Source organism: Acinetobacter sp. ANC 4654, assembly GCF_002135425.1.
Lineage (GTDB): Bacteria > Pseudomonadota > Gammaproteobacteria > Pseudomonadales > Moraxellaceae > Acinetobacter > Acinetobacter kyonggiensis.
This window is the reverse complement of sequence record NZ_NEGL01000001.1, coordinates 1-57671: the sequence shown is the minus strand read 5'-3', so window position 1 is coordinate 57671 and position 57671 is coordinate 1. Positions and strand designations below refer to the sequence as shown.

The following is a 57671-nucleotide window of genomic DNA, read 5'->3' as shown; positions in this document are numbered from 1 at the left end:
AGCTACGATGGCAATGCTTGTTCATTCCGTTTTTATAGTTATCGTGATCCGCGTTTGGCAGAAACATTTAAAGACTTTGAAGCAAGTATTGTTTGGTTGTTGAATACCGAACATCAACCTCATCAGCTAGAAGAAGCGATTTTAGGCTTAATTGCGAGCATGGATAAACCTGGTTCTCCTGCGGGTGAAGCGATTAGTGCTTGTTATGCTTTATTGCATGCACGTACACCAGCGGTAAGAAAGCAATTGCGTGCACGTTTGCTTGCAGTCAGTTTGGATGATTTGAAACGCGTGGCGCAACACTATCTTGTTCAGCAAACACCTGTGAGAGCAGTTGTTGCACCCGTGGCTAAACGTGATACCTTGTTAGAATTAGGTTTTGACATTAAACAAGTAAATTAAAAATAATAGGGTGGGTTAATATGGCGTTCAAAAGAATTGAACGCACTACTTTGCAACTGAGCATGATTATGCTCAGTTCATTGTATGTGGCGAATGTACATGCTGTAAATCCAGAGTCTTTGATTGCGCCAGCAAGCCCAGAAGCCTGCGTGGCATTAGAATCGAATGCTGATCGTTTGGTTTGTTACGATACTTTATTTAAAGTGCCTGAGGCAGAAAAACCAGCACTTCTTTCTGAACGTCAAGCCGCAAATGAACTGACTCCTGAACCGACCCAACCAGAAACACTAAAAGAAAAAATTAGTCATGGTGTGAGTAATGTCTTTGCTGCTGAAGGCCCAGCGATTAACCCGAATACGTCTTTGCTGGATAAGCGTTGGGAACTGTCGACTGCCAGTAAACTTGGAACATGGAATATTCGTGCGCATCAGCCCGTCTATCTGATGCCGGGATTTTGGACTTCTGATAAAAATGAACGTCCATCGAGTCCGAATGAAAACAATACGGTGCCAGCTGGTGAGGAACTCAACTTAACCTCTATGGAAGCCAAGTTTCAGTTATCGTTAAAAACCAAGGCACTGGAAAATTTATTTGGTGATAATGGGGATGTTTGGCTGGGCTATACACAATCATCGCGTTGGCAGGTTTATAATGCTGATGAATCACGTCCTTTTCGTGAAACCAACTATGAGCCTGAAGCAAGCTTGGTGTTTCGAACCAATTATGAAATATTGGGCTTAAATGCACGTTTATTGGGTGTAACCCTGAACCATCAATCGAATGGGCGAGCAGATCCATTATCACGGAGTTGGAACCGCATCATGTTCAATGTTGGTTTTGAACGGGATAATTTTGCCTTGATGCTACGTCCTTGGTATCGTATTGAAGAAGATGCGAAAGATGATAACAATCCAGATATTAAAAACTATATTGGCCGTGGTGATTTAACCGCATTCTATCGTTGGAATGATCATGATTTTTCATTGATGCTACGTCACTCATTAAAAGGGGGTGATGATGCACATGGAGCAGCTCAATTTGATTGGGCATTCCCCATTAGTGGTAAATTGCGTGGCTATGTGCAATTGTTTGATGGTTACGGGGAAAGTCTGATTGATTATAACCATCGTGCAACTTATGTCGGTCTCGGTGTATCACTGATGAATTGGTTCTAAAATTTTTAACACCTTAAAAAGTATCTTCATTAAAGCCAGTCAGTTAAGAAATTGACTGGTTTTTTATTTTAAATTCATGATGTTATTTGATACGTGGAAACGTCATTCGCAATTGTTCGATGCATGAGGTGTACACACCGCAAGATTGAAAAAGTAAGGTTTCTGCGATTTATTAATCAATAAAAGGTATTTGGCGAGTTTTGCGGTGAGGCGCACTGCGCCGCAAGATGCCTTTCTTGCGAACTCAAAATATATTTTGAGTTTCTCATTTGGGCTTATCCAAAGTAATAGATGAGCTCCAAGTATTTGATTTAAAAATGTAAGACTCCATCGTGAAAAACTAAAAAGTTAAGGACTTTATTTTTAAAACCCTTAACTGACTGGCATTAACTCAATGGAGTGGTTTTTTGGCTTAAAGTAAATGTGATTTAACCAATTTGAATATCCGTGGGTGGGTGTTTTAAACGGCTCTTTTTAGGCGTAGCAATAAGATAAGCCAAAGTCAGCGGTCCTAAACGACCAGCAAACATCAGTAAGACTAATGCGATTAAACTTGCGGGTTGAAGTTCACTAGTGATGCCGCGCGATAAACCCACGGTACAAGCAGCAGAAACGGCTTCAAATAATAAATCTAAGAATTCTTTATTTGGCTCTAAAATAAGTAGAGTAAATAGCCCTAAAAAGATGAGTATTCCTGTAATTGAAACAACAGCGAAGGCTTTAAATGAAGTCACTTTTGATACCGAATGGTTAAATACACGGAGTTCCTCAGAGCGACGTAAAAAAGTAATCACACTAAGAATAACAATAATAAAAGTGCCGACTTTAATTCCACCCGCAGTACTGAGTGAACCTCCACCAATAAACATCAATACCATGGTCACTAAGGTTGAAGCATCACTCATACTCGCCATATCTAAGCTGTTAAAACCAGAGGAGCGTGGGACAGTTGCATGGAACCAAGCATTCACCGCTTGATCACCCAGACTCATACCTGCAAGCGTTAGGGGATTACTCGCTTCTAAAGCCCAAATGACAATAAAGGCAGCAAGGTTTAATCCCACAATCGTTGAAAGTATTAATTTACTGTTTGGACTCAGTTTTTTCCAACGATGCGCGCGTTTAATATCCATCAGGACAACAAAGCCAATTCCGCCAATAATATAAAGCATGCTAATGGTAAACGTAATGAAATAATGCTCGGAAAAGCTCATTAGACTATTTGGGAAAAGGGAAAAACCACCGTTATTAAATGCGGAAACACTATAAAAAGCGGCATAGAAAAAGGCATGAGCAAAATCGTATTCTTGCATCCAAGCAATGGTTAAAATGACAGTGCCAAGCGCTTCAAAAAATAATGAGTATAAAAGAACACCTTTAATGGTAAAAGACACTTTCGATAGGCTGGTTTGACCAATGGTCTCTTGTGCCATCACTTGCTGTTTTAAGCCAATATTGGATGACAGACTCAGGGCTGCAAGAATGGCAAAGGTCATAAAGCCCAAACCACCACATTGTAGCAACAACATAATAACCACCTTACCAAAGGTGGTGTAGGCTTCACCGACATTCACCACTGAAAGACCAGTAATAGTGACAGCAGAGGTCGCGGTAAATAGGGCGTTAATCCAAGATAATTCACCATAATGCGCAATCGGTAGTTTGAGTAATAAAGTACCGATCACAATAAAACTTAAGAAACCCAGTGCTAGCAAGCTAGGTGGGCTCAGATTAATGGTATTGTGCTTTTTATTGTGTAATCGATTCATATTTTATTTAAACCGTGTATAAAGTTTTCGGAGTGGTTCAAGTTCTCCTTCAACCACCAAAATATCCCCAACTTGTAAAACTAAATTTGGATCAATATTAAATAGAATTTCTTTTCCGCGTTTATGTAAAAGTGTTTTAATCTCTGGAGCATGTTCCATTAGGTGATGGAAGCGTTCACCTTTGATGCTGTCTTTAATTTCAATTTTGACAATGAAATGATTGTCTTCTAAACCCATATATCGACTGACCATGGGGTAGCTGAGAGATTGTGCGACACGAACGCCCATATCTTCTTCGGGGTGAATAATTTTGTTCACCCCAAGATGCGTCAAAATCATGTGATGGGCTTTGGATTTGGCTTTGACCCAAATTTTTTGAATACCCAAATTTTTAAGATGCAGTACACATAGTATACTGGCTTCAATGTCTTCACCAATAGCGACCACAACCGCTTCACAATTTTGAATATTAAGTTCGTTGAGTACATGTTCATCAGTTGCATCGGCAATCACGGCATGTGTAATTTGATCTGAAATACTTTCTACATATTTTTTATTGCTGTCGATCCCAATCACATCATGATTTAAACTCACCAGTTGCGTGGCTATAGTGGCTCCAAAACTTCCTAATCCAATTACTGCAAATTGAGCCATTCAAGCATTCCTTATCCATTTTATGTGATTTAGATTCGTAACGTGTATCTGAAAATCTGTGTTCATTTTATAAGGTTATGGTTTATGCATCTATCAGGCTTACAAAATTATATATAACAAAAACTTATTTTTAAGATGGAGCATTGTAGAAAAATAAAATGAATAGATAGCATATAAGCCTTTGCAAATTGAATACCGTCATAAAACATTCAAAAACTCTCGCTATAATTCTGCATATATAATTTTCTATTTTTATAGTGAATTTAAAGAAACTGAGCATAGAAGAATTAAAAATGGACGATAAAAAGATTTTTAAGATATTACAAAAATGGTTTTCGGTGTTGGAACTTCGGGAAATTCCTAAGAAGAAAGACCGACGTAATTTTGAGCAATTCTTGGCGTGGATTTCAGCTGAAAAATTAGCTAAGGATTTTCATACTTATTTAATGTCGGTAGATTCTGAAAATCCCTATGAAAATGGATTGGAAAAATGCGCTACTTTGCAGCATAAAAACATTGATCTTGGTTTAATACAGCAGGATATTCGTAAAAAGACCACGCCTTTATATGCACATTATGAGCAGCATAAAGAAGTTATTGGCAAATATTACAATGTAAATGATCAGGTCTTTGATCTTGTTTTTGAAGAAATTTTTACGTTGTTGAAGTCACAGGGTTTGGAGTTGTTATTGATTTATGCAGATAGAACTTACTGGATGGCTGTTCCGAATGATGATGTTAAAATCCATAAATTTTGTAAATCTTTCACCAAGCAATTTAAGGATGAAGGTGTGTGTATAGAGCACTATACACAATTAGATTGTTTAAGATCGACTTGAAAATTTGAAAAAAAGAGCCAGCTGATCACTGGCTCTTTTTTATGTGTTATTTCAAGAAACGTTGATAACCTAAGTTATTGGTAATTTCAGCATATGGATAAGTAATATTTTCTAATGTTTCAATTAAACCATCTGGGTTTTGTTTGGCATCGCTTGCTTCAAGACCCACCAGTACACGACCTTCAGCAGCACCATGATTACGATAGTGGAATAGGGTGATGTTATGCGTGGGTCCAAGACGTTCTAGGAAGGTTAATAATGCGCCTGGGCGTTCTGGGAATTCTACGCGGAATAACCGCTCATTTTCGATATCAGCATGCCCACCAACCAGGTAACGAATATGCAATTTTGCCACTTCGTCATCAGATAAGTCATCGACATCATAGTGAGCTTGTAAGAGTTCATGGATGTCATGACGCTCTTTTTCGCCACCTTTTAGACTAATGCCAACAAAGACTTGAGCGGCACTCGAAGTGCTGGCGCGGTAGTTAAACTCAGTGATATTACGACCTTGTAAAGCACGGCAGAAGTTAAGGAAGGAACCTTTTTCTTCAGGAATGGTCACGGCAAAAATGGCTTCTTTACGTTCACCGAGTTCTGTCCGTTCTGCGATATAACGTAGGCGGTCAAAATTCATATTGGCACCGCACACAATCGAAACCATGTTCTTATGTTCTAGACCATGTTGTTCGACATATTTTTTAATGCCTGCCAGTGCCATTGCACCAGAAGGCTCAACAATACTACGGCATTCATCATAGGTGTCTTTAATGGCAGCACAGATTTCATCTGTATTGACCAAAATGACATCACGTTCAACAATTGGGCCTGAGTTATCTGATTTTTGTAGTTGGATCACTTGAAATGGCTTTTCACCAATTTGTGCCACTGCTGTACCATCTGCAAACAAACCAACTGAAGGTAGAATGACACGTTCATTCGCTTCAAAAGCTGCTTTTAAGCAGGCTGATTCATCATATTCCACTGGAATGACTTTGACATGTGGTGCAACATCACCCAAGTAAGCCGCAACGCCTGCGATTAAACCACCACCACCTACGGCAACAAAGACATAGTCGACATCACGCCATTGGCGTAGAATTTCATTGGCAATGGTGCCTTGACCCGCCATGACCAATTCGTCATCGTATGGTGGAATAAAGGTCATACCTTCATCTTTTGCACATTGAATTGCGTATTTATTGGCAACATCAAATGAGTCACCATGTAAAACCACTTCACCACCTAAGCGTTTCACCGCTTGTACCTTAATATCAGGTGTGGTTTTTGGCATCACAATAATGGCGCGAATTCCCAGTTTTTGACCAGATAGAGCCACACCTTGCGCATGGTTGCCTGCTGAAGCTGTAATAACGCCACGTTCTAACTGAGATTTCGGCAATTGACTAATACGGTTATAAGCACCGCGTAGTTTGAAAGAAAAGACAGGTTGTAAGTCTTCGCGTTTGAAGCGAATATTATTGTTTAGTTTCTCACTAATTCGTGGCGCTGCTTCGAGTGGAGTTTCGATTGCAACGTCGTACACAGTTGCTTGTAATATTTGTCGAACCAAACGAGACAGCATGTTAATTTTCCATCTAACAGTTTAAAATAGATTTTTATTGTAACAAACCCCTGTACATTTGGGCTGTAAAATCAGCAACAAATGTCAAAAAATAGTTGAGCCAAGTTATGAGTCTGTATGCGACCCAAGATGAAAAGAAACAAGCTGCCGCGAAAGCTGCTTTAAAGCATTTGCCAAAGGGCGGTATTTTGGGTGTAGGTACAGGAAGTACTGTGAACTTCCTCATTGAATTATTACCAGAACTGCAATTAGAAGCAGCAGTTGCAAGTTCTGAAGCGACTGCACAACGCCTTAAAAAATTAGGTATTGAAGTGGTTGATATGAATCACGTTGGTGGTTTAGATGCTTATGTCGATGGTGCGGATGAAATTGACCGTCATATGCACATGATTAAAGGTGGTGGTGCTGCATTGACCCGTGAAAAAATTGTCGCGTCGATTGCGAAGAAATTTGTCTGTATTGTCGATGACTCGAAATGGGTAGAGCAATTGGGTCATGATTTCCCGCTGCCTGTAGAAGTGATTCCAATGGCACGTTCTGCTGTGGCACGTAAAATTGTGAGTCTAGGTGGTGATCCTGTATACCGTGAAGGTGTCATCACTGATAATGGTAATGTGATCTTAGATGTGCATAACTTCAATATCTTAAATGCACTTGAACTTGAAAAAACCTTGAATAATATTCCGGGTGTTGTGACCAATGGTATTTTTGCAATTCAGAAAGCGGATATTGCTATTGTGGCAACCAATAATGGTATTGAAGAGCGTACTGCGGTTTAAGAAATCCTCCCTGACCCTCCTTTTTCAAAGGAGGGGAAAGTCTGTAATTTAATAAGACTCCTCGAAACTTTTAAAAGTTTGAACTTCCCCCTTTATCAAAGGGGGATCGAGGGGGATTAAAATAACGATTAAATATAAAAATGACCCTAAACGACCTGCCTGAAATTAAAATTGTCCGTCATGCACGAGCGATAAGACTTCGTTTGCGGGTAGAGCCAACACAAATTCGTTTAACTGCACCATTATTTTGTAGCAAAAAGCAGATTCAAAATTGCATTGATCAATCAGAACAGTGGTTAGTCAAAACTTGGCAAGAACAGCAGCAGAAACAAGAAATACAGCTGCAAAATAGGCTGTTTCCGACAGAACTTAAACTCTTTAATTTAGAACAACCTATACAAATTACTTATCAAGCACAGCAGAAAAATTTTGTGTTTGATCATGAGTATTTGAGACTCAGTGTCAGTGATCGTCAGCCTGAACAATATTTAAAAGCGTTTGTAATCGCCTATGCAAAGCATCATCTTCCAATTTTTTTAACGCAAGTGAGTACTGAAACGGGTTTGAATTTTGCTCAATGTTCGATTCGGCAGCCAAAAACACGTTGGGGGAGTTGTACATCTAAACACGATATTATGTTGAATAGTGCTTTGGTACTGTTTCCTCAAGAAGTCGTTAGATATGTATGTGTACATGAATTAGCACATACCCGATATTTTGATCATAGCCCACAGTTTTGGATGCAGGTACAGTTACATGATCATAACTTTCAGCAGCATCAGAAAATATTAAAAATAAAGCTGTTACATTGTTGGTGGTTTTTTTAGTAACCATTAAGCGGATTGATGTTTTAATTTTTTATTTTTAAGTGTAGATTAAATCGTATAAAAACTGATTTAAAATTCATGCGTTGAACCTTCCTCCCATATCGTAATAAAAGAACTCAGATGTGAATTTTACAGATATTCATTATTTCGTATTAATCGTCCCGAGCTGTCTCATCTTGATGGGTAGTCTGTTCTTAATTTGTCATTTTTTCTTCAAAGCACCACATTATTTGTTGTGGTTGGGCATAGGATATATTGTTCCAGCATGTGCTTTGGCAGCACAAAGTTTAATGTCCAATCAACACATGACGATGTCTTCCCCCATACTAGGGATCATGTATTTGTTTGGTGCTTGGGCTAGTGCTTATGCGATGGCTTTAAGGAAAAATGTACAGGTACATTCTAAATTTGCGTGGGCATTAATTGTGATGCTTGCCACCTTGCTTGGTTATTATGCCTTTGTAGATGAGCAACTGTGGATACGCATGCTGATTTTGAATTTAGGTGTTGCTACGATTCAGTCTTTGGTTCTTATCTCAATGTTTGCCCATTTTAAACACAGTGATCGGTTAAATAAAATTGTTGATCTTTCATATCTGTTTATTGTGTTTTATACCTTTGTTCGTAGCTTGATTATTTTCCTGTTTTTAAAAAATATTGATGCCAGCATGCTTTCGACTTCAGTTTGGTGGTTGATGATGTTGGCTGCCAGTATTTTGTTGAGCATGTGGTTTGCTATTGTTCTATTGGGCACTATGGTGCGAGATATTGTCTTTAAACTCAGTGAAGAGCGTTCACGAGATTCATTAACCTATTTGCTCAATCGGCGTGGATTTTACGATGCTGCAAAAGTAAATTTAGCACAAAGACCTGTGAAAAAATATTTTTTGCTGATGTGTGATATCGACCATTTCAAAAAAATTAATGATAGCTATGGACATTTAGTCGGCGATCAAATTTTGCAACACGTGGGACGGATTATTAGTCAAAACGTGCGTGAAAATGATTTGGTTGGGCGTTTTGGTGGGGAGGAATTTATTATTTTATTACAAATAAAACAGGCCTCTGTTGCGTATCAAATTGCTGAGTGTATTCGTGTTGCCATTGAGACTGAATTATTTTCAGAGAAAAAAATATCTGTAACGGCAAGTTTTGGTGTTGCTCATGTGAAAAATAAGAATCTAACCAATACAATTGATGTTGCGGATAAATTATTGTATCGCGCAAAACGCGCAGGGCGAAATCGTGTTTTTTTGGAAATGTATGAAAGTACGAATAATAAAGCGCTTAGCAATGATGAGAAAATATCACTAAAACCAAGCAAAATAGTTCAGAAAACCTAAACTTCCTGTCATACTGTCTTGCTAAGAAATAGATACTTTGATTTGAGGTCGTGATCGTGATTAGTGTTGGTATTGTCGGTGGTACAGGTTATACAGGCGTTGAATTGTTGCGTCTTTTACTACGACACCCAAATGTACAAGTTAATGTACTGACATCACGTACTGAAAATGGTCGCCGTGTCGATGACATGTTCCCAAGCCTGCGTGGTCATACCGATCTTTGCTATTCAGATTTAAATATCGACGAGCTTAAACAATGTGACGTTGTTTTCTTCGCAACCCCGCATGGTGTAGCAATGAAACATGCAGCGGAACTGGTTGCAGCAAAGACTAAAATTGTCGATTTAGCGGCAGATTTTCGCTTACAAGATTTAGAACAATTTGAAAAATGGTATGGTCTGGAACATGCTTGTCCAGATATTTTAAAAGATTCGGTTTATGGTTTGTCAGAGCTGAACCGTGACAAAATTAAACAAGCCAATGTGGTTGGTAATCCGGGTTGTTATCCAACAACCGTGCAACTGGGTTTGGCGCCATTGTTTAAACATAGCGACACATTGGTGAAACCTGAAAGTATTATTATTGATGCAAAATCAGGTGTTTCAGGTGCAGGGCGTAAAGCAAGCTTAGGCATGATTTATTCGGAAAATGCCGATAACTTCAAAGCTTATGCTGTTGGCGGTCATCGTCATCATCCTGAGATTGTGGAAGCATTGGAAAATATTTCAGGTCAAAAAGGTGTATTCAATCACATCGTATTTGTACCCCATTTGGTTCCCATGATCCGTGGCATGCTTAGCACGATTTATATTGATTTAACTGATGCTGGTGATCAGACAGATTTGCAAAGCTTATATGAGCAATTCTATGCCAATGAAGCTTTTGTTGATGTGATGCCTGCAAATAGTTCACCTGAAACACGTTCTGTTCGTGGTGCAAACCAACTTCGTATTGCTTTGTATAAACCACAGCCGAAAAAACTGGTTGTTTTATCTGTGCAAGATAATTTGGTGAAAGGTGCTGCTGGGCAAGCGGTGCAAAATATGAACCTGATGTTCGGTTTTGCCGAAAATGCAGGTTTAGAAGGGATTGGTTTATTACCATAAAAAACGTTTTTCAACTTCACACACATTTAGATTTGGATTTAAATGTGTGTTTTGAATGAATCAAAATAAGAGATGACGATGCTGGATACTGAATTAAATACTCCATCACAACAGGCTCCATTAAGTAAAAAGCCTTTTTTAAAGGGTAATTTACCTTTGGCGATGGGTGCTGCAATTTTGGTTGTGGGTAGTGGTTTTCTTGGCTATTCAATTGGGCATCGGCAAGGTCTAACCGTTGTCGGTTTTGAGGCGGATGCGGAACAACTGGTTGAAGTTGTACAAAAGCAAAAGAGCAGCTTAGAAACACTGAATAAAGGCTTGAATTTAGCAGTACAAGAGCGTGATGTTGCAGTAAGTAATTCAAATGATTTATTTGCTGAGCTGAATCAAGCACGTGTAGATAAAGTTCAATCTGAAGGTTTGGGGGCAATTTATCGTGAAGTATTGCGTCAACGTGGTGGTTTAAGTCTAACCATACAGAATATTGGGATTAAACCATTACCTGATAATGCTTATGAATATGAGCTGGATTTGGTACAAGTGAGTCCCAATAAACGCAGTGCATCTGGTAGTGTTGAATTACATTTAATTCAAGGTACGGAAGTTTTACTTGTACCGATGGAAGACAAAAATTTCAATTTTCAAGATTCTGAGCGTTTAACTGGACGTTGGACAATGCCTAAAGGCTTTGCACCAGAATTTATTGAAGTTCGTTTAACTGGAACCAGTACGCCTGTAATTAAGCGGTTCAGTTGGGGCCGTGGAAAACCGATAGAAAGTCAATCAGCATTTATCTCTGATATTCCTCAAGCAGAAGCCAATGCACAATAAATGTGAATTTTAAATCCTATGCGAATGAATAAACGTCAAAATTGTTTAAATGACATCAAAAATTCTTTTCATCAATCTGGATATGTCGATTGGCATATTAGTCCACGCTTAAGCAATGAAACGCATGAGGAAGCCGAGGGTGATATTGCAGTACAAGCTGCGAAACCTGAATTAAAGCGTCCACCCATGTATTGTGTTGTTTTAATGAACGACGATTACACACCAATGGACTTTGTAATTGAAATTTTACAACAATACTTCGCTTTGAATCTTGACCAAGCCACTCAAGTAATGCTAACTGTACATTATGAAGGGAAAGGTATCGCAGGCGTTTATCCGAGAGACATTGCGGAAACAAAAGCGAACCAAGTAAATAATTATGCTCGGTCACAAGGTTATCCATTGCTTTGTCAGATTGAGCCAAAAGATTAAGGGGATTACATGCTCAGTCGTCAATTGGAAGTATCTTTACGTTTGGCTGTTAGCATGGCTCGTCAAAAGAGACATGAGTTTCTGACGGTTGAACATTTATTGTTGGCATTACTGGATAATGACTCTGCTGTAAATGCGCTTAAAGCGTGTGGTGCAGACATTATTGTTCTTCGCAAAGAATTAGAAGAATATGTTGAACAACATACCCCAAAATTAAGCGAACATAGCGATCAGGCACCACATCCGACTGAAAGTTTTGATCGTATTTTGCAGCGTGCAATTTTCCATGTGCAATCGAGCGGTGGTGATCGTACAGTTGAAGGTGCGGATATTCTGGTTGCGATGTATTCTGAACGTGATTCATTTGCTGTTTATTTACTTAAACGCCATCAAATTAATCGTTTAACTTTAACTCAATATTTATCTCATGGTACGCGCAAAGAAGAAGTGCAAGCCGAAGAGGAAGTTGAAGAGTTGGATGGTGAAACATCTGCTTCTGCCAATGCAGGACCACTCGATTTATATACCACGAATTTGAATGTGGAAGCGCAAAAAGGCAAAACAGATCCTTTAATTGGTCGTGAAAAAGAAATTGAACGTGCAGCACAAATTTTATGCCGCCGCCGTAAAAACAATCCGTTGTTGGTGGGTGATCCGGGTGTTGGTAAGACATCGATTGCTGAAGGTCTTGCTTGGCTGATTGTTAATGGTAAAGCACCAAAACCACTTGAAAATGCTGAAGTCTTCAGTTTGGATATTGGGGCATTGGTTGCAGGTACAAAATACCGTGGTGATTTTGAAAAACGGTTAAAACAACTTTTAAATGCTTTGAAGAAGAAACCAGAAGCTATTTTATTTATTGATGAAATTCACATGATTATTGGTGCAGGCTCAAGTATGGGCAGCACCATGGATGCATCAAATTTAATTAAGCCCGCGTTGTCGAATGGTTCACTGCGTTGTATTGGTTCGACGACTTTCCAAGAGTATCGTCAGGTCTTTGAAAAAGATCATGCTTTATCACGCCGTTTCCAAAAAATTGATGTCAATGAGCCATCTATTTCTGAAACAATTGATATTTTACGTGGTTTAAAATCTAAATTTGAAGATTTTCATCATGTTCAATATGAAGATAGAGCATTGGTTGCAGCTGTGGAATTGTCCGCAAAATTTATTAATGATCGCTTCTTACCAGACAAAGCGATTGATGTAATTGATGAAGCGGGCGCACAACGCCGTTTGAAAGTTGAGCAAGATGATAGTTTAATTACAGTAGAAAATATCGAAGATATTATCTCTAAAATTGCGCGTATTCCACCGAAAACTGTATCGAAAGATGATAAGACGGTATTAATTAATCTTGAACGTGATTTGAAACGTGTGGTCTTTGGGCAAGATACAGCAATTGAAGCACTGGGTTCTGCGATTAAATTATCACGTGCAGGTCTAAAATCACCAGATAAACCTGTCGGTAGCTTTGTATTTGCAGGTCCTACAGGTGTGGGGAAAACTGAGGTCACCAAGCAGTTGGCTAAACTGTTAGGTGTGGAATTGGTTCGTTTCGATATGTCTGAATATATGGAGCGTCATGCAGTTTCACGTTTAATTGGTGCACCTCCGGGTTATGTTGGTTTTGACCAAGGTGGTTTATTGACCGATGCCATTCATAAAAGTCCACATTGCGTCTTGCTACTGGACGAAATTGAAAAAGCACATCCAGATGTGTTTAATTTATTACTGCAAATTATGGATCATGGCTCATTGACCGATAATAATGGTCGTAAGTCTGATTTTCGTAATGTGATTCTTGTTTTAACCACTAATATTGGGGCGGACAGTATTTCTCGCGCCAGTATTGGTTTCATGGAGCAAGACAATAGTAATGACAATAAAGATGCAATGAAGAAGGCATTCTCACCAGAATTCCGAAATCGTTTGGATGGAATCATTCAATTTAATGCATTGCCGACGACGGTCATTGAAAATGTAGTGGATAAATTCTTAACTGAATTACAAGCTCAACTTGATGATAAGAAAGTAATTCTTGATGTCGATCAAAGTGCCCGTGAATGGATGGCTGAACATGGTTATGACCGTTTAATGGGTGCTCGTCCAATGCAACGACTCATTCAAGAGCATTTGAAAAAACCACTTGCTGAAATGATTTTATTCGGTGAACTTGCTGAACATGGTGGTAATGTTGCCGTTTCTGTGAAGAAAGAAAATGGCAAAGCAGTAGGCTTGAAACTCGAAGTATTTGAAGATCAAACGGCTGAACCTGCATAATCACCAGAGTTGCTGAAATAACCCGTGTTCGCACGGGTTATTTTTTTCTACTCACCCGCATTCCGACCTTTTCCCAAAGAGAGAAGGAGAAAACTGGTCTATATAGAAAGTTATGGATATTCAAATTACCAAAGTGATTACGACCCTTTGCCTTTTTTTTGTCACAGCGATTGCAGAAATTTTAGGTTGTTATTTTCCCTATTTAATTTTAAACCAAGGCAAGTCACACTGGTTTTGGCTGCCAACAGCATTAAGTTTGGCTGTATTTGTGTGGTTGCTAACGTTACATCCTGCTGCATCAGGTAGAATTTATGCGGCTTATGGTGGAATTTATATATTTACAGCTTTAATGTGGTTACGTTATGTCGATCAAGTGGTGTTAACCCGTTGGGATATGTTGGGTGGTCTGGTGGTTATCTTGGGTGCGATGATGATTATTTTGCAACCTCAAGGTTTGATACGTTAGATGGCTAACGTATCAAATTATAATTTTAAAATTGACACTCACTGTTTTTAATTTTTAGATCATAGGTTTTATGAGGCGCACTCAATTTGACTTTAATATAATAAGGATTTACGCGTTGGAATTCATGCTCAAAAAATAAATGGCAATTGTTGATTAAATTTTGTGTGATGAGTTGTTTCACTTCTTTATCGCCAATATCTTCAGCGAATTGTGTGAAATCTGGGGTGGTGATAATGCCTTGGATATCACTGTGATCTGCATATAATCGTAATTGTTCAATCACTGTATTTTGATCAGCTTGATAGGGCATAGTACGTGAGTCTTCATCACTCATAACAGTTAAAATTTCATTGAGCTTTTTACTGTCTTTTATTTTATACGATGAGTCTATGATTTGATTTTTGACAAAATATTGATCCAGTTCCGTGCCTTTGGCTTGTACCGTATGGATTAAAAAGAAAGTACTTAAACATAAAACGATTTTTTTAAAAGACATGGTTAAAATCACTTATAAAAATTATGGATTTAATTATAGCGATTTGAATATAAAAAAAGCACCCGAAGGTGCTCAATTTTTTAAGAATTTATCACTGAATTAGTCTTTGTTTAAATTTTCATTAAGTAAAAATTCAACCAAAGCTTTTTGTGCATGTAAACGATTTTCTGCTTCATCCCAAACCACTGCATTTTTATGGTCGAGTAAATTTTCAGAAATTTCTTCACCACGGTGCGCAGGTAAGCAGTGCATAAATAAACAATTTGAATGTGCTAAATCCATGAGTTTTTCATTGACTTGGAAATCGGCAAATGCTTTCTCACGAATTTTTTGCTCTTCCTCTTGCCCCATGCTTGCCCAAACATCCGTTACAATCAGGTCTGCATTGACCGCTGCATCTTCTGCTGAATCAACAAGTTCTACGCAGTGGGCAAATTCTGACAAGAATTTCGCTTGTGGCTCATAACCTTTAGGTGTAGCAATTTTTAATTTAAAGCCCCACATGTGTGCCGCTTCAATATATGAATTACACATATTGTTGCCATCACCAATCCATGCAACTGTTTTACCTTCGATAGAACCACGATGTTCAAGGAAAGTTTGCATGTCAGCAAGAAGTTGGCAAGGGTGATGATCATCAGTTAAGGCATTAATAATCGGTACTTTTGAATAAGAAGCAAAGCGTTCTACGATGTCATGACCAAAAGTACGGATCATAATAATATCAAGCATGCTTGAAATCACACGTGCAGAATCTTCAATGGGTTCACCGCGACCAAGCTGTGTGTCACGAGAAGATAAGAAAATCGCACTACCACCGAATTGACTCATACCTGCTTCAAACGAAACACGTGTTCGGGTACTCGATTTTTCAAAAATCATGCCCATAACTTTACCGACAAAAGGTTGGAACACCTCATTACTATGTTGCTTGCGTTTAAGTTCAATCGCGCGCTGCAAAATCTGGTTAAGTTCTAAAGTCGATAAATCACGTAAGGTCAGAAAATGACGTAGAGCCATGGTTACTCCACAATAATTGCTGAATAAAAAAACAAAACAACAATTAGTTGTTGGTTGGTTAAGTGAAAAAGAATCGATTAATATACTATACGTAGACAGAATTGCAAAAAAACTAGACTTATTGATGGCCTTCTAAGAAGCGATCTACGCAATAATTGATGTATTCGATGGTTTCTTGATCATTTTCTTGGATTGGAATGCCCATGAGTACGCGCCATTCAATATTACGGATAATCCCAAAATACAGTTGAGCAGAATAAATGGGCTGTTTACATTTAATTATGCCAAGTTCGTCGGCTTTGGTTAAAGCACAGGCGATTGCCATCTGAATATGCTTTGGCCCCTGTTCATGAATATACAGCGCCAGTTCTGGACTGCGCTGAGTCCGTTCAAGAATTAAACGAAGGAAAGCCGCATTTTCTGGAAGCACAAGATGGTGCTTAAAATTCATCAGGGTTTGAACTAAATAGGAGTGTAGATCATCTTTACCTTGTTCAAAAGGCACACAGATATCTTTGAAAAATTGCTCACGGCGATAATCACAAATAGCCGTAAATAAGCCTTCTTTATTACCAAAAAATTTATAAATTGAGGCTTTAGAGCCACCTGCATGGTGAACGATGTCATCTAGAGAGACTGCATCATAACCACGTTCTAGAAATAACTCATTTGCGCTAAGTAAAAGCGATAGGCATCGTTCATGACCACGTTTGGTTTGTGGCGTGTCGCGACCTAAGGGTTCTGGTTGAGCTAATTCTTGCATATGGCGTATAGAGTCAATAATTAAAAAAATGAAAACATTTGCAATTATAGCAAAAATATGCGCACATTTCTTAAAATAAAGAGGTTGTCTTGTTTTGGTCACAATCATGCAAAATGGAAATAACACTATAGGTTTGGTGAATATTTGACTAAAGTTTTAGAGTAGATGTTCTAAATAGTCATAGATCTAAATATGTTTATGGATATACTCGAAATTCAATAAATAAAGTGAAACTGTGGAAAGGAATATGACACAACAAATGTCTGCAGGCTTAAGATTTAGACAAGCACTGGAAGTGGAAAAACCCTTACAAATCATTGGCACAGTGAATGCTTATGCAGCCATGATGGCGAAAGAAGTGGGCTATAAAGCCATTTATGTATCGGGTGCAGGTGTTGCCAATTATTCTTATGGTTTACCTGATTTGGGCATGACCAGTTTAGACAATGTGCTTGAAGATGTACGTCGTATTACTGAACGGGTAGATACACCACTATTGGTTGATATTGATACAGGATGGGGCGGTGCTTTTAATATTGCACGTACTGTAAAGCAAATGATTGCTGCGGGCGCTGCTGCGGTTCATATTGAAGATCAGGTTGCACAAAAACGTTGTGGACACCGTCCAAATAAAGAAATTGTCACGCAACAAGAAATGGTAGACCGTATTAAAGCCGCTGTCGATGCGAAAACCGATTCCAACTTTGTGGTCATGGCACGTACAGATGCATTACAAAAAGAAGGTTTGCAAGCAGTGATTGATCGTGCTTGTGCATGTGTAGAAGCGGGTGCAGATGCCATTTTTGCAGAAGCAATGACTGACATTACCATGTATAAAACCGTCTGTGATGCAGTTGGTGTACCTGTTTTGGCCAATATTACCGAATTTGGTGATACCCCTTATTACACCACTGAAGAACTGGGTGAGCAAGGTATTTCAATGGTGCTTTATCCTTTGTCTGCAACGCGTGCAATGCAAAAAGCAGCATTAGAAGTGATGCGCTCTATTCGTGAAACGGGTACGCAAGTCAATGTATTGGATATTATGCAACAGCGTAAAGAACTGTATGAATTCCTTGATTATCATACCTTTGAAAACACCTTAGATAAATTGTTTAAATAAAATATTCAACATGGAGAATTAAAAAAATGGCTGAAGGAAAAATACTCTCAGGTGCAGGATTGCGTGGACAAGTTGCAGGTAAAACAGCGCTTTCTACTGTAGGTAAAAGTGGTGCTGGTTTAACCTATCGTGGATACGATGTGCAAGACTTGGCTGAAAATTGCCAATTTGAAGAAGTCGCTTACCTAATCTTCTTTGGTGAGTTACCGACTGCGGAACAGCTTGCAACCTATAAAGCGAAATTAAAATCGTTGCGTCAATTGCCACAAGCATTAAAAGAAGTATTAGAGCGTATTCCTGCGGATTCGCATCCAATGGATGTGATGCGTACTGGTGTTTCGATGCTGGGTAATTTGGAAACTGAAAAATCATTTGTTGAACAGCAAGATGTTGCGGATCGTATTTTAGCAACTTTACCTGCCATTATTTGTTATTGGTATCGTTTTAGCCATGATGGCGTGCGTATTGAAGAAAATACCGATGATGATTCAATCGGTGCTCAATTTCTGCATTTGCTACGTGGCGAAAAACCGAATGAATTGCATGAACAGGTGATGAATGTATCACTTATTCTGTATGCAGAGCATGAATTTAATGCATCAACATTTACTGCACGTGTATGTGCGTCAACATTGTCTGATATGCATTCATGTATTACTGGGGCAATTGGTTCGCTGCGTGGTCCATTGCACGGTGGTGCCAATGAAGCTGCCATGGAAATGATTGAAAACTGGAGCTCTGCCGACGAAGCTGAACGTGAAATGTTGGGTAAACTTGAGCGTAAAGAAAAAATCATGGGCTTTGGTCATGCCATTTATAAAGATAATGATCCACGTAATGGCATTATCAAAATATGGGCAGAACGCTTGGCGAAAGATGTCGGTGATACAGTACTTTATCCAGTATCTGTGCGTTGTGAAGAAGTGATGTGGCGTGAGAAAAAATTATTCTGTAATGCAGACTTTTTCCATGCTTCGGCTTATCACTTTATGGATATAGCAACGAAACTGTTTACGCCAATCTTTGTGATGAGCCGCGTTACAGGTTGGGCAGCACATGTGATGGAGCAGCGTGCTGACAACCGTATTATTCGTCCAAGTGCGGATTATACAGGTCCTGAACTGCGTAAAGTTGTGCCAATTGAAGAGCGTAGTGCTGCGTAAATTGAAAAATTTGTAATAAGGCCTCTTCGGAGTAATGCCAGTCGGTTAAGGGTTTTAGAAATAAAGCCCTTAGTTTTTTAGTTATGCACGACGGAGTCTTATATTTTGTAAATCATATACTTGGAGCTCATCTATTACTTTGGATAAGCCCAAATGAGAAACTCAAAATATATTTTGAGTTCGCAAGAAAGGCATCTTGCGGCGCAGTGCGCCTCACCGCAAAACTCGCCAAATCCCTTTTATTGATTAATTAATCGCAGAAACCTTACTTTTTTAAAATAGTTTTGCCTCGAACAGTTGCGGATGACGTTTCCGTGTATCGAATAACATCATGAATTTAAAAAATAAAAAACCAGTCAATTTCTTAACTGACTGGCATTACCTCTTCGGAGGCTTTATTTTTTAGGCATCAATAAAACAGGGTCTTCTATGGTATAACCCGTTTCAAAAGGAAGACCTAAGTATTTCACAGTGGCGATCACTTTCTGTTGATTGGGAATTTTATACGCTTGAGAGATACTCAATCCATGGCGATAATCTATCGCTTGATGTATTTGGCTTTTTAAATTTTTGCTTGTTAACTGATAGGTATACTTATATTTAGGGATGTATTTATTTGGGTCATACCATGACTTTTCTTTCGATGTAATTTTATTCAATACTTGAACTTTGATGGTGTTTTTAGAAATGCTTATAAGTGGTTGAAGGCGGTTTTTAATTTTATTAATTTCTTGATTAAACAAATGGCTATCTTGATCATAATCAATTTTTTGGGTTTTGGGGTTGATGTAGAGTGAGTTGACTTGAATGAGCTTTTCAGGATGTTGATTGTTCTTAAATTGATAATAATAGAGTTGTGGTAGACGACCACGACCATCTTCATAATGTTTAAGTAAGTAGACTTTTTCGTCTTGATTGTCATAGCCTAATATTTCTATATTTTGTGGTCCACCTACAGTTGCAAAACTGGTGCAGGGTAGGAGTATTAAACTGAGCAAACTGGTTTTGAGTTTTAACATAGCTAGATTTCCTTAATCATTTTTATGATTTCTTTTGCAACATACTGGGTTAAGACCACAAGTTTTTCTGATGGTGTTCCATCAATAAAATAATGAAAATTATAGGTCTTATTTAAATATAAAATTGAGATAAAAAATGTACCTTCAGGTTTTGTTTCTGTTGCACTACCACCGGGTTTGAGTAACCCAGTACAAGCCACGATTATATCCGCTTGTGTAAATAGTTTTTTCCCGTGAACAGCCATTGCTTCGGTTACTTCAGCAGATTCAGCAGTATATTTTTCAATGAAAGTTGGCTCAATTTTGAGGATATTGACTTTTGTGGACGGGTCGTAGCTCACTAAACCACCCAATAAGATCTCTGCGCCACTCTTTTTATAAATCGAAAATTGGCTTGCGAGATAGCCTGAGCTTGCACTTTCAATAAAGGCAATCTTTAAATGATTAAGCTCTAATAAATCACAACATTTTTTTATCATCTATTAAACAACATGAGTAAAAAGCGTACGTATTGTAGCGTAAAGCGATCACCTGATTGTTTTGTAATGATATGGCTCATGTTCAGCATGTGTTGGCTCACAATATTTTGTAGACAAGTATTTTATTTATTTCGTCTTTAAATATGCTGAGTAGAATTCATCTCAAGAGAATAAAAGACTTGAAATGAATCAGTTTTAATTTATTTGGATATATGTAATCATATATTAATAAAATAGCATGTATGACTTTAATAGTAGATTTGGATTAATATCGTGGAAATTGTGAAATTTATTAAAAGCTTTAATACCGTAAATACGTATTTATTGCTATCAATGTTTATTTTGGCTGTTATGGTGGTGTACTTTTATTTTATTAATCCTACTTGATGAATCAATATAATCGTTAATTTTTTGATCGTGATGTGGATTTACATTTTTATTTCATAAATTGATCTGTATTTTTGGCTGTATTTATTCGTTAATGAGTTTGAATTTTATTAAAAAATTCAATCATGATCTACTCGTGTGGAATATAAATCCAGTATTAAATAAAAACCCAGTGCAATCACTGGGTTTTGCATTTCACAAACGAACTTAGTTTTCAAGTGCAGGCGTGGCAGCAGCAATGGCAGCAGCAACAGCATCATCTTCGGACTGAGGTGTATTACTCGGTTTTTGTTGAGTGGCTTGAGTTGGTTTGTCTTCTGCTTTTGGTGCCTCAGCTTTTACGGCAGGCTTGCTTTCAACAGGTTTAGGTTCACTTACTTCACGACGAATTTCTGTCGTTGTATTTGCTGTTTCGTGACGTTCAACTTCTACATGTGTAGGAATTTCGATTTGCTCGCTTTCAACTGGAGTTAACGGTTCTGCTTGTACAGGTTCAGTCACTTGCTCAGTTTGCTGAGTCGTTGCAGCTTGTTCCGATTCATCTTCTTTCGGCGCTTCTTTTTTTACACACGCTGTTAATAATAAACCTGCTGCGATAGCGCCACAAATTAAAAGTTTTTTATTCATAATTGCACAAAATAAAGCATTAATAGGATGTCAGCATTATAACAGCAAATACGAATATAAAAATCCTCTGCAACCCCTCTAATTTTTTATCGGAAATGCTGATAGAATAACCAATTGTTTGTTGTTCTATGAATTGATGCGGATTGACTTTGCTTTATTGGTACAAGGTAAAGTAAAATTGCGCAACATTGTAGGCCGATTTAGGCTCGATTGTACGAGAAACCCAATGACCCATTTTATTTTCGTGACTGGTGGTGTAGTTTCATCACTAGGTAAAGGTATTTCAGCTGCTTCAGTTGCTGCACTTTTAGAAGCCCGTGGTTTAAAAGTAACCATGGTCAAAATGGATCCATACATTAATGTCGATCCAGGGACAATGAGCCCATTCCAGCATGGTGAAGTCTTTGTCACAGAGGATGGTGCTGAAACTGACCTAGATTTGGGTTATTACGAACGTTTCTTACGTCGTGCGAAAATGACCAAATTGAATAACTTTACTTCTGGCCGTGTATACCAAGATGTTTTAAATAAAGAACGCCGTGGTGATTATCTTGGCGGTACAGTTCAGGTTATTCCTCATATTACGGATAATATTAAAGAACGTGTTCTTCGCGCAGGTGAAGGCTACGACGTTGCAATTGTAGAAATTGGCGGCACAGTAGGTGATATTGAATCTCTCCCATTCATGGAATCTGTACGTCAATTAATGGTTGAGCTTGGTCATAAACGTACCATGCTCATGCATTTAACTTTGCTTCCATACATTAAATCTGCGGCTGAATTAAAAACCAAACCAACACAGCACTCTGTTAAAGAGTTGTTGTCGATTGGTATTCAGCCAGACATTTTAATCTGTCGTACAGAATATGATGTAGATGCGGATACGCGACGTAAAATTGCGTTATTTACTAACGTTGAAGCGCGTGCAGTTGTGGTATGTAAGGATGCGCGTTCTATTTACCAAATCCCACGTACTTTCTATGAGCAAAATGTTGATGATTTAATTTGTGAACGTTTTGGTTATGACCTTCCTGAAGCTGATTTAACAGATTGGGATAATGTGGTAGATGCTTTACTTAATCCAGAATACACAGTACGTGTTGCAATGGTGGGTAAATACGTTGAACTTCCAGATGCCTATAAATCTGTAAATGAAGCACTTCTACATGCGGGTATTAAAAACCGCGTTAAAATTCAAATTGACTATGTCAATGCTGAAGAGTTAGAAAGCCAAGATGTAAGCGACGTATTGAAAGATGCAGATGCAATCCTTGTTCCGGGCGGTTTTGGTGAACGTGGTACTGAAGGCAAAATGAAAGCAATTCAATTTGCCCGTGAAAATGGCGTTCCGTTCCTTGGAATCTGTTTGGGTATGCAGCTTGCTGTTATTGAGTATGCACGTCATGTTGCTGGTATTACGGACGCAACATCTACTGAATTTAATCGTTCAACGAAATCACCACTCATTGGTTTAATTACTGAATGGCTGGATGAGCGCGGTGAAGTTCAGCAGCGTAGTGTTGAATCTGACCTTGGTGGAACCATGCGTCTGGGTGCTCAAAAATCTGAATTGGTTGCAGGTACGAAGACTTGTGAAGTGTATGGTAGTGCGGAAATTATTGAACGCCATCGCCATCGTTACGAAATGAACAACCGTTTCATTCCAGTGCTTGAAGAAGCAGGGATGAAAATTTCAGGTTATTCACCAGTACAACACTTAGTAGAAACTGTTGAAATTCCTCAACATCCTTGGTTTATTGCTGTACAATTCCATCCAGAATTTACAAGTTCACCACGTGATGGACATCCATTATTTGCTAGCTTTATTGACGCTGCTAAAAAACAGTATCAAAAAACCAAGTAACAATGGTCTGGGAATAAACTAGGAAAGTTTAAATGTCACAATTAAAACCACAAGAAATTGTACGTTTAGGCGATATACAAATGGCAAACCACTTGCCATTTGTACTATTCGGCGGCATGAACGTACTTGAATCTAAAGATCTTGCTTTTGAAATTGCTGAAACTTATGTGGATATCTGTACACGCTTAGATATTCCTTATGTTTTTAAAGCAAGCTTTGATAAAGCCAATCGCTCCAGCCTGAATTCTTTCCGTGGCCCAGGTCTGGAAAAAGGTCTTGAGTGGTTAGCGGACATTAAAAAACACTTCAATGTGCCCATCATTACTGATGTACATGAGCCTTACCAAGCTGCACCTGTGGCTGAAGTTGCTGATATTATTCAGCTTCCTGCTTTCTTAAGTCGTCAGACTGACCTTGTTGAAGCGATGGCAAAAACAGATGCCATTATTAACATCAAAAAAGCACAGTTCCTCGCACCGCACGAAATGCGTCATATTCTAAATAAATGTTTAGAAGCTGGAAATGACAAGCTCATTCTATGTGAACGTGGTTCAGCATTTGGCTATAACAATCTTGTTGTAGACATGCTTGGCTTCGACCACATGAAAGAAATGAATGTCCCTGTGTTTTTTGATGTGACCCATGCGCTGCAAACCCCTGGTGGTCGAGCGGATTCGGCAGGCGGTCGTCGTGCGCAAATCACGACACTTGCACGCGCAGGTATGGCGACAGGTTTGGCTGGTTTGTTCCTAGAGGCACATCCAGATCCAGAACATGCAAAATGTGACGGCCCATGCGCACTTCGTATGTCGCAGCTTGAACCGTTCTTGGCGCAATTAAAAGAATTGGATACTTTGGTTAAAGGATTCAAAAAGTTAGATACTCATTGATGCTTTAAATAGCATCTAGTTATTCAATCAACTGAGGAATTGTTCATGAGTCAAATCGTTGACATTCGTGCACGTGAAATTTTGGACTCTCGTGGTAACCCAACCATCGAAGCAGACGTTATCTTAGCATCTGGCGTAGTTGGCCGTGCATGTGCACCATCTGGTGCTTCAACTGGTTCTCGTGAAGCTTTAGAACTTCGTGACGGCGACAAAGCACGTTACTTAGGTAAAGGTGTTCGCACTGCAGTAAACAACGTAAATACGTTGATTCGTGATCTTTTAATCGGTACTTCTGTATTTGAGCAAAAAGAAATCGACCAAAAGATGATTGATCTTGATGGTACTGAAAACAAAGAAAAATTGGGTGCAAATGCAACTTTAGCCGTATCGCTAGCTGCTGCACGTGCTGCGGCTGACGAAAAGAAAATTCCTTTGTTCCAATATATCGCAGACTTACGTGGTCAAACGATTTTGACTATGCCTGTACCAATGATGAACATCATCAATGGTGGTTCACATGCGGATAATAATGTTGATATTCAAGAGTTTATGATTGAGCCAGTAGGCTTTACTTCATTCTCTGAAGCATTGCGTGCAGGTGCTGAAATCTTCCATTCTCTAAAATCAGTTTTAAACAAAAAAGGTTTAAACACTGCTGTAGGTGATGAAGGTGGTTTTGCACCGAACTTGCGTTCAAACGAAGAAGCAATCACTGTTATTCTTGAAGCTATTGGTCAAACAGGTTACAAAGCTGGTTCTGACATTATGCTTGCGCTTGACTGTGCATCTTCAGAATTCTACAAAAATGGTCAATACATCCTTGCAGGTGAAGGTAATAAAGCATTCACAAGCAACCAGTTCTCTGACTATTTAGCGGGTCTTGTAAGCCAATATCCAATTATTTCAATTGAAGATGGTTTAGATGAGTCAGATTGGGAAGGTTGGTCTTACTTGACGTCTATCCTTGGTGACAAAATCCAGTTGGTGGGTGATGACTTGTTCGTTACAAACCCGAAAATCCTTCAGCGTGGTATTAATGAGAAGGTAGGTAACTCTATCTTAATCAAATACAACCAAATTGGTACGTTGACTGAAACTTTAGATGCAATTTATCTTGCGAAAGCAAATGGTTACTCCACAGTGATTTCACACCGTTCAGGTGAAACTGAAGATTCTACGATTGCAGATCTTGCTGTGGGTACTGCGGCTGGTCAAATCAAGACAGGTTCACTGTGCCGTTCTGACCGTGTTGCAAAATATAACCAATTACTTCGTATTGAAGAGTTGACTCATGCAGCATATCGCGGTAAAGCTGAATTCAAAGGTTTGAACTAAGCGACTGAATGCTATTTATGTTAAGTATATTTAACTCCGCTGCGAGTAAAGTATTATTGGGCCTTGCGATCATTTTGATCGCAGGGTTTCAGTACTTATTCTGGTTTGGCGAAGGTGGTTATCATGACCATCAAAAATTAGCCCAAAAAATTCAACAACAAACAGAAATAAATACGGAATTAAAAGAACGTAATCGTGTTCTGGCTGCTGAAGTGTACGATTTAAAAAATGGCATTGAAGCGATTGAAGAGCATGCACGTTTAGATTTAGGTTTGGTTAAGCCAAATGAAACGTTTGTGCAAATGAGCATGATTGGAACGCAGTATAAGCCGATTTATATTGATCCAAATGCAAAAATAGATTTAAGAACCAATGAAGATGGCCAAGAAGAAGTGCCTGTAAATGCACCATAAAATTTGGGTGGTTATTCCTGCTGCTGGTTCTGGAAGTCGTTTTTCTAAAACTGAACTTAAACAGTATCAAATGATTCAAGGTCAAACTGTATTAGAGCATACGGTGAGTCGTTTGAATCAATTGCCTATATTGGGTTATGTCTTGGCGATAAGTGAAGATGATTCAGTTGCTAAAACATTAAATTTTGTTCAGTTAGATAAAGCTCATTTTTGTGTGGGCGGTGCAGAGCGTGTCCATTCTGTGCTGAATGCATTGACTTATTTGAGTCGAATAGCTTCAGCTGATGATTTGGTTTTTGTACATGATGCTGCACGCCCATGCGTTACTCAAGATTGTTTGAATCGTTTGGTGCATACGGCTATTCAAGAGAATTGTAGTGCAATTTTAGCCATTCCAGTCCGTGATACTTTAAAATTTGTGGCACAACACGATAATATTGATACGACTGTGAGTCGTGATCATTTATGGCAAGCGCAGACTCCGCAAATTTCAAAGTTAGGCGTGTTGAAGTATGCCATTGAGAAAGCATTACAGGATGGTATTACGATTACGGATGAAGCCAGTGCTTTAGAGCATATAGGTGAAACGGTGAAAGTGGTGCAAGGTCGTTCAGATAATATTAAAATTACTTATGTTGATGATTTAGAACTGGCTAAATTAATTTTAGCTTCACAAAAATAAAATAAAAAATGGCGCCAGATGTATTATCTCTGGGGCTTTAAATTTATACTTTGCCATCTCATCTACACATTCAAATATTTCAAATGATACCATCACCTCAGTATCGTTTTTTACGTCACTCTTTACGTGATGGTAGAAGCATTAAAAATGATTCATCTAAATGGAAAAAATGGCATTTAGACCCTTGGTTATTATGCTTTTTAGTTCTGAATGCCGCTTTGGGTTTGATGGTTATTTACAGTGCATCAGCTCAAGATTCACAAATGGTTCTTCGTCAAGCCATTAGTTTTGGTGTTGGTTTTATCGCCATGTTTATCTGTGCGCAAATTCCACCAAAAGTCTATCAAGCGGTTAGCCCTTATTTTTATATATTTGCCCTTTTTATGCTGGTGATGGTGCTGGTCGTTGGTGAAACTCGTATGGGGGCCAAAAGGTGGATTAGTCTACCGGGAATTGGCAGCATGCAACCCAGTGAATTTATGAAGTTTGCAATGCCTTTGATGATGGCATGGTATTTTTCGCGTCGTCCATTTCCACCTAAATTCTTAGATATTATTATCGCTTTAGTGCTGATGATCATTCCTTTTGTACTTGTGGCTTTGCAGCCTGATTTGAATATTGGTCTGATCATTCCAGGTATTTTTGTTTTGTTTTTAAGTGGTATGTCTTGGAAGTTGATTGTAGGTGCGCTTTCGGCATTTGCGGTTGCAGCACCTGCACTGTGGATGTTCGTGTTGCAAGAGTATCAAAAAAAGCGTGTGTTGACTTTGTTTGACCCTGAGTCTGATGCTTTGGGGGCAGGTTGGAATATTATTCAATCCAAAATTGCAATTGGCTCTGGCGGCTTAACAGGTAAAGGCTACCTTGAGGGAACACAATCACATTTAGGTTACTTGCCTGAACATCATACCGATTTTATTATGTCGACTTATGCAGAAGAGTTCGGTTTTATTGGGGTGTTTCTGTTAATCAGTTTATTTGCTGCCATTATTATTCGTTGTTTAATGATCGGGATGAATAGCTTTCATAATTTTGGGCGTTTATTTTCGGGTGCGATTGGACTGACTTTCTTCTTTTTTGTATTTCTAAGTTCGGGCATGGTGAGTGGTATTCTTCCTGTGACAGGCGATCCATTACCATTGATGAGTTATGGTGGAACCGCTGTAATTTCGATGCTTGCCAGTATGGGAATTGTGATGTCGATTCATAGTCACCGTTAATGAAGCAATAATTGTGTTAAAAAAAAGCCCTTAATCAATTAAGGGCTTTTTGATTTTAAGCGAGAAGCCAAGTGTAGTAGCCCCAAAGCATGAGTGGCCATGCAATGAAAGGGCTAAATAACCATTTCCATAACCAAAACTTTGGAATAAAGCCGACACCGTGAATAAAACCACCTGAAATACCAATCATAATAAACATCATGGCACGATGGCTGTATTCACCATTGGCATCCAGCATTGCAGCAGGATGGATGAGTAAAATAGCAGCAAGAGGCAATGCCAACAAAAATGAGAGGGCCATTGCAAATCTATTCGGCTTTTTTTCTGTTGTTGTCACTGCCACTTCCGTCATTTTCTATTCCTCATCTAAATCTTGATTGTGTTCAATGTAAAGAGCACTGAGTACACCTGCAAAACACGCCATCAAGATGCCAAGAATCCAAGCGAAATACCACATAACTATTCTCCTTATTTCTTGTAGACACAACCTTAATAAAGGCTGTGTGAGTTATCTTGAACGTGTTTATTGGTAATGACACCCCACATCTTATAGTAGCACCAAGTGGTGTAACCTATAATGATTGGGACAAAAATACCTGCGACAACGGTCATTACAGTAAGTGTATTTTGACTTGAAACAGCATCCCACATGGTCAAGCTTACTGTTGGGTTAATGCTTGATGGCATAAGGAATGGAAATAGTGCAAAACCAGCCGTTAAGATTGAACCTGTTACCGCTAAAGTGGAACCTGTAAAACTAAGGCCCGCTTTATTTTTACCAGCAGCTAAGACAATCAGTAATCCACCCAAAATTGCAGCAATTGGAGCAAGCATGGTAATAGGATAGGTTGAATAGTTGTTCATCCAACCGTGGTTACCATTGGTGAGTACTTCTTTTGCTAGTGGGTTGGCTACACCATTGGTATCAAAAGGTTGTACTAATGTATAGCCTTCAATACCGCCAAAGTATAACCATGCACCTGCGCCTAAGAAGCAAACTAAGTACACGATGCCCATAATTTGAGTTGCTTTTGCCGAGCGTTGACGCAAAACACCATCGGTACGAAGCATGAGCCATGCACCACCATGTGCGCATAGCATCGATAAGCTGACTAAACCACAAACTAAAGCAAAGGGATTGAGTAGGGCAAAGAAGCTACCTGTGTAGGTTGAACGGACAGTTTCATCTAATGTAAAAGGCACGCCAAGGAACATGTTGCCAAACGCGACACCAAACACTAAAGCAGGAACTGCACCACCAACGGCTAGACCCCAATCCCAAGACGTACGCCATTGTGTATTTTGAAGTTTAGAGCGGTAATCAAAACCTACAGGTCTTAAAAATAAAGCAAATAAGACCAGTAATAATGCCCAGTACATGCCCGAGAAGGCAGTGGCATAGACCATTGGCCAAGCAGCAAATAGTGCTCCACCAGCGGTCACAAACCAAACTTGGTTGCCTTCCCAGTGTGGTGCAATCGTATTGATTGCAGCACGACGTTCATCATCTGTTTTTCCTACAAATGGCATGAGTGCCATTGAGCCCATATCAAAACCATCTGTGAGTGCAAAACCAATCAGTAAGACACCAACCAACACCCACCAGATGATTTTGAGAAGTTCATATTCGATCATGATTGAGGCTCCTCAACTTTAGCGTGATTTGCATTATCTTTTGCTGCTAATTTCTCGAAATGATATTTACCTGTGTGTAACGAACTTGGACCTAAACGAGAGAATTTAATCATCAAGTACATCTCAATAATAAGAAGTACTGTATAGAATGCTGCAAGTGCAATGATTGAACCCCAAACATCGCCAGTACTGAGTGTAGAGGTAGAGAGATGTGTAGGTAAAACCTCACCAATCGTCCAAGGTTGACGACCTACTTCAGCAACATACCAACCTGTTTGCGCTGCAACCCATGGTAAAGGTAAAGCAAATAGAGCGAATTTAAGTAACCACGGTTTGCTTTCTGCATTGCGTTTTGCCACAGCAAAAGTTGCAAGAGCAAATAACAACAACATTAAGAAACCAGATGCCACCATTGCACGGAAAGCCCAAAATAAGCTTGGTACATGTGGAATGGTGTCTAAAGCGGCTGCTTTAATATTCGCTTCTGTCGCATCAACCACATTTGGTGTGTATTTCTTAAGAAGTAAGCCATAGCCTAAGTCTTTTTGAGATTCTTTAAATGCTGTTTTTAGCTCAGCGGATTGATCACCAGCACGAAGTTTTTCTAGTTGTGCATAAGCAACCATACCATTACGAATACGTGCTTCATGCTGAATAACGAGGTCTTTGATGCCCGTTACTTCTTTTGTTGTTGAACGTGTTGCGATAATTCCCATGAGATAAGGGATTTTGACTGCATAGTCCGTAGTCATGGTTTCTTTATTTGGAATACCAAATAAAGTAAATGGTGCTGGTGCAGGATGGGTATCCCATTCTGCTTCAATTGATGCCAGTTTAGTTTTTTGCACATCACCAATTTCATAACCAGATTCATCACCCAGTAAAATCACCGATAGTGTAGATGCTAAACCAAAGATAGCCGCAATTGCGAATGAACGACGGGCAAAAGGTAAATCACGTTTTTTCAATAAGTAGAAACTTGAAATCGCAAGTACAAAAATAGCACCCGTCACATAACCGGCTGAAACAGTATGTACAAACTTAACTTGAGCGACTGGGTTAAAAATCAAGGCACCAAAGTCAACTAACTCCATACGCATGGTTTGATAGTTAAATTCTGAACCGACTGGATTCTGCATCCAGCCATTGGCGACTAAAATCCACAGTGCAGACAGATTGGAGCCAATAGCAACCAGCCAAGTGACCGCTAAATGTTGCGCTTTAGAAAGTCGATCCCATCCGAAGAAGAATAAACCAATAAAAGTGGACTCCAAAAAGAATGCCATCAGGCCTTCAATCGCAAGTGGAGCACCAAAAATATCACCCACATAATGTGAATAATATGCCCAGTTTGTACCAAACTGGAATTCCATGGTTAAGCCAGTGGTAACCCCTAAAGCGAAGTTAATACCGAAGAGTTTTCCCCAAAATTTAGTCATGTCTCTATAAATTTCTTTACCAGAAATCACATACGTGGTTTCCATAATGGCAAGAATAAAAGCCAGACCTAAAGTCAGTGGAACAAAAATAAAATGATACATCGCGGTCATCGCAAATTGGAACCGCGAAAGATCGACCACGCTTTCAGAAATCATCAACGTGTCTCCTTGATTTGGGAAGGGCTGCCAGCAATATGCTCGGCAACTTGATTGTCAAAATTTTTAGGAATGGTCGGAGCATCGAACCAGATATGTTTGATTGTCAGTAAGAGAACGATCTTAATTATTAATATGATCGTGATTTCTCGCACTAATTTTTGATTGAAATCTTTGGGGATTAAGCTCATCTACATAAGCCTATTTTGAAACATAATATCTATTATTAACAAAACAATAATAAAAATAAATAGCTAGAACACTTAAAATAAAAATATATTATTTAACTTAATTTAAACAATAACTTAAAAAACAGATTAAACAAAAATTAAACTAATATTTCAGGGTTTTAAAGTTGAGTAAAATACTTTGTATTGGTTTTTTGTAAAACCAACGAAAATGCTTTAGTATTATTTTAAAGTTGACTAAAACAGTTGTGTATTATTAAAAACTGGCATTTAAGATAATGTTTATCAAATGAGATTGATTTGTATTTTAATTAGAATTTTGCATTTAAGCATAACAATAATGATGGAGATATTTTTTAAACAGTCGATTTTTTGCGGCATTTGGTGTGATTTTGTGAAATAAAAAAGACCACCTTTTAGGTGGTCTTTTTTATTTCATTTGAACTTAGAATTTGATTTCCATACCTAAACCGTAAACATTTTCGTCAGCATTTGGAATTGCAGCAGCAGCTCCAGCGCTTGTACGTTTGTTGTCCCATTCGCGTTGTATCGCACTCGCGAATAATTTTGTTTGGCTGTTTAATTTATAATCTGCACCAATACCCCATTGTTTTGCAGAGGTATCGCCCGTTACTGTAGCTGTAGTCCAGTCAGTGTCAGCTTCTTGATATTGAGCTTTAAAAGACCAAGGTGTATTTCCAAGCTTGTACGTTGCTGAAATTAACCATGCATTTTCTTCTACATTACGATAGGTTTCAGTACCTAAATAATCGGAGACTTCAGCAGTTTGCCACATCGCACCTAAAAATAAGCCTGTCGCACCAATTTTACCTAGGTCGAAAGAAGCACCTACACGGATTGCGTCAGCAGGAGCATTTGAAATGCCAACAGCCGCGAAGTCACCTATAGATTTGAAGTTTCCTGAGATAACGCCTTCTAAGCCGAGGTCTTTATTGGCATATGAAAGTGAAGTGGAGATACCATCGCCAATACTGTCACGAGCACCATCAGTATAAGTTACTGTACTGCTGGTAGATTCACCTTGTTGAGCTTGAAGAGCAAATACTAATCCACCCATCAGTTTAGGATCAGTTTCAATCCCAATGACATTTTCTACACGCTCTTCACCATACATCATTTCTTTAATGTCGGCATGTGCATAGTCATTAAATACGTCACGGTATCCATTAGCCGCATCTTTAAATGGTGTATCCATGATACCTGCTTTTAAGGTTCCTAGATTAGCCCACTTTAAACCAGCGAAAATATTACGTTTTTTAAATACGTCATCACCGCCATCTACATCAATTTCCCATTCAGCTTGGTAAACTGCTGAGAGTTTCTCAGTCAGTTTCTCTTCCCCTTTAACACCAAGGCGTGAAGCATTTGAATTGACTTCTACTTTGTCATCTTTTCCATCATCGTAGCTGTCGACACTTACATTCACTTTACCGTACAAAGTTGGTGCTGCTTGCGCTGCACTTAAGCTTAAAGTTGTAACTGCTGCAGCGAGAAGCAATTTTTTCATTGAGATTTCTCCAAAACACTGTTCTTAATGGCAGATAGCCTTGCTTGACTTTTTTTAGTTTGCTTAAGTACAAAAAGTTACAGAAGCTAACCAACTTGCTAAGCAGTATCTGTAATGGATATGACAGCGCGGTGAAGAAAAAATGACAGTTTGGTGACGTGTTTAGATTTTTTATTTAGATCTAATGTTTTTTATTATTATGGACTTATAAAAAATGGAGCCTAAACTCCATTTTATTTCAGATGATTTAAATTAAAGTGCGGCTTTAATTTTTTCAGCCAAGGCTTTAATTTTTTCTTGATCACCCATGTGTAAAGCATGTTTACCTAATTCATGTACTGATGTTGGAATTAAGTGAAAATGTACATGCGGTACGGTTTGACCTGCTGCGGCACCTGAAAGTTGCATCAGTACAACACCCTTGATATCCAATGCTTTTTCCATAGCTTGTGCAATTTTTTGCACAATTTGAATGGTGTAAGCAGCGGCTTCTGGTGCGAGGTCAAGCAGTGTTACAGCTGGTGTTTTAGGGATAACCAACGTATGACCTTCAGCTTGTGGCATGATGTCCATAAACGCAACAACTTGATCATCTTCATAAACTTTAATTGCAGGAAGTTCATTGCGGATAATTCGTGCAAAAATATTTTGATCATCGTAAAGCATGTCTAATCCTTAAAAGTAATTGTCTGCTGTAATTATTTACAGTTCAATTCTTTCTGACGATCTTTGATGGCGTCAAGTCGTTGTTGCTCTTTTTCTGAAAATTTTGGTTTAGTTGTATAGCAATTATCATTGCCAAACTTCGCCTTAGCTTCCGGATCTTTAAAGCAGAAACCTTTAGATGCATAAATGACATCATGGTCATTTTTCAATTGTTGACACTCTTGCTCGGCACTTGCTGCAAAGGTATTTGCCCCGATGAAGGTTGCAAGGCTTGCAAACATTGCAACTGTAAACTTAGTCATGAGAGTTTCCTCAGGTTTAACATTGTGTAAAGCACATCATCACAATATTAGGTTTAGTTATCATTATTCAATGGCGAGTTATTACTCAAGTGTAATTTTACTCCATGATTCATACATTTTTACAGCACTGGAAAAGTCACTGTCTTTTTCTGATAAATCGCTAGAAGCTTGAATTAAACTTTGAGTTAAAGCAATGACAGGCGCAGAGAGCTTCGCTTCACGAACCAAGTCTAATGCAATACCTGTATCTTTGGCTAATAATGGTAGCGCGAAGGTCAGTGGAAAACTACGGTTTAAAATGCGCTGCGGTAAAACTGTTTCGGTCACGCCGCTTTTTCCGCTTGAGGCATTAATACAATCAAGGGCTTCATGGAGGTTGACACCGTGGGCTTTAAGGGCAGTAAAGCCTTCTGCAACAGAACACAAATTTACGGCTAAAAGCATGTTATTTACAGCTTTAACTGAAAATCCTGTACCAGAACCACCCACATGTTTAATCAGTTTGCCAAAAGCCTGCATGGCAGGTAGAGCTTTTTCAAAAGCCGCTGCTTCGCCACCCACCATAACCGTTAAAGTTGCTGTTTCTGCACCAATGGTTTGCCCACTGACAGGTGCATCAAGGAAGTCGATATTGTGTGATTTTAATTGTGTTGCTAGATTTTTGGCAGATTCAGGTACACCGCTGGTACAGTCGACCCAGATGGAACCTGATTTTATTTTGACTGTGGCAATCAGTTCTTCAACGTCTTTGCTGGTCGGTAAGCAAGAAAAAATAACGTCGGCTTGAACGGCTTGCGCAAGTTCTACGGCTTGGGTGCCATATTCAGTTGCATGTTGCTTGGCTTTTTCAAAATTACGATTCCATACATATACCGTATCAAAATGTTGAGGTAAATGTGCTGCCATGCGGTAACCCATAGCACCTAGGCCGATAAATGCAACTGACTGAATCATGGTATATCCTTTATATTTTGTTCGATCTCTGTTTTAGCCAAGTGGTCATCAATGGCCAGAACTCATTTGCACTTGATTGGCTCGACATCAGGCCTAAATGCCCACCGGGGATAAGAGTAAACGTGACATCTTGGCTATTTGTCAATTCAATTAAAGGCTTAACAGCCGCTGCTGATACGATCTGATCGCTACGACCTGCGCCAATCAATAAAGCGCATTGAATATTTTTTAATTCGATATTCTTATCTTGCAATTGTATAACGCCATTTTTTAGCGGATTTTGTAGCCAAACATTAAAAATCATGTCTTGATTGATGCCACCGGGATAATCAATCATTTTGTTGAGAAAATTCCCCATAGTGGCATGTTCATATAAGGCTTGGGTGTTGTCTAAATTCAAAAAAAGCCGCTTTTGGCTGTGAAACCAGCCTTTGGGATCAATGATTTTAAAGCCAAGCGCGTTGAGTAAGCCTGAGGTGTGGATAAAGCTTTTTGGCACAGCTTCAGAATAAATTTTATTTTGTAGTGTTTTATTTTTAGCAATAAGTTGATTCACCTTTTGAAAAAGTTTACCGGTACGACCAGAGGCATAACTATCTACAGGGCTGCCCAGTACGATCAAATTTTTGACAAAATTGGGTTGTCGCAAAGCACAATAGAGCACCACGAAAATACCTGCCATGCTCCAACCATGCAGTGAAATTTCTTCACTTTTTGAGTGCTTGCGAATCTGTTCGATACAATGGGGAATGGAATCATCAATAAAAGACATAAAATTTAAAAAACGATCTTTATAGTTATATTGTCCCCATTGCACTAAATAGACATCAAAACCACTATGCTGAAAATGTTTGACCAATGAGCGATAAGGGTAGAGGTCATAAATTGCCATGTTAATTGCAAGCGGGGCAACAAAGACCAACGGTTCTTTATATTGTTTATTGGGCGATGCGTAGTAACGAATACGTGTTTGTTTATATTCGGCAATAACGTCATACGCCGTTGTTTGCGATAAAACCAGCGAGTTTGAATAAAACAAACGGGTTGATAAGTTTTTTAGTTTATTTTTATGTTTCGCAATTTTATTTTTAACGTGAAGCATGGCTGCTCGTACTCGCCCATGAGTGGATTGATCGAAGTGTAGGCGATATTTATGCATTATACCTTGACCTTAAATACCATAGACGCTCAAAATGTTGGCAATTATTCGCAACGGCAACTCAGGACTGGGTAATAAAGATGAGTCAACAAGACGACATTGAATACCAATTAGACACTTTAGCCATTCGTACAGGTCATACACGTAGTTTTGAAGGTGAGCACGGTGAGCCAATTTTCCTCACTTCATCCTTTGTTTATGAAAATGCAGCAGAGGCGGCAGCTAAATTTTCAGGTCAAGAACCGGGAAATATTTATTCACGCTTTACCAATCCAACTGTCGCCATGTTTGAAAAGCGTTTAGCTGCTTTAGAAGGGGCTGAACGAGCTGTTGCAACAAGTACGGGTATGGCTGCAATTATGGCTGTTGCAATGTCGTATCTAAAATTGGGTGATCATGTTATTTGTTCACGTGCCGTGTTTGGTTCAACCGTATCTTTATTTGAAAAATACGTGGCTAAATTTGGTGTAAGTGTTGATTTTGTTGACTTGACAGATTTAGCGGCATGGAAAAATACCATTAAGCCTGAAACCAAATTACTGTTTGTTGAGTCTCCATCTAATCCACTTTCTGAAATTGCAGATATTCAGGCTTTGGCTGATATTGCACATGCCAATGGTGCATTACTCGCGATTGATAACAGTTTCTGTACACCTGTTCTGCAACAACCGATTAAATTTGGTGCAGATTTAGTGGTTTATTCAGCAACCAAATACCTCGATGGTCAAGGTCGTGCTTTAGGTGGTGCTGTAGTAGGGAATCACCAACTGCTTGAAGATGTATTTGGTTATGTACGTACCACTGGTCCTTCAATGAGCCCATTTAATGCTTGGGTATTCTTAAAAGGTCTGGAAACGCTACGTTTACGTATGAATGCACACTCTGAAGGCGCGAAAAAACTTGCTGAATTCTTAGATACGCATGCGAATGTTGAAAAAGTTTACTATGCAGGTTTATCAGCACATGTTGGACACGCGCTTGCTGCGAAACAACAAACAGGTTTTGGCGGTATTGTGTCATTTGAAGTCAAAGGTGGTCGTGAAGGGGCTTGGAAAGTCATCGACAATACCCAATTTATTTCAATTACGGGTAATTTAGGTGATGCAAAATCAACAATTACTCACCCAGCAACCACAACTCACGGTAAACTCTCAGCCGATGCCAAAGAAGCAGCGGGTATTCGTGAAGGTTTAATTCGCGTCTCTGTTGGTTTGGAAGATATTGATGATATTATCCGCGATATTAGTCGTGGTTTAGACTTAATCTAATGTATAGATATTGATTTAGAATTTATTTGTTCGGAGATTTTTATGAACATTAATATGTTAATGCAGCAAGCTCAACGTATGCAAAAAGACGTTGAAGTCAACATGAAAAAGGCAAAAGAAGAACTTGCTCAAACTGAAGTGCATGCGGAAGCAGGCGGTGGTTTGGTTAAAGTTACTATGACGTGCCGTAATGTGGTAAAGCGTATCGAAATTAGTCCTGACCTGCTTCAAGATGATGCCGATATGATTGAAGACCTAATCGCAGCTGCAATGAATGATGCTGCGCGTCAAGCGGAAGTGGTTTCTGAAGAAAGAATGAAAGCTGCCAACTCTGGTATGGGCTTACCACCAGGTCTTGCAGGTTTATTTTAAGGAATACGTTTAGTGTTTAGTGATCGATTTGATCAACTGGTGCAAGCTTTACGTATATTGCCAAGCGTTGGGCCGAAATCGGCTCAGCGTATGGCATTACACCTGATCATGAAAAATAGAGAAGGTGCGATAGGGCTGGCACATGCTTTAAATGAAGCAACGACCTATATTCATGAATGTAGCGTTTGTCATTCGCTGACTGAAAATGAAATTTGTGATATTTGTCTTTCACATGAACGTGATGATCAAATTCTATGTGTAGTTGAGTCACCTGCGGACGTGATGGCGATTGAACAAAGTGGTAGTTTTCGTGGTAAATATCATGTATTAGGTGGACATTTGTCGCCGCTTGATGGTATTGGTCCTGAAGAGATTGGCATTCCATATTTGGTGCAGCGACTCAATGAAGGTAAAGTTGCAGAAGTGATTTTAGCAACCAATGCGACAGTAGAAGGTCAGGCAACAGCCCATTACTTGGTTGAAGCCACCAAGCATTTACCTGTGCAAATGACGCGAATCGCTCAAGGGGTTCCTCAAGGGGGAGAACTTGAATATGTGGATAGTCATACTCTAAGCCAAGCGGTACATAATCGAATGCGAATGAAATAAGTGCAATGCTCCTTATTTTATTCATTATGTAACATTGAAAGATGGGTAAAAGGTGTATTAATCACGTTTAAACTTATACAAAAAAAATATAAAAACTCATTGTATTTTTATTTAAATGTTAAAAACACAGTGAATAGGTGCTATAGACGTAAAATTTGTTATATCTAAATGTTATATATAGGTTAATATGCTTTTAAAGAGAATCTGATTTTAGACTCGGTAATATGTTTCAATTCATTCAGCAACAACCAGACTTAGAAAATATTTTACATTTGATGAGTCAAACGTCCATTTATGGATTAGACACAGAATTCATCAAAGTAGATACCCTATGGCCTAAATTGGGTGTCTTTCAAATTAATGTTGCAGATCAAGTTTTTTTGCTTGATGGGGCAAGTTTAGATTTGTCTATATTCTGGGAAAAATTATTTCAAGCACAGCAAAATATATTTCATGCCTGTAGTGAAGACATCGATTTAATTTATCATTATGCACAGCAAAAAACCTTAACCAATGTTTTTGATACTCAAGTCGGGATGTCTTTTTTGGGACATGGATTGCAAGTGAGTTATCAAAATGCATTAAAACAAATGCTGGATGTGGATATTGATAAAGACCAGACAAGATCTGATTGGCTAGCACGTCCGCTTAGCCCAGAACAACTTGCTTATGCAGCCAATGATGTACTGTATTTGATGAATTTGTCCGATAAGATTCAACATGAATTAACTGATAAATATTTACTTGATTTTGCACTCGAAGATTGCCGTCATTTGACTTATGAAATTGGTCAAGAAACGCCGTTAGAGCGGCTTTACCATGATATTGGGAATTATCGTCATTCACGCCGTCAATTGATGCAGCTACAACAATTAGCAGTGTGGCGTGAACAGATGGTAAAAGCGTTGAATTATCCACGTAGTTTTATTCTGAAAAGTTCAACCATGATTGATTTGGTCGAAAAAAATCCATGCAATCACTTTCAGTTATCAGGCATTCGAGATATTCGTCAAAATATTGTGCGTGATCACGGTAAAACCATTCTAGACTTGCTGAAGTTTTTGCCAGAACAGGCAGAGTGGCCACTTCGTATGGCACGTCCAATTCGTCATTCATCAAAAGATATTGGTGAAAAGGTAGATGCTGTTATTCAAGCTGTGGTGAATGAAACCACTATACCTAAAGAAGTGTTGATGCGTAAAAAGTGGCTCAATGCATTATATCAGCATGTGGTGTTTCATAATGATGAACAAAATTTACCTGCTTATCTCTTAGGTTGGCGCTATGATTTGTTAACGAAACCATTGATTGATGTTTTGCATGCTGATGAAAATTATCTATCCACCCAAATGAAGGTGATGGAATAATTCTTTAGGCAGATTGCTTAAAGAATTATCATTTATACAAAATCAAGACCGATGCGTTAATAATCACTAATGTATCCGTCTTTTTTTTGTTGTATGCTTGAGCCAAGTTTAATGAGTACTGTTTCAACTATGCATTGTTCAATTTTCAAATCTAGCAAAAAAGCTGAAATGTATCTTTACATTGCCCGTCCTGAGCCAACTGAAAACGAAGCTGAAGCAGCTAGCCCGCTTGAAATTTTACCTGAAGCGATGCGCACAGCATTTGGTCGTGTAACTTTTGTCATGGATTTAGAGTTATCTGAAGAGCGCAAATTAGCTCGTGTGAATGTTTTGCATGTGATGGATTCAATTCAAAGCAAAGGCTTCTTTATTCAAACTCCTCCTGAAGGATTAATCAATCCGAATGCAGTTGCACCAGAAGGGTTGCGCGGTGCTTAAAGTCAATTCAGGAGTTGGAGTTCACGATGAATAGTTTTCTTGCACTACTAGATTCAATTCCTGAAGATAGCATTGCTGTCACGGTTTATTTGTTAGGAAGTGTCATTATGCTTTGGTCATGGTATGCGATTGCAAAACGCTTGCCTAAACCTTTCGGTGGCATAACGTGGATTATGGGATTCGCGATTTTATTAACCCCGACGGTTTCTGAAGGTAATAACGCTTCCATCGCCCCAGCAATTTTTGGTTTGTTATTTGGTGTTTTGACCAAAGAAAATGCTTTGGTGTGGTCAAATGCATCACTCATTTTATTTGTTGTTGGGCTTGGTTTGGTGGTTGGCTATTTATGGTCCCAATACACAGCCAAAAAAGCAAGATTTGTAGTAAACAAAAATAGTTCACCACTTTAAGTAAAACAATAAGGTTAAATCATGTCTGTTGATACTCAACAATTTGTCGGTACAGATCAGTACATCGCCACTGAAAGTCTAAAATTAGCTGTCAAAGCTGCACGTGCATTGCAAAAACCTCTGCTGGTGAAGGGTGAGCCAGGTACAGGTAAAACATTACTTGCAGAACAAGTTGCACAAAGTCTAGGTTTGAAACTCATGACTTGGCACATTAAATCTACCACTAAAGCGCAGCAAGGTTTGTATGAGTATGACGCGGTTTCGCGTTTGCGCGATAGCCAGTTGGGTGATGACCGTGTGCATAATATTAAAAACTATATTAAACCCGGTAAATTGTGGGAAGCTTTTACCAGTGAAGAACGCTGTGTATTGCTGATTGATGAAATTGATAAAGCCGATATTGAATTCCCAAATGACCTTTTACATGAACTCGATAAAATGTCGTTCTTTGTGTATGAGACAGGGGAAACCATTACTGCAACGCAACGCCCAATTGTGATTATTACCTCGAATAATGAAAAAGAATTACCCGATGCTTTCTTGCGTCGTTGTTTCTTTCATTATATTGAATTCCCAGATGAAAGCACAATGCGTGAAATTATTGATGTGCATTTTCCTAAAATTTCGGCAACTTTGGTGAACCAAGCTTTACAAGTTTTCTTTAAACTTCGTCAGGTTTCGGGATTAAAAAAACCACCATCAACTTCTGAGTTGATTGATTGGTTAAGTTTGCTGATGGCAGATGATATGCCAGAAGATGTACTGCGTAATCATGATAAATCAAAAGCCATTCCACCTTTATATGGTGCATTAATTAAGAATGAGCAAGATGTACAATTACTAGAGCGCCTTGCTTTCATGTCACGACGTTAGTGGATATTTTTATACTTTGACCATAATACTTAAAGCTGCTGATGCAGCTTTTTTATTTGAAAATATGAGTGATAATGTGTGCGACTTAGTGGTTATTTCGAGTTTTATTTTGAGTTAAACATGATAAAAAGTGTAGTGAATTCAATATTCTTATAAGACCCATATTGCAATTAATGATTTCAAAAATAAAGCTCTTTTTTACCTTTAAGAATTAAACTTTTACAAAAATTAATAATTTTAAAATTGCTATTTAATATTAAAAAGTCATAAATGTTATGAGTTGAAAATTTAAAAAATATTGAAAAAGAAAAATCATTGGCTTTCTAAAATTATACCTAATATGTATTTAGCGTATTAATCCTAGAATGAATAACTCCACATAACTCTTGTATTTACCAATAGAGATAATGAGAGGTTGATAAATAATGGAATGGTTGCAAAATGAATTAAAACATAGTCCTGAGATATTACTCTTTTTATCTCTCGCAATTGGGTTTTGGATAGGACAATTTCAGTTTGGAAAGTTTCAGTTTGGCGGTGTAGCAGGTTCTCTTCTTGTCGCGGTTGTCTTAAGTTTATTGGGTGTTCCTGTTGATAATGGTATTAAAGCAATTTTATTTGCACTCTTTATTTATGCTGTAGGTTTTGAAAGTGGTCCTCAGTTCTTTAAATCTCTAGGGCCAGAATCGATCAAAGAAATATTATTGGCTGTCTTTATGGCAGTGTGCGGCTTAATTACTGTTTTGGTCATGGCAAAGATCTTCCATCTCGACAAAGGCCTAGCCGCAGGTTTGGCTGCAGGTGGAATGACACAATCTGCCATTATTGGTACTGCTGGTGATGCATTATCCCGACTTGATTTACCTCTTGAAGAAATTCAGCGCTTGCAAGCCAACGTCGCTATTGGCTATGCAGTTACCTATATTTTTGGTTCGCTTGGGGCGATTATTGTCTGTGTCAATATTCTTCCTCGATTTATGGGACGTGAAATCCGAGATGATGCGATTAAGGCGCAATCTGAACGTTTAAAGGGGGCATTTGAGCTTGCACCTGGACAAGAGCTAGCAATCCCTGAGATTGTTGGGCGAATTTATAAAATTGAACAAGCTAACGGTAAAACTGTATTTGATATTGAAGCCGAAGCAAGCAATATCACCATTGAGCGCTTGAAAAGAAAAGGTCAGTTGATCGATGTGACACCTGAAACGGTATTACAAACGGATGATATTGTCTTGGTTGTTGGGCGTCGTGCCGGTGTGGTTGCTATTTCCAGTTATATCGGTGCTGAACTTCAGTCATCGCAAGGCATGGAAATGGTGATGGATACCACAGATGTAATTCTTAAAAATTCCAAATATATTAATCGTAGTTTAGGCGATGTAAAAGCAAATACGCCGTTATCTTTAAAGCATGGTATTTACGTGCTTGGTATTAAACGAGGTGGAGATTCTCTCGTATTAAGCGATGATACTATTCTACTGCAAGGTGATGTCATTACTGTTTATGGTACTCAGAATGATCTGAATCGGCTCATCAAAGAAGGTGGTCAAGCAATACCTGAGAGCTTAAAAACAGATTGGGTTTTCCATGGTGCGGGTTTAGTCGTGGGTTTAATTATCGGTTTATTTGTCATTCGTATAGGTGGCGTACCTCTCACATTAGGTGCTGGCGGCGGTGCACTACTTTCGGGGTTGTTATTTGGTTGGCTGCGTAGTCGTAATCAAGTACATGGCAATATGCCTCTAGCCGCATCTCAACTTTTGAAAGACTTAGGTTTGGCTGGATTTGTGGCTGCAGTAGGACTTCAGTCTGGACTACAAGCTATTCAAACGATTAAGGAAAGTGGACTTTCTCTGTTTATGATTGGTGTTGTAGTCACCTTGGTTCCATTGCTACTTTCCATGCTTTTTGCACGTTATGTTCTGCGTTACAACAACGTTGCTGTTATGGCTGGTGCACTGTCAGGTGCTCGTAGTGCTAATCCAGCATTTGGTGGTGTATTAGATAAAGCTGGAAATTCAATCCCAACCGTTCCATTTGCAATTACTTATGCATTAGCAAATGTATCTTTGACGTTACTCGGCCCACTTATTGTGGGCTTAGCATAATATTTTTTAATGAAAATAAACATCAATATGACTTAATACAATGAAGGAGACTTTCCATGGGAAACGTCGATTACTCTAAATATTCAAAATTAAGCCCATTCGAGCTAAAAGATAAGTTGATTGAGCTAGCGCAAAGCCGTACTGATCGTATGATGCTTAATGCAGGTCGAGGAAATCCCAACTTTTTAGCTACTGTTCCTCGTCGTGCTTTTTTTCAATTAGGGCTATTTTCTGCGACTGAATCAGAGTTTTCTTTTTCTTATATGCCAGAGGGCTTAGGTGGTTTTCCTCGTTCTGAAGGATTACAGTCGCGCTTTGATCATTTTATCTTAGAAAACAGAGATAAAGCTGGCGTGGTTTTTTTGGGGAAAGCTATTTCCTATGTTAGAGATCAATTGGGTTTAGATCCTGATGCATTTTTGCTTGAAATGGTTGAGGGGGTTTTAGGTTGCAACTACCCAGTACCTGACCGCATGCTTCGTGTTAGTGAAATGATTATAAAAGAATATGTATTGCGAGAAATGGGTGTGCAGGGAATGGCAAAAGAATCCCTTGACCTGTTTGCTGTCGAGGGTGGAACAGCTGCAATGGCTTATATTTTTAACTCTTTGAAAGAAAATAAAATTATAGAAAAAGGAGATCGAATTGCGATAGGTACTCCAATTTTTACCCCATATTTAGAAATTCCTAAATTGAATGACTATCAGCTTGAAGAAGTGTTAATTCAGGCTGATGCAAATTTAGGATGGCAATATCCTGAATCGGAGCTTCGTAAACTTGAAGACCCTTCAATTAAAGCATTCTTTTTAGTTAATCCCAGTAATCCTCCTTCAGTGAAAATGAGTGATGAGGGCTTGGAAATTCTGGCGGATATTGTGAAAAAGCGTCCAGATTTAATTATTCTAACCGATGATGTTTATGGAACTTTTGCTGATAATTTTAAATCCCTTTTCGCAATATGCCCAGACAATACAATTTTAGTTTATTCATTTTCGAAATATTTTGGAGCTACGGGTTGGCGGCTTGGAGTTATTGCTTTATCCAATAATAATATTCTCGACCACAAGATTGCGGCACTTTCAAAGAAAGATAAAAAAGAACTTGAAGAACGCTACTCGTCATTGACTACAGAGCCTGCAAGTATCAAATTTATTGATCGTTTGGTGGCGGATAGTCGTAATGTAGCCTTGAACCATACCGCAGGACTTTCAACGCCACAACAGGTTCAAATGGTATTGTTTGCTTTATTTAATATGATGGATTCAAGACAAAACTACAAAGAAGCCGTTAAATCTGTCGTACGTGATCGTGATGCAACCCTATATCGACAATTAGGTGTAGATGTTCCCCAAGATCCTAATGCTGTTGATTATTATACATTGGTCAATCTTGAAAATACTTCACGGATACTTTATGGAGATGAATTTGCAGATTGGGTTATGAAAAATAAAAACCCAACAGAATTATTATTCCGTGTTGCAGATGAAACAGGGGTTGTTTTATTGCCAGGTTCTGGTTTTGGTGTATCACATCCTTCAGCTCGTGCTTCTTTGGCGAACTTAAATGAATATCAATATGCTGCAATTGGTAATTCATTACGCAAATTTGCTGAAGAAACTTATCGTGAATATCAACAAGTCACGAAAAAAAAATAGCTTTGGGGGAGGCGAAACGTCGTTAACTGACTTGGCCCTACGAGATGAATATATTTTGTAGGGCTTTTTTATTTCTAAGTTTTTAATTACAGGGCTGTAGTGCTTTTGTTATTTATTAGTTCTAATAAGTTTTAAAAGACAGAGTTTTAGACTTATTTTTTATTAGTCATATCAAATTTAATCAATCTTTAAATTTTTCTGTTTGCAAATAAAACGAACGACCATTGAGGCCATGCTTAAACTTTACTTCATTTTTACAATCAAACATAATAGTACAATGATTTGCATCAACAATTATATGCGATTTATAAAATTTTAGAAGTATAGCAAGGTTGCAGATATTTTAATAACTACCTTGAATTTAAAAGGATTTGTTTACCGATGTTCGTACGATTGTTTTATACCTTAAGAAAATACGGTGTGCCTGTATCAACGCGTGAACTAATCGATTTAAACCATGCCGTAAGTGAAGGTTTGGTTTTTGCGGATCAAGATGAATTCTATCAATTAGCAAAAACGGTTATGGTTAAAGATGAGCGCTTCTTTGATAAGTTCGATCGCGCCATGAAAGATTATTTTGAGGGTATTTCAACTTTTGATTTGGATGATTTACTCAATCAAGTTGATAAATTGCCGAAAGATTGGTTCGATCTTGAACTGCTTGAAAAACACCTCACACCTGAACAGCGCGAAGAGCTCAAAAAAGCTGGCTCACTTGAAGAGCTGATGAAGATGTTGGAAGAGCGTCTGCGTGAGCAACACAAAAAGCATCAGGGTGGTAATAAGATGATCGGCACGGGTGGTACATCACCATTCGGTGCTTTTGGTGATCATCCTGAAGGTGTGCGTATTGGTGGGCCGGGTCGTAAGCGCTCAGCGGTTAAAGTGTGGGAACAGCGTAAATATCAGAATTTGGATGATGAGCAGATTTTAGGCACTCGCCAAATGCAAATGGTATTGCGTCGTTTACGTAAATTTGCGCGTCAGGGTGCTGCTGAAGAACTGGATATTAACGGCACCATTCGCGAAACAGCGAAGCAGGGTATTTTGGATGTTCAGCTTGTTCCTGAGCGTCGTAATCGAGTAAAAGTTTTAATGTTGTTTGATGTGGGGGGGTCGATGGATTCACACATTGCTCAATGTGAAAAGCTATTTAGTGCTGCAAAAACTGAATTTAAAACCTTGGAATATTTTTATTTCCATAACTGTCTCTATGATTATGTATGGAAGGACAATATTCGCCGTTCTAGTACGCGTATGAACACATGGGATTTGTTGAATACCTATGGTCGTGACTATCGTGTAATAGTCGTAGGGGATGCCAGTATGGCACCCTATGAGCTGACATCGGTTGGTGGTTCGGTTGAATATATGAATGATGAAGCAGGTAATGTTTGGTTACAGCGTTTACGTCAGCATTTTGAAAAAACAGCATGGCTCAATCCTGAACAAGACAGTTATTGGCATTACACGCATAGCATTGGCTTAATTAAACAGATTTTTGAAGATCATATGTATCCGATGACCTTAAAGGGTGTAGAGGATATGACTAAATATTTAGCTCGTTAAGCGTGTCGAAATGAACACGTTCTTTTAAATGTAAGGGGGGATAATGAATCATCAAATTAATGGTATTCCATTACCAAACGAAGCGGGTTTCTTTGGACAATATGGTGGTCAATTTATTCCGCCTCATTTAAAAGAAGCAATGGATGAAATTAATCTTGCGTATGAACAAATTCGTCATACGGCTGAATTTAAAAATGAATTAGCTGATTTATTTGCCAATTATGTTGGTCGTCCAAGTCCATTGTTTCATGCAAAGCGTTTATCTGATCAATTGGGTGGGGCGCAAATTTATCTCAAACGTGAAGATTTAAACCACACTGGTGCGCACAAAATTAATCACTGTTTAGGTGAAGCTTTACTTGCGAAATATATGGGTAAAAGCAAAGTGATTGCAGAAACAGGTGCTGGTCAACATGGCGTTGCTTTAGCAACAGCGTGTGCACTTGTCGGTATTCCATGTGAAATTCATATGGGGCAAGTAGATATTGAAAAAGAACATCCAAATGTCGTTAAAATGAAAATTTTGGGTGCCAAACTGATTGCTGTAACACGTGGAACAGCCACATTAAAAGATGCTGTAGACAGTGCATTTGATGAATATCTAAAAGACCCGAAAAATTTTATCTATGCGATTGGTTCAGTGGTTGGCCCACACCCATTTCCAAAAATGGTTCGTGATTTTCAGTCTATTATTGGTGACGAAATTAAAGTTCAAACCAAACATCGTTTTGGTTCAAACCCAGATTACATTGTTGCATGCGTAGGTGGTGGTTCAAATGCGATGGGGGCATTCACGGCATTCTTGAATGAACCTGATGTGAAACTTGTAGGGGTTGAGCCTGCTGGTCATGGTTTAGACACCAATATGCATTCAGCAACGTTGACTTTGGGGAAACCTAGTCAGCTGCATGGCATGGCGTGTTATGTACTTGAAGACGAGCAGGGTGAGCCGTTACCTGTGCATTCAATTGCATCTGGTTTGGATTACCCCGGTGTTGGGCCACAACATAGTTTCCTTAAAGATTTGGGTCGAGTGGAATATTCAACGGCAACCGACCAAGAATGCTTAGATGCATTTATGACATTGTCACGAGTGGAAGGAATTGTTCCTGCACTCGAGAGTTCTCATGCTGTGGCTTGGGCTATCCGTGAAGCAGCGAAAATGGCGAAAGATGTAAAAATCGTGGTTAACTTATCTGGTCGTGGGGATAAAGATGCTGACTATGTGGCCGAAAAATTAGGCTTAAACTAATCATAAAATCTGCCTAAATTCATCTTTTGAAAAGAGGGACTTTCTCTTCCATTTTTATAAAAAGATGAGCAAAAGTCTCTTGTTGTTGAGGGAGAGTTTAGAAGGATAAAAAACCTCTCAGTTGAGAGGTTTTTTTATCGGCTTTGAAAACTTAACTTGCAATATATTGTTGTAATTGATCAATTAATTTACGTTGGTCTTCCATCACAACTTTGACTAAGTCACCAATTGAGATTAAGCCAATCAGTTTATCATTTTCAACAACGGGTAGATGACGTAGATGACGATCTGTCATGAGATTTAAACAATCTTCAACACTATTTGATTTGGTGACGGTAAGTACTTTCGCAGTCATAATTTCACTGACCGTGGTCTCTTTAGACGTGCGTTCCATAAGTATAATTTTACGTGTGTAATCACGCTCAGAAAAAATACCCACAACTTTATCTTGATCAGTGACCACGAGTGCACCAATGCCTTTATCCGCCATAAGTGAAATTGCTTCAAGTACAGTCGATTCAGGGCTAATCGTAAAGATGTTTTGTTCAATTTTGTTCTGAATAACTTGTGCTACATTGGTCATTTATAGTCACCCTTTGTTGTTTATTGTTTGATATTAAACTTAGCGCGAAATAAGAAAAATGCAAAGACTTTTCAAGTCAGAAATTTCATTTTACATTTCTCTTTATTTTACTTTAACGATTTTGATACAAAATTAAGCAGGTTTTAACGCCTCAGAGAAAAAGAAATGACGCATCTGTTGGGTAGTTAATTTAAATTTTTGGCTTGAAGCGTTACATAGTGCAGGGGTAACGTGTAAACGAGTCAATGTCGGAAGTAGATATTCTTGGAAATCATTTGGGGTGATTTTGCGGGGAGTATAATTGGGCCAATGTAGTTGGGCATATTTATGTGCTTGGACACTGTTAAGCCAAAATGGAAAAATGAAATCTTGATGGTCAGACATGATTGCCCAACCTTGTTCGTGATATAAACCCCAAAGTACGCCACAGTACATCATTGATTTTAAAATGGTAATTTTAAAGAATAAATCTTTAGGAATAAGTTGTAATGAATTAATTTGTTTCATGCTAAAAACGTCTATTGAATTCAGACTCTATTGTAAGAAATTTAGATGAAAGTTCAGTGTAAGCTTTAAGAAACAATGTAAATAAATATGTATTTAAAAAGAATAGGGTTTAAAAAACGCCACCTTAGTGACGTTTTATTAAGCTTGCATAGTGGCTAAATTCTGCCAGTATTGTGCTTTGAGTGAGTCTCGTTCTACACGAAAACCTTGATAATAAAGTTCTGCTAAGAACAATGCTGCTTTACCATGCCCAGCACGCGCGACTTCTTCCAATTGTTGAACCGCATCTGAAAAATTCATTTGTGATTGAATGGTGTTTACTGCATCTGCATACACATGTTCTAAGTCTTGGTGAGAGAGTTGATGAATCATATAAAACTCCTTATTGTAATTATGATTGCTAAAAGACAGTTCAATTTGTCTTTATATTAATTTAACTTACCTTTGTTAAAGTAATATTACAATAAACTTGAATTGTCAAACAATATATGTGGGTTGTAGTTATAAAAACAAGTTTACATGATTAAACAATCTACAAAATGAATTTTTATTAATATACATATACTGGAAGTTGTAAATATATAAGGAGAAGAACATGACAAAAACATTTGATGGTTTGACTTTTGATTTGCCTCCAACAAGTTCTCAAATTGTTGAGCTGGCTCATCAACATCGAAAAAATTTAGATGAAGCTATTTTTCATGAAGAAATTCACTTAGGGGACTATTGTTTAGCACAGCGTAAAAGAGTTTATGATTTTACGCGCCAATTAGATTCACAACAACGTGAAGACTTTTATAAAGTTTATAATGGCGAGTTAAGACGCATAGCAGATGATGATGAGCTACATTCCGTAGATTCAGAAAAAGGTCTGAGTGCTTTTGCGATTATGCTTGTATTAGGGATTATTGCATTGGTTCTTTATTTTGCAGTGATTAGAAATATTGTTGCATAAGCTGATGAGGATTGCTCAATTTCTGTTACAAATGCATTGAAATTGAGCAAATCCGCTTGTACTTCTGAATACAGCCCCCTAAACTACCTTCAGTTCGAGGTAGGCTATGCATATTGCTATACAAAAAATTGTTCAATTTAAATCTAATATAAAGCTTGAATATGTTTATAACGTGCTCATCGTGACAATTATTGCGATTATATTAATGCTTGCTTTAATTGCCCTTCATCGTCCCATCTCACTCACGCAATTTGAAAATGTAATTAAACTTTCATCTCAAGCCAGTTACCCAGACACTCAGCAAATGGCATTGTCTCTGATGCAGCAGCAACAGGTTCCTTACGGACAATATTTTAAATTGATGCAGGCGCATCATTTGGAAATGACGCAGGCACATCAATTACCTCCTTTGCAGGTGGATTAATAATTGTTTTAGGCATTTGCTCTATTGAAGGTGGTGCAAGTATTGGTGCTTGAGGAACTAGGTTTTGATTGAGTGTCATTTCCAAAGCTTTTTTATCTAATTTGTCATTCACCACGATAATTGTAAGTCGTTCAGGGTGTAGATGTTTTTGAATCGCGTTTTGTACGTCTTGTGCAGTCAGTTTTTCTAATAAGCGTGGGTATTCATTTAAATAGTCCGCAGTTTGGTTGTAAAACCCCATTGAGCCTAACTGAGCATTAATATTGGCATTGCTACTATAATTATTGGGGAAAGCGCGCAACATCCCTGCTTTGGTTTCTTGTAATTGTTTTTGATCAATCGGTTGCTTGACAAAATCGACCAAAGCCCGATGAGCCACCTGTATGCTGTCGAGGAGTTGGTCTTGTTTTGTGGAATAACTAAGACTAAAGGTTCCGGGAGCTTGGCTAAATGAAAATGAACTATAAGCGCCATAGGTATAACCACGTTTGACTCGGAGTTCTTTCATTAGAACCGAATTAAAGCCACTTCCTCCGAACATTTGATTTGCAACTTCTAAGGCTAAACGGTCTGAGTCAAATCGTGTCGTACCTAAATGCCCCATAATGACATGGGCTTGGCTGGAATTAAAAGCCATATGACGGATGTCGAAATTAGACTTGTCTATAGGTTGAGTGAGTGGTTTTGCTTTTTCCCCTTGTTTTAAGTGACTTGCAATACGTTCAGAAAGTTTGAGTGCTTCTTTGGAATTTAGTTGACCTGTAATGGCTATATTCATATTTTGCGCCACTAAAAATTGGTCGCTAAATTGTTTGAGTTCGAGTGGCGTAATTTTACTAATACTGCGTTGCGTTCCCGTAATGGGTTCAGTATAGGAATGTTTTCCATATAATGCGCGGTAAAATTGAATATTCATCATTCGGCTTGGGTTTTCTTGAACTTGCTTTTGACCCACTTGGGTGTTGGTTAACATTAAATGAATACTGGATTTTTTGAAGGTGGAATGATTTAAAACTTCCAGCAGCATGCCCAAGGCAGGCTCAAGCTTTTTCGGGTCGGATAATACTCGTAGTTTTACAATAAACATATCACGATAAGCTTTCACACTAAATTGAGCGCCAACCGCTTCAAAAGCACTGGCAATTTGGTTAGCAGTATATTTCTCGGTTCCTTCGTCAAGCAGTTGCGCAGCCATATTGGCAACACCATATAAGCCAGCGGCGATTTCTTCATCCCGTGCTGAGCCTGCATTGAAGGTCAATTGAATGTCAATAATGGGTAAATTTTGCGATTCGACAAACAGTGTTCGAACTTTATAACGATTTTTCAGTTCATGCACATAAGGAGCACGAAATTGAAGTTGCCTATTGTCATTTTTCAAGCTTTGTAAAAGAGGAATGGATTTTAAGTCTGTCGGATGATCATCGCCTAGGTTATTTAAATTTACGTTATTTAAATCCACATCAGCAATAACGGATTGAGTGCAAATAATGGAACTGAGCAAAATAAAGGGCTGTAGCTTAAACATATATAATTCCATTATTGTGCTTTATTTTCAGGTGGAACAGGAGAAAGGTATAAAGTGCTGAGGTTGTCGCGGACAAAGTAAATATTCGCAACGCGTTGAATATCTTGTGGGGTTACTGTTTCAAAATGTTTAGGTAGTTCATCCATTAAACGGAAACTTAAACCGTTGATTTCTAAGTTGCCAATCATTTTGGTCTGACCTGCAATATCATCTTGGCTATAAACTAAATTAGAGACGAATTTAGCCGTCACACGTTCAACCTCTTTGGCTTGAATGAGTTCAGTTTTTAATAAATCAATTTCACTTTGGATAGCTTTTTCCGCATCTTGTAAGCTCACGCCGTCAGTGGGTAATGCTGAAATACTCAATAAGCTATCTCCTTGATTATAAGGATCGTAAGAAACACTAATCGCAGTTAGAACTTTTTTGTCCCTGACCAGTCGGTCTTGTAGCCGTGAAGAAATACCACTATCTAATACATTTTTAATAATTGTGAGCGCATAAGCATCTTGTGGATTCTTTGCTGTGACCAGTGAGCGGACATTCCATGCCATATATAAATTCGGTACTTGTACAGGTAAATTGAGTTCCATATGGCGATAACCGACACGATCAAACTCTAAGACATCATTGCGTGGAGGGGTTTTTTTGGCAGGAATATCACCGAAATATTTTTGGACTTGAAGTAAAGTACTTTCTGAATCAACATCACCGACAATAATCAAAATGGCATTGTTGGGTGTATACCAATCGCGATACCATTTCTTGACATCTTCAAGCTGAATGTTTTGAAGATTTTTCATATAACCAATCACGGGTTGTCGATAGTGACTGGTTGGATAGCTAATCCATTTGAATCGTTCAAAAGCCAGAGATCTTGGGTTGTCATCGGTGCGTAAACGACGTTCTTCCATCACCACTTTAATTTCAGGCTCAAAATCTTGCTGACGTAACAGCAAATTACTCATACGGTCAGATTCAAGTTCTAAAGCCATGGGTAAATAGGTTTTGGGGTAAAGCTGATAATAATTGGTGTAGTTGGTAAAGGTTGAAGCATTGACACTGCCACCATAAAGACGGCTTAAACGGGTAAATTCATCATTTGGCACTTTATTGGTGCCTTTAAACATCATGTGTTCAAGAACATGAGAAATGCCAAGTAAGTTCCCCGATTCATCACTACTTCCAACGCCATACCAGATTTGAGTCATCACCATGGGGGAGCGATGGTCTTCACGAATAATCACCTTTAAACCATTGTTAAGGGTCGTTTCAAATGTAGTGCGTGCTAATGTGCTACGTGTTTCAGCATGCCCTAAGCTGCTTTGTATTGTAAGTAATGCAAAGCTCATGGCTAAAAAATGCTTTTTTAAAAAAGACAGCTTTGGAAAAGGTGGTATGTAACTTTTGAGCACAATATTGACCAAAGTGATTAATTGTATTTAGGATTATTTTTAAGAAATTTTGATTTCAAAGCAAGGCGAAGTTGTTCGTTTTTGGTGTGCTCAATGTCTACTGGGGATTGCAGAGGAAATCTATGCTAGAATCCTTGTTTTTTAACGCAATGCTTTTCAAGGATTCGGCATGCAACAGCAATCTAATGGGCAAAATAAATTTTTGATTGATGCTGATATCGGGGATGACGATGTCACTTTACCGAATTTACCTGCGGTAAATGTACCTATTGTTGAAACTTCAAAAGAAGAAGCAACTGTTTCTGCGCCTGTAGCCACAGAAACCGAGCAAGAAGATACTTCTGGTGGTGGCTTTTTTAGTCGTATGAAAGTGGGTTTAACCAAAACCCGTAAAAATCTTGCTGATGGGATGGTGAATATCCTCATTGGTGGTAAAGAAATTGACGATGAACTGCTTGAAGAAGTTGAAGAGCAATTATTGGTTGCAGATATTGGTGTAGATGCGACGAAAACCATTATTGCTAATTTAACGGAACGTACTGCACGTGGTGATTTAATCTATTCACATTCATTGTATAAAGCTTTACAAGAAGAATTGGTGGCTTTACTTGCGCCACGCGTGAAAGCTTTACATATTGACCCAAATAAAAGCCCATTTGTGATTTTGGTGGTGGGTGTCAATGGCGTGGGTAAAACCACCACCATTGGTAAATTGGCTAAACGCTTACAAGGCGAAGGTAAAAAAGTCATGTTAGCGGCTGGAGACACATTCCGTGCTGCCGCAACTGAACAGCTTCAAATTTGGGGCGAGCGCAATAATATTGCAGTAGTTTCACAAGGTCATGGTGCAGACAGTGCTTCAGTGATTTTTGATGCTTTTGAAAGTGCGCGTGCAAAAGGAATTGACGTATTAATTGCAGATACTGCTGGTCGTTTGCATAATAAAAGCCACTTGATGCAAGAACTGACCAAAGTAAAACGTGTCATGCAAAAAATTGATGCAACAGCGCCACATGAAATTATGTTGGTGGTGGATGCGGGCACAGGTCAGAATGCAATTAATCAAGTCGAAATGTTTGATGAGGCGGTGGGTTTAACAGGGCTGACCATTACTAAACTGGATGGTACTGCCAAAGGTGGTGTGCTCTTTAATATTGCAAGCCGTACTCATGTCCCTATTCGTTTTATTGGTGTGGGTGAGAAAATTGATGATTTACGCCCATTCTCAGCAAAATCTTTTGTTGCAGCACTATTCGAAACAGAAAAGTAAAAATGCTTAATGTTTCACATAAACTCCGCTAAATGCGGAGTTTGTTGTTTTTGAATTTATTGTTTGCGTTAAAAAGCAACATATGAAAATAACTTGTGTAAAGAAGTCCTTTATATATGATTAGAATATAAGGAATCAAAAGCTTTAGTATCTGTATTGGGGAGTACTACTGTGGCATTATTAGAAAAAATTGGGCATGTTCTCACCTCTGATATCACCAAAGACTTTAAACTGAAAAAAAAAGTTGCTGAAGAAATACATGAACTAACTTTTGTTGATCATTTGAAAAAACGTCGTAGTATTCATGTGCTGGGGAAAAAAGTTCATTTTAGCCAAGCATACTTGGCAGAACTGATTCAAGAAGCGGTACGAAGTTGCCCTTCTGCTTTAAATTCTCAAAGTTCAAGAATCGTGGTGTTGTTTGGTGATTCTCATGTAAAGTTTTGGGAAATTGTCAAAGAGGTACAACGTAAAATAATTGCTGTACATGTTTTTGCAGGTACAGAAATGAAAATTGATCAATATGCGGCAGGTTTTGGCACGGTTCTTTTTTATGAGGATCAGCGCACCATTCAACAATTACAAAAGCAAATTCCTTTTAATTCAGAAGATTTTCCCATTTGGTCTGAACAGACTTCAGGCATGGCACAATATGCAGTATGGACTGCTTTGGCTGACTCTGGTGTTGGAGCTTGCTTGCAACACTATAATCCAAGTATAGATTCGGCAGTTGCGCAATACTTGAGCATTGAATCATCATGGTTACTTCGGGCGCAATTGGTTTTTGGTTCAATTGAGCGGGAGGCTGATGAAAAAATTGACCCTCAAGATGGTGATCGTTTTAAAATATTTGTTTAATTGGCAGACATAAAAAAGCACCTCTATGTTAGGTGCTTTTTTTATGTCTTTAAATCGACAGGAAAATGAGAAAATAGTGCGTAAGATTGTTCTATAAATAAAACACAATGTCACTTTTTTAGTCATGTATTCATTCTAAAATTAACATAAGATAAATCCATCCTAATAATTCTTATCAAAATTCCAAGAGGGTTATCCAATGTCATTTTTAGATCAAATTAAGCAACGCCGTACTATTTATGCAATTGGTAATAATGTTGCATTAACACAAGATAAAATAGAAGAAATTATTAAAGATACAGTTCGTTATAGTCCATCAGCGTTTAACTCACAAACTTCACGTATTGTCACTTTATATGGCAAATCACATACAAAATTTTGGGATATCGTGCGTGAAACATTACGTAAAATGGTGCCAGAAGCGGCTTTTGAAAATACCAATGCCAAAATTAATAGTTTTGCCGCAGGTTATGGCACAGCATTATTTTTTGAAGATCAAGACACGGTAAAATCTTTGCAAGAACAATTTCCATTATATGCAGATCATTTTCCAGCATGGTCAGAGCACTCAACAGGCATTGCACAGTTTGCGGTATGGACAGCATTGGCTGAGCATCACATTGGAGCGTCATTACAGCATTACAATCCAGTGATTGATCATGAAGTTGCAGAGGTTTTTAGTATTCCTGAAAATTGGAAATTACGCGCGCAATTGGTATTTGGTTCTATCGAAGCCACTGCTGGAGAAAAAACATTTATGGATAATGAAGTACGTTTTAAAAAATTCGACTAAATTATTCATCATTTAGGTTATACGGAGCGCTTAGATGGCGCTCTTTTTTATGGTTTAAAATAGTAACTTGATATCTATTAAGATGGAAAGCTTATCTCAACAAATACTTGAGAATGCTGGATATTAAAAACAGCTTTGTCATAAAATCGTCATTTATACATTGCATAGTGCAATTAAATTTTAATGATGAATAAAGAGAAAGTAGAATGGCTTTAAGATTAACTTTTGCTGTGGCTGCATTACTAATGAGTGGTACTGTATTTTCAGCGGTAACGCTTACAGCACCAGAAGAAATCAAAATCCTTGCGGTGAATGATCAAGAAGTTAATACAGGGCTATTTCGTTCAGCGGATAATCACTATAAAGTCGATGCAGGTGAAATTAGTCTTAGTGTGCGCTACAGCCAATATTTTGAACATCTAAATGGTGAGCATGATATTGTTAAGTCAGGCATCGTTACATTGAAGACACCACCGCTAAAAGATGGTGAAAATTACCAATTAAAATTAGTGAATACACCAGCAAATTTCGAAGCAGCAAAGAAATATGCTGAACAACCCATAGTGGCTTTATTTGATAACAACAACCAAATGCTGATTCAACAAACAGGTGCAAATACGGAATCAAAACCTTGGTTAGCACAGGGTATTTTTGCAAAAGCAACAGATTTAACTCAGAAGAAAAGAATACCCGTTAACCAACCAGCACCTGTTTATTCACAAACTGGAGCTTCTGTAGCAACTTCTTTGAATTCTAGTGTATTGGCTAACGCTACAAATACAGCAGATCAGCAACTTATCCAGCTTTGGCAAAAGTCGAGTAAAGCTGAACGTCAAAAATTTATGGGGTGGTTGGCTGAACAAGCAAATTGATTCACTCATCATTGAAAATAAACAACCAGCGTAAGCTGGTTGTTTATTTTTTGTTGCCATTAATCGATGAAAAAAAGCCGAAAAAGATTTAAAAAGTGCTAAAAAAGGCATTTTAGTTTAAAAAATAAACAACCGATTGTGTTTTTGATGTTTTTTGATAAATAGGGGTTGCGCAGGATTGGAAACTGTATAGAATACGCAGCATCCCGACGAGATAGCCGGAAACAAGCGAAGCACGAAGTGCTGAGATGTTAAGGATTATCAAGTTGAGCGACTTAATTACTGACGAAGTATTAAGAAGATCATTAAGAGATTATGAAGAACAACTTGTGTGGATTTTTACTGGTTGATTGATCGAAATTATTTTCATTGATTGATGGTAGAAATTACTCGAAGTTTATTTGAGAAATATTTGTCAGAAAATTGATGAGCCAAGATTGGCACCCTTTAAGGTGCTAAGCAATATTAAACTGAAGAGTTTGATCATGGCTCAGATTGAACGCTGGCGGCAGGCTTAACACATGCAAGTCGAGCGGAGATGAG

General features: G+C 38.4%; 60 protein-coding genes and 1 rRNA gene (1 of these 61 running past the window's edge). 37 read left to right on the top strand and 24 right to left on the bottom strand.

The window, feature by feature from the left end; translation table 11 throughout:
• Both B9T24_RS00305 and B9T24_RS00300 read left to right on the top strand, forming a co-directional pair.
• Window positions 1-402, top strand: the 3' portion of a protein-coding gene (locus B9T24_RS00305) for an insulinase family protein (protein ID WP_086163982.1). It extends 2538 nt beyond the left edge of the window; 402 of the gene's 2940 nt are visible here — the last part of the coding sequence; the start codon falls outside the window, past its left edge; it ends in the stop codon at window positions 400-402.
• Between the two features lie 20 nt (window positions 403-422).
• On the top strand, window positions 423-1577 hold the full coding sequence (locus B9T24_RS00300; RefSeq protein ID WP_086163981.1) for a phospholipase A: 1155 nt from the start codon (window positions 423-425) through the stop codon (window positions 1575-1577).
• Window positions 1578-2005: 428 nt separating this feature from the next.
• On the opposite strand, the gene B9T24_RS00295 is transcribed toward B9T24_RS00300, so the two are convergent.
• Both B9T24_RS00295 and B9T24_RS00290 read right to left on the bottom strand, forming a co-directional pair.
• Window positions 2006-3346, bottom strand: a complete 1341-nt coding sequence (locus B9T24_RS00295; protein ID WP_086163980.1) for a TrkH family potassium uptake protein — start codon at window positions 3344-3346, stop codon at window positions 2006-2008.
• Window positions 3347-3349: 3 nt separating this feature from the next.
• Window positions 3350-4000, bottom strand: a complete 651-nt coding sequence (locus B9T24_RS00290) for a potassium channel family protein (protein WP_086163979.1) — start codon at window positions 3998-4000, stop codon at window positions 3350-3352.
• Window positions 4001-4293: 293 nt separating this feature from the next.
• Between B9T24_RS00290 and B9T24_RS00285 the strand changes: the two genes are divergently transcribed.
• Window positions 4294-4839 (top strand): hypothetical protein, encoded by a 546-nt coding sequence (locus B9T24_RS00285; protein ID WP_086163978.1) that lies wholly within the window; start codon window positions 4294-4296, stop codon window positions 4837-4839.
• Between the two features lie 46 nt (window positions 4840-4885).
• Here the strand turns inward: B9T24_RS00285 and ilvA are convergent, their stop codons facing one another.
• Window positions 4886-6424, bottom strand: a complete 1539-nt coding sequence (ilvA, locus tag B9T24_RS00280; RefSeq protein ID WP_086163977.1) for a threonine ammonia-lyase, biosynthetic — start codon at window positions 6422-6424, stop codon at window positions 4886-4888.
• 107 nt (window positions 6425-6531) lie between these two features.
• Here ilvA and rpiA point away from each other — a divergent pair, with 107 nt between their 5' ends.
• From rpiA to B9T24_RS00240, 8 genes are all read left to right on the top strand, one after another.
• The gene (rpiA, locus tag B9T24_RS00275) at window positions 6532-7203 is read left to right on the top strand and encodes a ribose-5-phosphate isomerase RpiA (protein WP_086163976.1); all 672 of its coding nucleotides are present in this window, start codon (window positions 6532-6534) and stop codon (window positions 7201-7203) included.
• Between the two features lie 140 nt (window positions 7204-7343).
• Window positions 7344-8030 carry a M48 family metallopeptidase gene (locus tag B9T24_RS00270; RefSeq protein WP_086163975.1) on the top strand — a complete coding sequence of 229 codons (687 nt, stop codon included), beginning with the start codon at window positions 7344-7346 and terminating at the stop codon, window positions 8028-8030.
• Window positions 8031-8209: 179 nt separating this feature from the next.
• Window positions 8210-9373, top strand: a complete 1164-nt coding sequence (locus B9T24_RS00265; protein WP_086164558.1) for a GGDEF domain-containing protein — start codon at window positions 8210-8212, stop codon at window positions 9371-9373.
• Between the two features lie 50 nt (window positions 9374-9423).
• Window positions 9424-10479 (top strand): N-acetyl-gamma-glutamyl-phosphate reductase, encoded by a 1056-nt coding sequence (gene argC, locus B9T24_RS00260; RefSeq protein WP_171264809.1) that lies wholly within the window; start codon window positions 9424-9426, stop codon window positions 10477-10479.
• A gap of 78 nt (window positions 10480-10557) precedes the next feature.
• Window positions 10558-11310, top strand: a complete 753-nt coding sequence (locus B9T24_RS00255; protein WP_086163973.1) for a DUF6776 family protein — start codon at window positions 10558-10560, stop codon at window positions 11308-11310.
• 18 nt (window positions 11311-11328) lie between these two features.
• Entirely contained in the window at window positions 11329-11742 is a 414-nt protein-coding gene (gene clpS, locus B9T24_RS00250) for an ATP-dependent Clp protease adapter ClpS (RefSeq protein WP_004651813.1), read from the top strand.
• 9 nt (window positions 11743-11751) lie between these two features.
• A complete protein-coding gene (gene clpA, locus B9T24_RS00245) occupies window positions 11752-14028 on the top strand; it encodes an ATP-dependent Clp protease ATP-binding subunit ClpA (RefSeq protein ID WP_086163972.1) in 2277 nt (758 codons plus the stop codon).
• Window positions 14029-14140: 112 nt separating this feature from the next.
• Window positions 14141-14494, top strand: coding sequence for a YnfA family protein (locus B9T24_RS00240; RefSeq protein WP_086163971.1), 354 nt, complete (start codon window positions 14141-14143; stop codon window positions 14492-14494).
• Window positions 14495-14519: 25 nt separating this feature from the next.
• On the opposite strand, the gene B9T24_RS00235 is transcribed toward B9T24_RS00240, so the two are convergent.
• The 3 genes from B9T24_RS00235 to B9T24_RS00225 form a co-directional block, all read right to left on the bottom strand.
• A complete protein-coding gene (locus B9T24_RS00235; protein WP_086163970.1) occupies window positions 14520-14990 on the bottom strand; it encodes a hypothetical protein in 471 nt (156 codons plus the stop codon).
• 99 nt (window positions 14991-15089) lie between these two features.
• On the bottom strand, window positions 15090-16010 hold the full coding sequence (gene argF / locus B9T24_RS00230) for an ornithine carbamoyltransferase (RefSeq protein ID WP_086163969.1): 921 nt from the start codon (window positions 16008-16010) through the stop codon (window positions 15090-15092).
• A gap of 118 nt (window positions 16011-16128) precedes the next feature.
• Entirely contained in the window at window positions 16129-16773 is a 645-nt protein-coding gene (locus B9T24_RS00225) for a TetR/AcrR family transcriptional regulator (RefSeq protein ID WP_086164557.1), read from the bottom strand.
• A 247-nt stretch (window positions 16774-17020) separates the two neighbouring features.
• On the opposite strand from B9T24_RS00225, the gene prpB reads away from it, so the two are divergent.
• Together prpB and prpC are read left to right on the top strand one after the other, a co-directional pair.
• Window positions 17021-17896: a methylisocitrate lyase gene (gene prpB, locus B9T24_RS00220; RefSeq protein WP_004651820.1), complete on the top strand. Its 876-nt coding sequence runs from the start codon at window positions 17021-17023 to the stop codon at window positions 17894-17896.
• 26 nt (window positions 17897-17922) lie between these two features.
• A complete protein-coding gene (prpC, locus tag B9T24_RS00215) occupies window positions 17923-19059 on the top strand; it encodes a 2-methylcitrate synthase (RefSeq protein WP_086163968.1) in 1137 nt (378 codons plus the stop codon).
• A 395-nt stretch (window positions 19060-19454) separates the two neighbouring features.
• On the opposite strand, the gene B9T24_RS00210 is transcribed toward prpC, so the two are convergent.
• From B9T24_RS00210 to B9T24_RS00200, 3 genes are all read right to left on the bottom strand, one after another.
• Window positions 19455-20078 (bottom strand): aminotransferase, encoded by a 624-nt coding sequence (locus tag B9T24_RS00210; protein WP_086163967.1) that lies wholly within the window; start codon window positions 20076-20078, stop codon window positions 19455-19457.
• Between the two features lie 2 nt (window positions 20079-20080).
• Complete coding sequence (locus tag B9T24_RS00205) at window positions 20081-20557, bottom strand: CinA family protein (RefSeq protein ID WP_086163966.1); 477 nt, start codon at window positions 20555-20557, stop codon at window positions 20081-20083.
• Between the two features lie 594 nt (window positions 20558-21151).
• On the bottom strand, window positions 21152-21571 hold the full coding sequence (locus B9T24_RS00200; RefSeq protein ID WP_086163965.1) for an internalin: 420 nt from the start codon (window positions 21569-21571) through the stop codon (window positions 21152-21154).
• A 226-nt stretch (window positions 21572-21797) separates the two neighbouring features.
• On the opposite strand from B9T24_RS00200, the gene B9T24_RS00195 reads away from it, so the two are divergent.
• The 6 genes from B9T24_RS00195 to rodA all read left to right on the top strand — a co-directional run bounded on the left by B9T24_RS00195 (window position 21798) and on the right by rodA (window position 27975).
• Window positions 21798-23435 carry a CTP synthase gene (locus tag B9T24_RS00195; RefSeq protein ID WP_086163964.1) on the top strand — a complete coding sequence of 546 codons (1638 nt, stop codon included), beginning with the start codon at window positions 21798-21800 and terminating at the stop codon, window positions 23433-23435.
• A 32-nt stretch (window positions 23436-23467) separates the two neighbouring features.
• Window positions 23468-24325 (top strand): 3-deoxy-8-phosphooctulonate synthase, encoded by an 858-nt coding sequence (kdsA, locus tag B9T24_RS00190; RefSeq protein ID WP_004651826.1) that lies wholly within the window; start codon window positions 23468-23470, stop codon window positions 24323-24325.
• 45 nt (window positions 24326-24370) lie between these two features.
• On the top strand, window positions 24371-25660 hold the full coding sequence (gene eno / locus B9T24_RS00185) for a phosphopyruvate hydratase (RefSeq protein WP_086163963.1): 1290 nt from the start codon (window positions 24371-24373) through the stop codon (window positions 25658-25660).
• 17 nt (window positions 25661-25677) lie between these two features.
• On the top strand, window positions 25678-26073 hold the full coding sequence (ftsB, locus tag B9T24_RS00180; RefSeq protein WP_086163962.1) for a cell division protein FtsB: 396 nt from the start codon (window positions 25678-25680) through the stop codon (window positions 26071-26073).
• On the top strand, window positions 26063-26755 hold the full coding sequence (gene ispD / locus B9T24_RS00175; RefSeq protein ID WP_086163961.1) for a 2-C-methyl-D-erythritol 4-phosphate cytidylyltransferase: 693 nt from the start codon (window positions 26063-26065) through the stop codon (window positions 26753-26755). Before ftsB ends, ispD begins: the two co-directional genes overlap by 11 nt.
• A gap of 83 nt (window positions 26756-26838) precedes the next feature.
• Complete coding sequence (gene rodA / locus B9T24_RS00170) at window positions 26839-27975, top strand: rod shape-determining protein RodA (RefSeq protein WP_086163960.1); 1137 nt, start codon at window positions 26839-26841, stop codon at window positions 27973-27975.
• A 55-nt stretch (window positions 27976-28030) separates the two neighbouring features.
• On the opposite strand, the gene B9T24_RS00165 is transcribed toward rodA, so the two are convergent.
• From B9T24_RS00165 to B9T24_RS00120, 10 genes are all read right to left on the bottom strand, one after another.
• Window positions 28031-28327 (bottom strand): cyd operon YbgE family protein, encoded by a 297-nt coding sequence (locus B9T24_RS00165; protein WP_086163959.1) that lies wholly within the window; start codon window positions 28325-28327, stop codon window positions 28031-28033.
• Window positions 28328-28330: 3 nt separating this feature from the next.
• A complete protein-coding gene (gene cydX, locus B9T24_RS00160; RefSeq protein WP_004651833.1) occupies window positions 28331-28432 on the bottom strand; it encodes a cytochrome bd-I oxidase subunit CydX in 102 nt (33 codons plus the stop codon).
• Between the two features lie 32 nt (window positions 28433-28464).
• Window positions 28465-29610 carry a cytochrome d ubiquinol oxidase subunit II gene (gene cydB / locus B9T24_RS00155; RefSeq protein ID WP_086163958.1) on the bottom strand — a complete coding sequence of 382 codons (1146 nt, stop codon included), beginning with the start codon at window positions 29608-29610 and terminating at the stop codon, window positions 28465-28467.
• Entirely contained in the window at window positions 29607-31205 is a 1599-nt protein-coding gene (locus B9T24_RS00150) for a cytochrome ubiquinol oxidase subunit I (protein ID WP_086163957.1), read from the bottom strand. The genes cydB and B9T24_RS00150 overlap by 4 nt, the downstream gene beginning before the upstream one ends.
• Complete coding sequence (cydP, locus tag B9T24_RS00145; RefSeq protein ID WP_004651836.1) at window positions 31205-31396, bottom strand: cytochrome oxidase putative small subunit CydP; 192 nt, start codon at window positions 31394-31396, stop codon at window positions 31205-31207. The genes B9T24_RS00150 and cydP overlap by 1 nt, the downstream gene beginning before the upstream one ends.
• A 442-nt stretch (window positions 31397-31838) precedes the next feature.
• Window positions 31839-32921 (bottom strand): porin, encoded by a 1083-nt coding sequence (locus B9T24_RS00140; RefSeq protein WP_086163956.1) that lies wholly within the window; start codon window positions 32919-32921, stop codon window positions 31839-31841.
• Window positions 32922-33173: 252 nt separating this feature from the next.
• Window positions 33174-33587 (bottom strand): HIT family protein, encoded by a 414-nt coding sequence (locus B9T24_RS00135; RefSeq protein WP_086163955.1) that lies wholly within the window; start codon window positions 33585-33587, stop codon window positions 33174-33176.
• Between the two features lie 32 nt (window positions 33588-33619).
• A complete protein-coding gene (locus B9T24_RS00130) occupies window positions 33620-33889 on the bottom strand; it encodes a YARHG domain-containing protein (RefSeq protein WP_086163954.1) in 270 nt (89 codons plus the stop codon).
• A gap of 81 nt (window positions 33890-33970) precedes the next feature.
• Window positions 33971-34843 carry an NAD(P)-dependent oxidoreductase gene (locus tag B9T24_RS00125; protein WP_086163953.1) on the bottom strand — a complete coding sequence of 291 codons (873 nt, stop codon included), beginning with the start codon at window positions 34841-34843 and terminating at the stop codon, window positions 33971-33973.
• A gap of 10 nt (window positions 34844-34853) precedes the next feature.
• Window positions 34854-35945, bottom strand: a complete 1092-nt coding sequence (locus B9T24_RS00120; RefSeq protein ID WP_086163952.1) for an alpha/beta fold hydrolase — start codon at window positions 35943-35945, stop codon at window positions 34854-34856.
• A 137-nt stretch (window positions 35946-36082) separates the two neighbouring features.
• Between B9T24_RS00120 and B9T24_RS00115 the strand changes: the two genes are divergently transcribed.
• The 11 genes from B9T24_RS00115 to trpB all read left to right on the top strand — a co-directional run bounded on the left by B9T24_RS00115 (window position 36083) and on the right by trpB (window position 47923).
• Window positions 36083-37270 carry an O-succinylhomoserine sulfhydrylase gene (locus tag B9T24_RS00115; protein WP_086163951.1) on the top strand — a complete coding sequence of 396 codons (1188 nt, stop codon included), beginning with the start codon at window positions 36083-36085 and terminating at the stop codon, window positions 37268-37270.
• A 42-nt stretch (window positions 37271-37312) separates the two neighbouring features.
• The gene (locus tag B9T24_RS00110) at window positions 37313-37642 is read left to right on the top strand and encodes a YbaB/EbfC family nucleoid-associated protein (protein ID WP_086163950.1); all 330 of its coding nucleotides are present in this window, start codon (window positions 37313-37315) and stop codon (window positions 37640-37642) included.
• Window positions 37643-37654: 12 nt separating this feature from the next.
• Window positions 37655-38251, top strand: a complete 597-nt coding sequence (gene recR, locus B9T24_RS00105) for a recombination mediator RecR (protein WP_086163949.1) — start codon at window positions 37655-37657, stop codon at window positions 38249-38251.
• A 224-nt stretch (window positions 38252-38475) separates the two neighbouring features.
• Window positions 38476-39618 carry a ribonuclease D gene (locus B9T24_RS00100; protein WP_086163948.1) on the top strand — a complete coding sequence of 381 codons (1143 nt, stop codon included), beginning with the start codon at window positions 38476-38478 and terminating at the stop codon, window positions 39616-39618.
• A 129-nt stretch (window positions 39619-39747) separates the two neighbouring features.
• A complete protein-coding gene (locus B9T24_RS00095) occupies window positions 39748-40056 on the top strand; it encodes a YcgL domain-containing protein (RefSeq protein ID WP_086163947.1) in 309 nt (102 codons plus the stop codon).
• Window positions 40057-40082: 26 nt separating this feature from the next.
• Window positions 40083-40466, top strand: coding sequence for a hypothetical protein (locus tag B9T24_RS00090; protein WP_086163946.1), 384 nt, complete (start codon window positions 40083-40085; stop codon window positions 40464-40466).
• Window positions 40467-40487: 21 nt separating this feature from the next.
• Complete coding sequence (locus tag B9T24_RS00085; protein WP_086163945.1) at window positions 40488-41339, top strand: AAA family ATPase; 852 nt, start codon at window positions 40488-40490, stop codon at window positions 41337-41339.
• A gap of 422 nt (window positions 41340-41761) precedes the next feature.
• A complete protein-coding gene (gene aspT / locus B9T24_RS00080) occupies window positions 41762-43447 on the top strand; it encodes an aspartate-alanine antiporter (RefSeq protein ID WP_086163944.1) in 1686 nt (561 codons plus the stop codon).
• A 56-nt stretch (window positions 43448-43503) separates the two neighbouring features.
• Window positions 43504-45102, top strand: a complete 1599-nt coding sequence (locus B9T24_RS00075) for a bifunctional aspartate transaminase/aspartate 4-decarboxylase (protein ID WP_086163943.1) — start codon at window positions 43504-43506, stop codon at window positions 45100-45102.
• A gap of 381 nt (window positions 45103-45483) precedes the next feature.
• On the top strand, window positions 45484-46671 hold the full coding sequence (locus tag B9T24_RS00070) for a vWA domain-containing protein (protein ID WP_086163942.1): 1188 nt from the start codon (window positions 45484-45486) through the stop codon (window positions 46669-46671).
• A 43-nt stretch (window positions 46672-46714) separates the two neighbouring features.
• On the top strand, window positions 46715-47923 hold the full coding sequence (gene trpB / locus B9T24_RS00065) for a tryptophan synthase subunit beta (RefSeq protein ID WP_086163941.1): 1209 nt from the start codon (window positions 46715-46717) through the stop codon (window positions 47921-47923).
• 151 nt (window positions 47924-48074) lie between these two features.
• Here the strand turns inward: trpB and B9T24_RS00060 are convergent, their stop codons facing one another.
• From B9T24_RS00060 to B9T24_RS00050, 3 genes are all read right to left on the bottom strand, one after another.
• On the bottom strand, window positions 48075-48506 hold the full coding sequence (locus B9T24_RS00060; protein WP_004651854.1) for a CBS domain-containing protein: 432 nt from the start codon (window positions 48504-48506) through the stop codon (window positions 48075-48077).
• A gap of 132 nt (window positions 48507-48638) precedes the next feature.
• A complete protein-coding gene (locus B9T24_RS00055; protein ID WP_086163940.1) occupies window positions 48639-49013 on the bottom strand; it encodes a DUF2750 domain-containing protein in 375 nt (124 codons plus the stop codon).
• Between the two features lie 138 nt (window positions 49014-49151).
• Window positions 49152-49385: a hypothetical protein gene (locus B9T24_RS00050; RefSeq protein WP_004651856.1), complete on the bottom strand. Its 234-nt coding sequence runs from the start codon at window positions 49383-49385 to the stop codon at window positions 49152-49154.
• Between the two features lie 223 nt (window positions 49386-49608).
• On the opposite strand from B9T24_RS00050, the gene B9T24_RS00045 reads away from it, so the two are divergent.
• The gene (locus B9T24_RS00045) at window positions 49609-49968 is read left to right on the top strand and encodes a hypothetical protein (RefSeq protein ID WP_086163939.1); all 360 of its coding nucleotides are present in this window, start codon (window positions 49609-49611) and stop codon (window positions 49966-49968) included.
• Window positions 49969-50074: 106 nt separating this feature from the next.
• Window positions 50075-50392, top strand: coding sequence for a hypothetical protein (locus B9T24_RS00040; protein ID WP_086163938.1), 318 nt, complete (start codon window positions 50075-50077; stop codon window positions 50390-50392).
• Here the strand turns inward: B9T24_RS00040 and B9T24_RS00035 are convergent.
• Together B9T24_RS00035 and B9T24_RS00030 are read right to left on the bottom strand one after the other, a co-directional pair.
• Window positions 50322-51920, bottom strand: a complete 1599-nt coding sequence (locus B9T24_RS00035) for a M16 family metallopeptidase (RefSeq protein WP_171264808.1) — start codon at window positions 51918-51920, stop codon at window positions 50322-50324. The genes B9T24_RS00040 and B9T24_RS00035 overlap by 71 nt on opposite strands.
• Window positions 51921-51931: 11 nt before the next feature.
• Window positions 51932-53272, bottom strand: coding sequence for a M16 family metallopeptidase (locus B9T24_RS00030; protein WP_086164556.1), 1341 nt, complete (start codon window positions 53270-53272; stop codon window positions 51932-51934).
• Between the two features lie 232 nt (window positions 53273-53504).
• On the opposite strand from B9T24_RS00030, the gene ftsY reads away from it, so the two are divergent.
• The 5 genes from ftsY to B9T24_RS17005 form a co-directional block, all read left to right on the top strand.
• On the top strand, window positions 53505-54605 hold the full coding sequence (ftsY, locus tag B9T24_RS00025; protein WP_086163936.1) for a signal recognition particle-docking protein FtsY: 1101 nt from the start codon (window positions 53505-53507) through the stop codon (window positions 54603-54605).
• Window positions 54606-54776: 171 nt separating this feature from the next.
• The gene (locus B9T24_RS00020; protein WP_086163935.1) at window positions 54777-55463 is read left to right on the top strand and encodes a nitroreductase family protein; all 687 of its coding nucleotides are present in this window, start codon (window positions 54777-54779) and stop codon (window positions 55461-55463) included.
• A 199-nt stretch (window positions 55464-55662) separates the two neighbouring features.
• Entirely contained in the window at window positions 55663-56256 is a 594-nt protein-coding gene (locus B9T24_RS00015; protein WP_086163934.1) for a nitroreductase family protein, read from the top strand.
• A 206-nt stretch (window positions 56257-56462) separates the two neighbouring features.
• The gene (locus B9T24_RS00010) at window positions 56463-57128 is read left to right on the top strand and encodes a DUF2057 family protein (protein WP_086163933.1); all 666 of its coding nucleotides are present in this window, start codon (window positions 56463-56465) and stop codon (window positions 57126-57128) included.
• Window positions 57129-57595: 467 nt separating this feature from the next.
• Window positions 57596-57671: ribosomal RNA gene (locus B9T24_RS17005) — 16S ribosomal RNA — on the top strand; the annotation flags it as partial.

Bases quoted from the DNA above. Each gene is read 5' to 3' on its own strand.
- B9T24_RS00300 (WP_086163981.1), top strand. From the start codon at position 423: ATGGCGTTCAAAAGAATTGAACGCACTACTTTGCAACTGAGCATGATT.
- B9T24_RS00295 (WP_086163980.1), bottom strand. From the start codon at position 3,346: ATGAATCGATTACACAATAAAAAGCACAATACCATTAATCTGAGCCCA.
- B9T24_RS00290 (WP_086163979.1), bottom strand. From the start codon at position 4,000: ATGGCTCAATTTGCAGTAATTGGATTAGGAAGTTTTGGAGCCACTATA.
- B9T24_RS00285 (WP_086163978.1), top strand. From the start codon at position 4,294: ATGGACGATAAAAAGATTTTTAAGATATTACAAAAATGGTTTTCGGTG.
- ilvA (WP_086163977.1), bottom strand. From the start codon at position 6,424: ATGCTGTCTCGTTTGGTTCGACAAATATTACAAGCAACTGTGTACGAC.
- rpiA (WP_086163976.1), top strand. From the start codon at position 6,532: ATGAGTCTGTATGCGACCCAAGATGAAAAGAAACAAGCTGCCGCGAAA.
- B9T24_RS00270 (WP_086163975.1), top strand. From the start codon at position 7,344: ATGACCCTAAACGACCTGCCTGAAATTAAAATTGTCCGTCATGCACGA.
- B9T24_RS00265 (WP_086164558.1), top strand. From the start codon at position 8,210: ATGGGTAGTCTGTTCTTAATTTGTCATTTTTTCTTCAAAGCACCACAT.
- B9T24_RS00255 (WP_086163973.1), top strand. From the start codon at position 10,558: ATGCTGGATACTGAATTAAATACTCCATCACAACAGGCTCCATTAAGT.
- clpS (WP_004651813.1), top strand. From the start codon at position 11,329: ATGCGAATGAATAAACGTCAAAATTGTTTAAATGACATCAAAAATTCT.
- clpA (WP_086163972.1), top strand. From the start codon at position 11,752: ATGCTCAGTCGTCAATTGGAAGTATCTTTACGTTTGGCTGTTAGCATG.
- B9T24_RS00240 (WP_086163971.1), top strand. From the start codon at position 14,141: ATGGATATTCAAATTACCAAAGTGATTACGACCCTTTGCCTTTTTTTT.
- B9T24_RS00235 (WP_086163970.1), bottom strand. From the start codon at position 14,990: ATGTCTTTTAAAAAAATCGTTTTATGTTTAAGTACTTTCTTTTTAATC.
- argF (WP_086163969.1), bottom strand. From the start codon at position 16,010: ATGGCTCTACGTCATTTTCTGACCTTACGTGATTTATCGACTTTAGAA.
- B9T24_RS00225 (WP_086164557.1), bottom strand. From the start codon at position 16,773: ATGCAAGAATTAGCTCAACCAGAACCCTTAGGTCGCGACACGCCACAA.
- prpB (WP_004651820.1), top strand. From the start codon at position 17,021: ATGACACAACAAATGTCTGCAGGCTTAAGATTTAGACAAGCACTGGAA.
- prpC (WP_086163968.1), top strand. From the start codon at position 17,923: ATGGCTGAAGGAAAAATACTCTCAGGTGCAGGATTGCGTGGACAAGTT.
- B9T24_RS00210 (WP_086163967.1), bottom strand. From the start codon at position 20,078: ATGTTAAAACTCAAAACCAGTTTGCTCAGTTTAATACTCCTACCCTGC.
- B9T24_RS00205 (WP_086163966.1), bottom strand. From the start codon at position 20,557: ATGATAAAAAAATGTTGTGATTTATTAGAGCTTAATCATTTAAAGATT.
- B9T24_RS00200 (WP_086163965.1), bottom strand. From the start codon at position 21,571: ATGAATAAAAAACTTTTAATTTGTGGCGCTATCGCAGCAGGTTTATTA.
- B9T24_RS00195 (WP_086163964.1), top strand. From the start codon at position 21,798: ATGACCCATTTTATTTTCGTGACTGGTGGTGTAGTTTCATCACTAGGT.
- kdsA (WP_004651826.1), top strand. From the start codon at position 23,468: ATGTCACAATTAAAACCACAAGAAATTGTACGTTTAGGCGATATACAA.
- eno (WP_086163963.1), top strand. From the start codon at position 24,371: ATGAGTCAAATCGTTGACATTCGTGCACGTGAAATTTTGGACTCTCGT.
- ftsB (WP_086163962.1), top strand. From the start codon at position 25,678: ATGTTAAGTATATTTAACTCCGCTGCGAGTAAAGTATTATTGGGCCTT.
- ispD (WP_086163961.1), top strand. From the start codon at position 26,063: ATGCACCATAAAATTTGGGTGGTTATTCCTGCTGCTGGTTCTGGAAGT.
- rodA (WP_086163960.1), top strand. From the start codon at position 26,839: ATGATACCATCACCTCAGTATCGTTTTTTACGTCACTCTTTACGTGAT.
- B9T24_RS00165 (WP_086163959.1), bottom strand. From the start codon at position 28,327: ATGACGGAAGTGGCAGTGACAACAACAGAAAAAAAGCCGAATAGATTT.
- cydX (WP_004651833.1), bottom strand. From the start codon at position 28,432: ATGTGGTATTTCGCTTGGATTCTTGGCATCTTGATGGCGTGTTTTGCA.
- cydB (WP_086163958.1), bottom strand. From the start codon at position 29,610: ATGATCGAATATGAACTTCTCAAAATCATCTGGTGGGTGTTGGTTGGT.
- B9T24_RS00150 (WP_086163957.1), bottom strand. From the start codon at position 31,205: ATGATTTCTGAAAGCGTGGTCGATCTTTCGCGGTTCCAATTTGCGATG.
- cydP (WP_004651836.1), bottom strand. From the start codon at position 31,396: ATGAGCTTAATCCCCAAAGATTTCAATCAAAAATTAGTGCGAGAAATC.
- B9T24_RS00140 (WP_086163956.1), bottom strand. From the start codon at position 32,921: ATGAAAAAATTGCTTCTCGCTGCAGCAGTTACAACTTTAAGCTTAAGT.
- B9T24_RS00135 (WP_086163955.1), bottom strand. From the start codon at position 33,587: ATGCTTTACGATGATCAAAATATTTTTGCACGAATTATCCGCAATGAA.
- B9T24_RS00130 (WP_086163954.1), bottom strand. From the start codon at position 33,889: ATGACTAAGTTTACAGTTGCAATGTTTGCAAGCCTTGCAACCTTCATC.
- B9T24_RS00125 (WP_086163953.1), bottom strand. From the start codon at position 34,843: ATGATTCAGTCAGTTGCATTTATCGGCCTAGGTGCTATGGGTTACCGC.
- B9T24_RS00120 (WP_086163952.1), bottom strand. From the start codon at position 35,945: ATGCTTCACGTTAAAAATAAAATTGCGAAACATAAAAATAAACTAAAA.
- B9T24_RS00115 (WP_086163951.1), top strand. From the start codon at position 36,083: ATGAGTCAACAAGACGACATTGAATACCAATTAGACACTTTAGCCATT.
- B9T24_RS00110 (WP_086163950.1), top strand. From the start codon at position 37,313: ATGAACATTAATATGTTAATGCAGCAAGCTCAACGTATGCAAAAAGAC.
- B9T24_RS00100 (WP_086163948.1), top strand. From the start codon at position 38,476: ATGTTTCAATTCATTCAGCAACAACCAGACTTAGAAAATATTTTACAT.
- B9T24_RS00095 (WP_086163947.1), top strand. From the start codon at position 39,748: ATGCATTGTTCAATTTTCAAATCTAGCAAAAAAGCTGAAATGTATCTT.
- B9T24_RS00090 (WP_086163946.1), top strand. From the start codon at position 40,083: ATGAATAGTTTTCTTGCACTACTAGATTCAATTCCTGAAGATAGCATT.
- B9T24_RS00085 (WP_086163945.1), top strand. From the start codon at position 40,488: ATGTCTGTTGATACTCAACAATTTGTCGGTACAGATCAGTACATCGCC.
- B9T24_RS00075 (WP_086163943.1), top strand. From the start codon at position 43,504: ATGGGAAACGTCGATTACTCTAAATATTCAAAATTAAGCCCATTCGAG.
- B9T24_RS00070 (WP_086163942.1), top strand. From the start codon at position 45,484: ATGTTCGTACGATTGTTTTATACCTTAAGAAAATACGGTGTGCCTGTA.
- trpB (WP_086163941.1), top strand. From the start codon at position 46,715: ATGAATCATCAAATTAATGGTATTCCATTACCAAACGAAGCGGGTTTC.
- B9T24_RS00060 (WP_004651854.1), bottom strand. From the start codon at position 48,506: ATGACCAATGTAGCACAAGTTATTCAGAACAAAATTGAACAAAACATC.
- B9T24_RS00055 (WP_086163940.1), bottom strand. From the start codon at position 49,013: ATGAAACAAATTAATTCATTACAACTTATTCCTAAAGATTTATTCTTT.
- B9T24_RS00050 (WP_004651856.1), bottom strand. From the start codon at position 49,385: ATGATTCATCAACTCTCTCACCAAGACTTAGAACATGTGTATGCAGAT.
- B9T24_RS00045 (WP_086163939.1), top strand. From the start codon at position 49,609: ATGACAAAAACATTTGATGGTTTGACTTTTGATTTGCCTCCAACAAGT.
- B9T24_RS00040 (WP_086163938.1), top strand. From the start codon at position 50,075: ATGCATATTGCTATACAAAAAATTGTTCAATTTAAATCTAATATAAAG.
- B9T24_RS00035 (WP_171264808.1), bottom strand. From the start codon at position 51,920: ATGTTTAAGCTACAGCCCTTTATTTTGCTCAGTTCCATTATTTGCACT.
- B9T24_RS00030 (WP_086164556.1), bottom strand. From the start codon at position 53,272: ATGAGCTTTGCATTACTTACAATACAAAGCAGCTTAGGGCATGCTGAA.
- ftsY (WP_086163936.1), top strand. From the start codon at position 53,505: ATGCAACAGCAATCTAATGGGCAAAATAAATTTTTGATTGATGCTGAT.
- B9T24_RS00015 (WP_086163934.1), top strand. From the start codon at position 55,663: ATGTCATTTTTAGATCAAATTAAGCAACGCCGTACTATTTATGCAATT.
- B9T24_RS00010 (WP_086163933.1), top strand. From the start codon at position 56,463: ATGGCTTTAAGATTAACTTTTGCTGTGGCTGCATTACTAATGAGTGGT.